The sequence below is a fragment of the Chryseobacterium barbadense genome (genome assembly GCF_042849955.1).
GTDB lineage: Bacteria > Bacteroidota > Bacteroidia > Flavobacteriales > Weeksellaceae > Chryseobacterium.
Window position 1 is genome coordinate 1 of record NZ_BAAFHL010000026.1, and the last position, 40,423, is coordinate 40,423.

General features: G+C 35.5%; 42 protein-coding genes. 30 read left to right on the forward strand and 12 right to left on the reverse strand.

The features are described from left to right. The 4 genes from ACGHIN_RS10905 to ACGHIN_RS10920 form a co-directional block, all read left to right on the forward strand. The coding region (locus ACGHIN_RS10905; protein WP_390453395.1) for a DUF6759 domain-containing protein at positions 1–114 on the forward strand (114 nt) is incomplete at its 5' end. 80 nt (positions 115–194) lie between these two features. Next, positions 195–872: a tRNA (guanosine(46)-N7)-methyltransferase TrmB gene (trmB, locus tag ACGHIN_RS10910; RefSeq protein WP_390453312.1), complete on the forward strand. Its 678-nt coding sequence runs from the start codon at positions 195–197 to the stop codon at positions 870–872. A 170-nt stretch (positions 873–1,042) separates the two neighbouring features. Beyond that, the gene (locus ACGHIN_RS10915) at positions 1,043–1,678 is read left to right on the forward strand and encodes a DUF6759 domain-containing protein (protein ID WP_390453314.1); all 636 of its coding nucleotides are present in this window, start codon (positions 1,043–1,045) and stop codon (positions 1,676–1,678) included. A 32-nt stretch (positions 1,679–1,710) separates the two neighbouring features. Further along, complete coding sequence (locus ACGHIN_RS10920; protein ID WP_390453315.1) at positions 1,711–2,166, forward strand: DUF6759 domain-containing protein; 456 nt, start codon at positions 1,711–1,713, stop codon at positions 2,164–2,166. 177 nt (positions 2,167–2,343) lie between these two features. On the opposite strand, the gene rpsB is transcribed toward ACGHIN_RS10920, so the two are convergent. The 3 genes from rpsB to rplM form a co-directional block, all read right to left on the reverse strand. Continuing rightward, on the reverse strand, positions 2,344–3,105 hold the full coding sequence (rpsB, locus tag ACGHIN_RS10925; protein ID WP_390453316.1) for a 30S ribosomal protein S2: 762 nt from the start codon (positions 3,103–3,105) through the stop codon (positions 2,344–2,346). 203 nt (positions 3,106–3,308) lie between these two features. Next, entirely contained in the window at positions 3,309–3,695 is a 387-nt protein-coding gene (gene rpsI / locus ACGHIN_RS10930; protein ID WP_390453317.1) for a 30S ribosomal protein S9, read from the reverse strand. Between the two features lie 5 nt (positions 3,696–3,700). Further along, positions 3,701–4,156, reverse strand: coding sequence for a 50S ribosomal protein L13 (rplM, locus tag ACGHIN_RS10935; RefSeq protein WP_390453318.1), 456 nt, complete (start codon positions 4,154–4,156; stop codon positions 3,701–3,703). 256 nt (positions 4,157–4,412) lie between these two features. Here rplM and ACGHIN_RS10940 point away from each other — a divergent pair, with 256 nt between their 5' ends. Further along, the gene (locus ACGHIN_RS10940) at positions 4,413–5,525 is read left to right on the forward strand and encodes a DUF3667 domain-containing protein (RefSeq protein WP_390453320.1); all 1,113 of its coding nucleotides are present in this window, start codon (positions 4,413–4,415) and stop codon (positions 5,523–5,525) included. Here the strand turns inward: ACGHIN_RS10940 and ACGHIN_RS10945 are convergent. Then, a complete protein-coding gene (locus ACGHIN_RS10945) occupies positions 5,522–5,854 on the reverse strand; it encodes a hypothetical protein (RefSeq protein WP_390453322.1) in 333 nt (110 codons plus the stop codon). The genes ACGHIN_RS10940 and ACGHIN_RS10945 overlap by 4 nt on opposite strands. A gap of 212 nt (positions 5,855–6,066) precedes the next feature. Here ACGHIN_RS10945 and ACGHIN_RS10950 point away from each other — a divergent pair, with 212 nt between their 5' ends. The 6 genes from ACGHIN_RS10950 (at position 6,067) to ruvC (ending at position 13,770) form a co-directional block, all read left to right on the forward strand. Continuing rightward, on the forward strand, positions 6,067–9,414 hold the full coding sequence (locus ACGHIN_RS10950; RefSeq protein ID WP_390453323.1) for a methylmalonyl-CoA mutase family protein: 3,348 nt from the start codon (positions 6,067–6,069) through the stop codon (positions 9,412–9,414). Between the two features lie 105 nt (positions 9,415–9,519). After that, a complete protein-coding gene (locus tag ACGHIN_RS10955; protein WP_390453325.1) occupies positions 9,520–10,230 on the forward strand; it encodes a Dph6-related ATP pyrophosphatase in 711 nt (236 codons plus the stop codon). Between the two features lie 35 nt (positions 10,231–10,265). Continuing rightward, positions 10,266–11,165 (forward strand): hypothetical protein, encoded by a 900-nt coding sequence (locus ACGHIN_RS10960; protein WP_390453327.1) that lies wholly within the window; start codon positions 10,266–10,268, stop codon positions 11,163–11,165. Between the two features lie 249 nt (positions 11,166–11,414). Beyond that, the gene (locus ACGHIN_RS10965) at positions 11,415–12,548 is read left to right on the forward strand and encodes a serine hydrolase domain-containing protein (RefSeq protein ID WP_390453328.1); all 1,134 of its coding nucleotides are present in this window, start codon (positions 11,415–11,417) and stop codon (positions 12,546–12,548) included. Between the two features lie 9 nt (positions 12,549–12,557). Then, positions 12,558–13,082, forward strand: a complete 525-nt coding sequence (locus ACGHIN_RS10970; RefSeq protein WP_390453330.1) for a 2'-5' RNA ligase family protein — start codon at positions 12,558–12,560, stop codon at positions 13,080–13,082. A 133-nt stretch (positions 13,083–13,215) separates the two neighbouring features. Continuing rightward, positions 13,216–13,770 carry a crossover junction endodeoxyribonuclease RuvC gene (ruvC, locus tag ACGHIN_RS10975; protein ID WP_390453397.1) on the forward strand — a complete coding sequence of 185 codons (555 nt, stop codon included), beginning with the start codon at positions 13,216–13,218 and terminating at the stop codon, positions 13,768–13,770. 19 nt (positions 13,771–13,789) lie between these two features. On the opposite strand, the gene ACGHIN_RS10980 is transcribed toward ruvC, so the two are convergent. Next, positions 13,790–14,200 (reverse strand): hypothetical protein, encoded by a 411-nt coding sequence (locus ACGHIN_RS10980; RefSeq protein ID WP_390453331.1) that lies wholly within the window; start codon positions 14,198–14,200, stop codon positions 13,790–13,792. Between the two features lie 213 nt (positions 14,201–14,413). On the opposite strand from ACGHIN_RS10980, the gene ACGHIN_RS10985 reads away from it, so the two are divergent. From ACGHIN_RS10985 to ACGHIN_RS11000, 4 genes are all read left to right on the forward strand, one after another. Further along, complete coding sequence (locus tag ACGHIN_RS10985) at positions 14,414–15,484, forward strand: DUF4407 domain-containing protein (protein ID WP_390453333.1); 1,071 nt, start codon at positions 14,414–14,416, stop codon at positions 15,482–15,484. A 101-nt stretch (positions 15,485–15,585) separates the two neighbouring features. Next, complete coding sequence (locus ACGHIN_RS10990; RefSeq protein WP_390453334.1) at positions 15,586–16,176, forward strand: phage tail protein; 591 nt, start codon at positions 15,586–15,588, stop codon at positions 16,174–16,176. Between the two features lie 7 nt (positions 16,177–16,183). Next, positions 16,184–16,873 (forward strand): T9SS type A sorting domain-containing protein, encoded by a 690-nt coding sequence (locus ACGHIN_RS10995; RefSeq protein WP_390453336.1) that lies wholly within the window; start codon positions 16,184–16,186, stop codon positions 16,871–16,873. 76 nt (positions 16,874–16,949) lie between these two features. Continuing rightward, on the forward strand, positions 16,950–17,147 hold the full coding sequence (locus ACGHIN_RS11000) for a KTSC domain-containing protein (protein WP_390453337.1): 198 nt from the start codon (positions 16,950–16,952) through the stop codon (positions 17,145–17,147). Between the two features lie 48 nt (positions 17,148–17,195). Here the strand turns inward: ACGHIN_RS11000 and guaB are convergent, their stop codons facing one another. The 5 genes from guaB to ACGHIN_RS11025 form a co-directional block, all read right to left on the reverse strand. After that, complete coding sequence (gene guaB, locus ACGHIN_RS11005; RefSeq protein WP_390453339.1) at positions 17,196–18,656, reverse strand: IMP dehydrogenase; 1,461 nt, start codon at positions 18,654–18,656, stop codon at positions 17,196–17,198. A 181-nt stretch (positions 18,657–18,837) separates the two neighbouring features. After that, positions 18,838–19,338, reverse strand: coding sequence for a DUF4252 domain-containing protein (locus ACGHIN_RS11010; RefSeq protein WP_390453340.1), 501 nt, complete (start codon positions 19,336–19,338; stop codon positions 18,838–18,840). An 11-nt stretch (positions 19,339–19,349) separates the two neighbouring features. Then, on the reverse strand, positions 19,350–20,630 hold the full coding sequence (locus ACGHIN_RS11015; RefSeq protein ID WP_390453343.1) for a DUF4252 domain-containing protein: 1,281 nt from the start codon (positions 20,628–20,630) through the stop codon (positions 19,350–19,352). Between the two features lie 64 nt (positions 20,631–20,694). Further along, positions 20,695–21,351: a hypothetical protein gene (locus ACGHIN_RS11020; protein ID WP_390453345.1), complete on the reverse strand. Its 657-nt coding sequence runs from the start codon at positions 21,349–21,351 to the stop codon at positions 20,695–20,697. Beyond that, the gene (locus tag ACGHIN_RS11025) at positions 21,326–21,835 is read right to left on the reverse strand and encodes an RNA polymerase sigma factor (protein WP_390453348.1); all 510 of its coding nucleotides are present in this window, start codon (positions 21,833–21,835) and stop codon (positions 21,326–21,328) included. The genes ACGHIN_RS11020 and ACGHIN_RS11025 overlap by 26 nt, the downstream gene beginning before the upstream one ends. Positions 21,836–22,231: 396 nt before the next feature. Here ACGHIN_RS11025 and ACGHIN_RS11030 point away from each other — a divergent pair, with 396 nt between their 5' ends. The 4 genes from ACGHIN_RS11030 (at position 22,232) to ACGHIN_RS11045 (ending at position 26,153) form a co-directional block, all read left to right on the forward strand. After that, the gene (locus ACGHIN_RS11030; RefSeq protein WP_390453350.1) at positions 22,232–23,593 is read left to right on the forward strand and encodes a hypothetical protein; all 1,362 of its coding nucleotides are present in this window, start codon (positions 22,232–22,234) and stop codon (positions 23,591–23,593) included. 21 nt (positions 23,594–23,614) lie between these two features. Then, positions 23,615–24,187 carry a DUF6705 family protein gene (locus ACGHIN_RS11035; protein ID WP_390453352.1) on the forward strand — a complete coding sequence of 191 codons (573 nt, stop codon included), beginning with the start codon at positions 23,615–23,617 and terminating at the stop codon, positions 24,185–24,187. Between the two features lie 204 nt (positions 24,188–24,391). Then, positions 24,392–24,961, forward strand: a complete 570-nt coding sequence (locus ACGHIN_RS11040) for a DUF6705 family protein (RefSeq protein ID WP_390453354.1) — start codon at positions 24,392–24,394, stop codon at positions 24,959–24,961. A gap of 37 nt (positions 24,962–24,998) precedes the next feature. Next, positions 24,999–26,153 carry a hypothetical protein gene (locus ACGHIN_RS11045; RefSeq protein WP_390453357.1) on the forward strand — a complete coding sequence of 385 codons (1,155 nt, stop codon included), beginning with the start codon at positions 24,999–25,001 and terminating at the stop codon, positions 26,151–26,153. Between the two features lie 39 nt (positions 26,154–26,192). Here ACGHIN_RS11045 and ACGHIN_RS11050 read toward each other — a convergent pair whose 3' ends face one another. Together ACGHIN_RS11050 and ACGHIN_RS11055 are read right to left on the reverse strand one after the other, a co-directional pair. Beyond that, complete coding sequence (locus tag ACGHIN_RS11050) at positions 26,193–27,353, reverse strand: GlmU family protein (protein ID WP_390453360.1); 1,161 nt, start codon at positions 27,351–27,353, stop codon at positions 26,193–26,195. A 191-nt stretch (positions 27,354–27,544) separates the two neighbouring features. After that, positions 27,545–27,796 carry a type B 50S ribosomal protein L31 gene (locus tag ACGHIN_RS11055; protein ID WP_121459774.1) on the reverse strand — a complete coding sequence of 84 codons (252 nt, stop codon included), beginning with the start codon at positions 27,794–27,796 and terminating at the stop codon, positions 27,545–27,547. Between the two features lie 184 nt (positions 27,797–27,980). Here ACGHIN_RS11055 and ACGHIN_RS11060 point away from each other — a divergent pair, with 184 nt between their 5' ends. The 11 genes from ACGHIN_RS11060 (at position 27,981) to ACGHIN_RS11110 (ending at position 40,337) form a co-directional block, all read left to right on the forward strand. Next, positions 27,981–29,384 carry a hypothetical protein gene (locus ACGHIN_RS11060; RefSeq protein WP_390453363.1) on the forward strand — a complete coding sequence of 468 codons (1,404 nt, stop codon included), beginning with the start codon at positions 27,981–27,983 and terminating at the stop codon, positions 29,382–29,384. Beyond that, positions 29,384–29,710 carry a nucleotide pyrophosphohydrolase gene (locus ACGHIN_RS11065; RefSeq protein WP_390453366.1) on the forward strand — a complete coding sequence of 109 codons (327 nt, stop codon included), beginning with the start codon at positions 29,384–29,386 and terminating at the stop codon, positions 29,708–29,710. The genes ACGHIN_RS11060 and ACGHIN_RS11065 overlap by 1 nt, the downstream gene beginning before the upstream one ends. Further along, on the forward strand, positions 29,710–30,933 hold the full coding sequence (locus ACGHIN_RS11070; RefSeq protein ID WP_390453369.1) for a WG repeat-containing protein: 1,224 nt from the start codon (positions 29,710–29,712) through the stop codon (positions 30,931–30,933). Before ACGHIN_RS11065 ends, ACGHIN_RS11070 begins: the two co-directional genes overlap by 1 nt. 13 nt (positions 30,934–30,946) lie before the next feature. Beyond that, positions 30,947–32,167: a 3-phosphoshikimate 1-carboxyvinyltransferase gene (locus tag ACGHIN_RS11075; RefSeq protein WP_390453371.1), complete on the forward strand. Its 1,221-nt coding sequence runs from the start codon at positions 30,947–30,949 to the stop codon at positions 32,165–32,167. Positions 32,168–32,169: 2 nt separating this feature from the next. Beyond that, the gene (locus tag ACGHIN_RS11080; protein WP_390453374.1) at positions 32,170–32,970 is read left to right on the forward strand and encodes an SDR family oxidoreductase; all 801 of its coding nucleotides are present in this window, start codon (positions 32,170–32,172) and stop codon (positions 32,968–32,970) included. A 136-nt stretch (positions 32,971–33,106) separates the two neighbouring features. Then, the gene (locus ACGHIN_RS11085) at positions 33,107–34,735 is read left to right on the forward strand and encodes a BamA/TamA family outer membrane protein (protein ID WP_390453376.1); all 1,629 of its coding nucleotides are present in this window, start codon (positions 33,107–33,109) and stop codon (positions 34,733–34,735) included. A gap of 262 nt (positions 34,736–34,997) precedes the next feature. Continuing rightward, positions 34,998–35,576 carry a hypothetical protein gene (locus ACGHIN_RS11090; protein WP_390453379.1) on the forward strand — a complete coding sequence of 193 codons (579 nt, stop codon included), beginning with the start codon at positions 34,998–35,000 and terminating at the stop codon, positions 35,574–35,576. 106 nt (positions 35,577–35,682) lie between these two features. Further along, positions 35,683–36,480, forward strand: a complete 798-nt coding sequence (locus ACGHIN_RS11095) for a WxL protein host-binding domain-containing protein (protein ID WP_390453383.1) — start codon at positions 35,683–35,685, stop codon at positions 36,478–36,480. Next, on the forward strand, positions 36,473–39,220 hold the full coding sequence (locus ACGHIN_RS11100) for a COG1470 family protein (protein ID WP_390453386.1): 2,748 nt from the start codon (positions 36,473–36,475) through the stop codon (positions 39,218–39,220). Before ACGHIN_RS11095 ends, ACGHIN_RS11100 begins: the two co-directional genes overlap by 8 nt. Further along, a complete protein-coding gene (locus ACGHIN_RS11105; RefSeq protein ID WP_390453389.1) occupies positions 39,217–39,753 on the forward strand; it encodes a hypothetical protein in 537 nt (178 codons plus the stop codon). Before ACGHIN_RS11100 ends, ACGHIN_RS11105 begins: the two co-directional genes overlap by 4 nt. Before the next feature lie 41 nt (positions 39,754–39,794). Next, positions 39,795–40,337, forward strand: coding sequence for a hypothetical protein (locus tag ACGHIN_RS11110; RefSeq protein ID WP_390453392.1), 543 nt, complete (start codon positions 39,795–39,797; stop codon positions 40,335–40,337). The last annotated feature ends 86 nt before the right edge of the window (positions 40,338–40,423 follow it).

Genomic DNA, 40,423 nt, shown 5'->3' on the forward strand with positions numbered 1-40,423 from the left:
GTCGTAGAAAAAGGAGATTATCTTTTCACAAGTTTGGTTTGTGGAGCCCAGTATGCTTCTCAGAAAACCATCCAAAAGCCTCTTATGGTAGCATTGGGATCTTCGGGTAAATAATTTCCTGCTTATTTCTGCGGTTTAAAACCAAGGCATTATAGCTAATTTTTGTTATTTTTGCAGCATTTCATAATGTATTCATGGGTAAAAATAAATTAGCAAGGTTCGCAGAAAACAAATTACTTCCAAATGTTATTCAGCCTACAAGAGAAGAGGCTCTGAATGGCTTTACGCTTAAAGGAAAATGGAGACAGGAGTTTTTTAAAAATGACAACCCTATTGTTCTTGAACTGGGTTGTGGAAAAGGGGAATATTCCGTGGGACTTGCCAAAACATTTCCAGAAAAAAACTTTATCGGCATTGATATCAAAGGAGCCAGATTTTGGTTCGGGGCAAAGGAAGCTGTGGAAAATGGCATGACGAATGTAGCATTTTTAAGAAGCCAGATAGAATTGGTAGATTGTTTTTTTGACGAAAATGAAGTGGACGAAATATGGATTACATTCCCTGATCCCCAGATAAAATACAAACGTACAAAGCACCGACTGACCCACCCGGATTTTTTGAACCGCTATAAAAAGTTTCTTAAACCTGGAGGAATCATTCACCTGAAAACAGATTCCGAGTTCCTTCATGGATATACTCTGGGATACCTGCAAGGTGCTGGTTACGAAATTATCACCGCCCATCACGATATTTACGGAGCTCCGGAATATGATCCCAATACTCCGCACTTAAGAGATATCAGAACGTATTATGAAGAATTATTTTCTGCAAAAGGAAAAACGATTACTTATATTAAATTTCGAATTAAATAAACAACAAACAAATGATGATAAAAACCCCTCAGTTTCTTAAAACACTGTCCGATAATTTAACAAATTAAGTGATTTTCACTTAAAAACCATACGGGTTGTAAATTTTACAACCCTGTTTTGCGTATCCCTTATAAAGTACAAAAGAGAAATTCTCTATTTAAAACACCTATATGAAAAAAAACTTCTTACTGATTCCATTAGTATTACTGTTGGTTTCATGTAATACAAAAAGCAATGCCACAAAAAATTCAAATATTCTTGAAAGCAAAAACATTCAGGAGATTGAGAAATTCCTGAAAAACTCGCATCCCGAAGATCCGAGAAGAAGTGTTTTAAAACCTAAATTAATTGCTTTAAAAAATATGGAATGGACGAAAGGCAGAAAAGATGCAAAGCCTATGGAAGCAAGACCCATTATTTCCGAGATTCCCAAAGATGCCAGCTCAGCAGAAGCAGAGGAATTTAAGCGTCTTCTCACTTCCACTTCAAAGGAGCACAAGGATAAAACCGTAAAACTTCTCAATGCTATGTTTAATGAAGATATCAGCAGTAAAGAAGTTATTCTTTTATTCAAAAACCAGTCTGATTGTAATTTAGTAGTGAGAATCCAGGGAAAGGATTTTTATAATATGGCAGTTCCTGCAAAAGGGGAAAACTTTATGGTGATTAATAAGGGAGTATATGTTTTAACAAGCAATGTTTGTGATGTATTATATTCTTCGAAAAAAGAAATTAAAAAGAGTATTATTTTAACAATTAATAATCCGGCACCAATAGGAAACAAAACTATCTTAGGAAAAAAATAAAAAGGCTGGGTTCTCGTTTATAAAGTATGAATATGAAAAAACTACTTCCTTTTTCCATAGCTCTTATTACATCATTAATGAACTGTGGAAGTGTAAACTATAATACAAAATATCCGGAGAGAAAACCATCACCCCCGTCAGCGAATACGGGGAGCAAGACAAGTTCTGCAGCTCAGGTAGAAAGAGAATACCAGACTTTAATAAAAACGTATAAGCCGGAAACGGCAGAAGTTTTAACTGATTTGTTGAACGATTCTTCGGACAGCCCGAAAACATCCATAAGAGTGGAAAATAATTCCCGTTGTAATATGGTTTTGACGATAAGTGGCAATAATTATTTCAAAAAAATTCCGATCGGGGCTAATAAAATCGGAACTGCAATGGTCTTGAAAAATCAAAATTACAACTTTTCCGGAATGGTGTGCAATTCAGTATATCAGAAAACAAAGTTCATTACCAGCTCATACCATATTACACTTTCGAATTAAGGGCTGCATAGACGGCTGTCATTTGGAAAACGGAGAAATATGCTGTAGTAGTGAAGGGATTTGCAAAATTGGCGCAGTGTATCACGAACATCCCAGATTTTATAAAACCTTAAATATGCAAAACAAAAAACCGCTAAATAATTTTAGCGGTTTTATTATTTAAAAGAAAATCTTTAATTATTCTGCATCGAAGTCAGCATCTGTATCAGCAGATACTTTTTCTCCTTCTTCTTTAGATTTTTCTTTATCAGCTTTTCTTTGAGACTGCCCTTCTTTGATAGATTCAGCAACAACGCTTAGAATCATATCAATAGACTTAGAAGCATCATCATTTCCTGGGATAACGAAGTCTACTTTTCTAGGATCAGAGTTTGTATCAACGATACCGAAAACTGGAATACCTAATTTCTTAGCTTCAGTTACAGCGATGTGTTCTCTCAAGATATCAACTACAAATACAGCAGATGGAAGTCTAACCATGTCTGCAATAGAACCTAAGTTCTTCTCAAGGTTAGCTCTTTGTCTGTCTACCTGAAGTCTTTCTTTTTTAGATAAAGTTTCGAACGTACCGTCTTTTTTCATTTTGTCGATCGCGTTCATTTTCTTTACAGCCTTTCTGATAGTAACGAAGTTCGTTAACATACCTCCTGGCCATCTTTCTGTAATATAAGGCATATTAAGTTCAGAAGCGTGTTTTGCCACTACTTCTTTCGCTTGCTTTTTAGTTGCTACGAAAAGAACTTTTTTACCTGCAGAAGTTAATTTTTCTAAAGCGTTACAAGCTTCATCCAATTTAACTGCTGTTTTATGTAAGTCTACAATGTGAATACCATTTTTCTCCATAAAAATGTATGGAGCCATATTTGGGTTCCACTTTCTTGTCATGTGACCGAAGTGTACGCCAGCCTCTAAAAGGTCTTTTACATTTGCTTTTGCCATGTTTTCTGTTTTTGTTAGTTTACTTTCCGCTTTTTAGGCAATCAACAACTTCTTTAGATGGGAGAAGCGTTTGGATGCTAAACGTAACGGGCAAAGTTGCTGTTGGCTTTTGTAGTTAGCAATAAGCTTTCCAGCGTTTTGTTAAAATAAAATTTAAATTTTTCATGTAAGCTAATAGCATAAAGCCAATAGCCAAACGCATTTTAACGTTTAGAGAACTGGAATCTCTTTCTTGCTTTCTTCTGACCTGGTTTCTTTCTTTCAACCATTCTTGCATCTCTTGTAAGTAAACCAGCAGGCTTCAATGCTAATCTGAACTCAGCGTTGATTTCGCATAAAGCTCTTGAAATACCTAATCTGATAGCTTCTGCCTGACCTGTATTTCCACCACCGAAAACATTTACGGTAACGTCATACTGACCAGCAGTTTCAGAAAGGATAAACGGCTGGTTTAATTTATAAACCATAACGTCTGTAGAGAAATATTCTTTAGCATCTTTACCGTTTACTGTAATGTTACCAGTTCCCGGCTTTACATAAACTCTTGCTACAGAAGTTTTTCTTCTTCCGATTTTGTGAACTATAGACATATTAATTATTTAAATTCGTTAACATTAATTGTTTTAGGCTGTTGAGCTTCATGCTTATGCTCAGTTCCTTCATATAAATAAAGGTTTTTAAGCAATGCAGATCCTAATCTGTTTTTTGGAAGCATACCTTTTACAGATTTTTCCAATACTTTCAAAGCATCTTTCTTTTGAAGTTCAGCAGCAGTCATAGACTTTTGACCTCCAGGATATCCTGTATGCCAGATATAAGTCTTGTCAGCCCACTTGTTTCCGGAAAGAGTAACTTTCCCAGCGTTCAAAACGATTACGTTATCACCACAATCTACGTGAGGTGTAAAATTCGTCTTGTGCTTACCTCTCAAAATCTTTGCAACCGTAGAAGCCAATCTTCCTAACGGCTGTCCTTCAGCGTCTACCACAACCCATTCTTTATTAGCAGTAGCTTTGTTCGCTGAAACAGTTTTGTAACTTAATGTATTCACACGTTTTAGTTAAAGATTAAACATAATTTTCCCCTAAAAGGGTGTGCAAAGGTATAAATAATTTTTGGAATAGGAAAACATATTTTATTTTATCTCTTGATTTGTCGCTATCCATCCTGCATTTAATAGTTTCTATCTATAAAACAATCTCAAATTCAGTTCATCAATATTATAAGACAAAGTTTAAATTAAATTTAATTTCAGAAATCCCGTTTCTTTCCGAAATAATTATATTTGCTTCAAATCTTTAAAAACTATGAGCCACGGAAAAACACGAGAAGACAAAACATGTCTTAACTGCGGACATATCGTAGAGGAAAGATTCTGCCCTCACTGCGGGCAGGAAAATGTAGAGCCCAAACAACCCTTCCACTATCTTTTCACGCATTTCATCGAAGATTTTACGCATTACGACGGACAGTTCTGGAAAACCATCAAATATTTGTTGTTCCGTCCGGGAAAATTGACCAAAGAATATCTTGCAGGAAAAAGGCAGCTGTATGTAGCTCCAGTAAAATTATATATTTTTATAAGCTTTATTACCTTTTTTCTTCCTTCCCTGTTTTCCAGTCCGGAAAATGAGACGAAAAAGGACAACAGAAAAAACCATACTTCCCAGGAAATTGAAACAGAAAAAAAACAACAACAATTTGCCCAGTTTGTTGACAGTGTAAAGTATGAATTAGAGAAGACTCAGATAAAAGACCCCAAAATGGGCACGGATAAAGATTCACAAATTACTAAAGTTAATGGAGATGATATAGAAACTGATGATTTTGGCGAAACCAAAGACGGAAAGTTAAGCATTATGGGAGCCCAAAACATGAAACAGTTTGATTCTCTCCAGGCAAAACATCCTGATAAAAAGAAATCTTTTGAAGTCATGAAACCCTTCGCAAAGAAAGTATTTCATATGCAGGAACAAGGTTTAAACAAAAAGCAGATTATGGACAAATTTAGAGAAAATCTTCTGCACACCCTCCCCAAAGCCTTATTTGTGTATCTTCCTATTTTCGCATTCTTTCTGTGGGTATTTCATAATAAAAAGAGATGGTGGTATTTTGATCACGGAATTTTTACACTCCACTATTTTTCTTTCTTATTATTGGGAACCCTTATTTTAATATTTTTTGACAGAATAACAGAATTTATACCGGATTATGGTATTTTGGATTTATTAATTATATTAATCTATGTAGCTACCATTCTTTATATGTCCCTCTATTTTTTTGTAGCCCATCACAGAGTATACGAAAGCTCCCGAGGTATGAGTATTTTCAAAGGGATATTCTTATTTATCATTAATTCTATCGGGCTAATGATGATGCTTTTAATTTTGGCCTATGTAAGTTTCCAAACAATGCATTAATCGCGAAGTGTTTTATTCGCTCGGAAACTGGCGATTAAATAATATGCTACAAACACCGTAGAAAATTTCAGTACGGAAGGAATGGCCAATTCAAGATTGAAAATCAATGTTCCGATGAGAACCAGGATTCCCATGGCTACAAAAGACAGGCCTAATTTTTGCGGCAAGGTGAAATTAGGGGTATCCAGATAATAGGCAATTCCCCAGGCAAAACCAAAAGCAATAGCGTAATAAATATCAAGTCCTATATTTTCTGAACTATAGAAGAAATAATTGATCAAAAAACTTACAGAAGTTCCCAACGCAAAATACAGCAATGCCTTTTTCATACCTTATATATTTGGTGCAAAAATAAAGATTTTAATTTGAGAATTGGAATTCCTTCAATAACACAGGCAACTTCCAAACCTTCCAACTTAAAAAGGCAAACATTTATTTAATTAAATCCATTTAAACAATTAAAAATCAATAATTTAAATTCAAACCAACGGTTGCTATTTTATTATTATATTTGGGAATTCAGAAATTTTCTAGATTTTTTATGGAAACCCAAAAATATACTCCTAAAAACAAAGTAAGAATTGTAACAGCAGCATCGTTATTTGACGGACATGATGCGGCCATCAATATTATGCGTCGTGTGATCCAGGGAACAGGATGCGAAGTAATCCATCTCGGGCACGACAAATCAGCAGAGGAAGTTGTGAACACAGCGATTCAGGAAGATGCCAATGCAATTGCCTTAACCTCCTATCAAGGGGGACACAATGAATATTTCAAATATATTTATGATCTTCTGAGAGAAAAAAATTCCCCACAGATCAAAATCTTCGGTGGCGGAGGCGGTGTCATCCTGCCGGAAGAGATCAAAGATCTGATGTCTTATGGGATCGACAGGATTTATTCTCCGGATGACGGAAGAGAGCTGGGTCTTCAGGGAATGATTGACGATTTGGTTCACAGATCAGATTTTGCAACCGGAAAAGATGTTACGGCAAACGATTTGGATTCCATTCAATTTGAAAATCCTACCAGCATCGCTCAAATTATCTCTGCAGTAGAAAACTTCTCAGACGAAAAACCTGAATTGGTTAAAGCCATTGATGAAAAATCAAAAGATTTACATATTCCTATCATCGGTATCACTGGTACAGGTGGAGCAGGAAAATCTTCATTAACCGATGAACTGGTAAGACGTTTCTTACGTTCCAACACCGATAAAAAAATTGCCATTATTTCTATTGACCCTTCTAAAAAGAAAACGGGAGGTGCCTTATTAGGAGATAGAATCCGTATGAACGCAATCAATGATCCAAGAGTATATATGCGTTCAATGGCAACCAGAGAGAATAATGTTTCCGTATCTCCATTCATTCATTCCGCGTTGAATGTCTTGAAGCTGGCGCATCCGGATGTCATCATTCTTGAAACTTCAGGGATCGGACAATCCGGTTCAGAGGTTTCTGATTTTGCAGATGTTTCCATGTACGTGATGACTCCCGAATATGGAGCCTCTACACAGCTGGAAAAAATCGACATGCTGGATTACGCAGATTTAGTTGCTTTAAATAAGTCTGACAAACGTGGTGCATTAGATGCTTTACAGGCCGTAAGAAAACAGTTCCAGAGAAACCACCTTTTATGGGAAAACCAACTGGAAGATATGCCGGTGTATGCAACAAAAGCATCTCAATTCAATGATCACGGAACCACTGAGCTTTACAATAGATTAATTTCAAAAGTGAATGAAAAATTCCCTGGATTAAATCTACAGACTTTTGTTGAACAGGAAATTACAGATGAAGTAACAATTATTCCTCCAAAAAGAGTTCGCTATTTATCTGAGATTGTTGAAAACAATAAACAATATGATGCTGCTGTTGAAAAACAGGCTGAATTAGCAAGAAAAATGTATCATATTGAAGGCGTTAAAAATATTATTTCAGGAGAAATCCTGGAAGCTGAATATCAAAAGGCAGAAAAAGAGCTTCAACAGGAAAATATAGACTTCCTAAAAACTTGGGATGACACGAAAAAAGCTTTCCATGCTGAGTTTTATTCCTATTTCGTAAGAGGAAAAGAAATTAAAGTAGAGACCTCAACAGAATCTTTATCTCATTTAAGAATCCCCAAAATTGCATTACCCAAATATAACGACTGGGGAGATCTGATCAAATGGAAAGGTCAGGAAAACCTTCCGGGAAGCTTCCCTTATACGGCAGGAATCTATCCTTTCAAAAGAACCGGAGAAGACCCGACAAGAATGTTTGCCGGAGAAGGGGGACCTGAAAGAACGAACAGAAGATTCCACTATGTTTCTGCGGAAATGCCTGCAAAACGTTTATCTACTGCATTTGATTCTGTAACATTATACGGACAGGATCCTGCTTTACCACCGGATATTTACGGTAAGATCGGAAATGCGGGAGTTTCTATTGCTACTTTAGACGATGCTAAAAAACTGTATTCAGGATTTGATCTGGTGAACGCATTAACTTCTGTTTCAATGACGATCAACGGTCCGGCTCCAATGTTATTGGCTTTCTTTATGAATGCTGCTATCGACCAGAATGTTGAAAAATATATTGCAGAAAATAATCTTGAGGCTAAGGTTGAGGCTAAGCTTAAGGAAAAGTTTGACGATAAGGGACTGGAAAGGCCAAAATATAACGGAGAGCTTCCACCATCTAATAACGGTTTAGGACTGAAATTATTGGGAATCACCGGAGATGAAGTTATTCCGGAAGAAGTTTATGCCGAAATTAAGGCTAAAACCATCGCAACAGTTCGTGGTACGGTTCAGGCAGATATTTTAAAAGAAGACCAGGCTCAGAATACTTGTATTTTCTCAACTGAATTCGCACTTCGTCTGATGGGTGACGTTCAGGAATATTTCATCAAGGAAAAAGTAAGAAACTTCTACTCTGTTTCCATTTCAGGATACCATATTGCGGAAGCAGGCGCCAACCCGGTTTCTCAGTTGGCATTTACATTGGCAAACGGTTTCACCTATGTGGAATATTACCTAAGCAGAGGAATGGATATCAATGATTTTGCACCCAACCTATCATTCTTCTTCTCTAACGGTATCGACCCTGAATATTCAGTAATCGGACGTGTGGCAAGAAGAATCTGGGCAAAAGCGATGAAACTGAAATATGGAGCAGACGAAAGAAGCCAGATGCTGAAATATCACATCCAGACTTCCGGACGTTCTCTTCATGCTCAGGAAATTGATTTCAACGATATCAGAACCACTCTTCAGGCATTATATGCCATTTATGATAACTGTAATTCTCTTCACACAAATGCGTATGACGAAGCCATCACAACTCCAACAGAACAGTCTGTAAGAAGAGCAATGGCGATTCAGTTGATCATCAATAAGGAGCTAGGTTTGGCTAAAAACGAAAATCCTCTTCAAGGTTCATTTATTATTGAAGAATTGACCGATCTTGTAGAAGAAGCTGTATATGCTGAATTCGACAGAATTACAGAAAGAGGGGGTGTTCTTGGAGCAATGGAAACCATGTACCAACGTTCTAAAATCCAGGAAGAATCTATGCATTATGAATGGCTGAAGCACACAGGAGAATACCCGATCATTGGAGTAAACACCTTCTTAGGAAAAGATGGTTCACCAACTGTTCTTCCGGGAGAAGTTATCCGTTCTACCGAAGAAGAGAAGCAGGCTCAGATCGAGACCCTTCACAACTTCCAAAAAGCGAATGAAGGAAAATCTGAACAGGCTCTTAAAAAACTTCAGCATGCGGCCATTAACCAGCAAAACTTATTTGAAGTAATGATGGATGCTGTAAAATATTGTTCTTTAGGACAAATTACCAATGCTTTATTTGAAGTGGGTGGTAAATACAGAAGGAATATGTAAACCTGTATTCAGTGAGACAATTTTGACGACTAATTGTACTAATATAAATTAAAACCTCAAGGAGATTTCTTGAGGTTTTTTGTTTTAAATATTTATGTTTGCGATATGAAACCTAAAGCGATATTCAACTGGAGCAGCGGAAAAGATTCTTCTCTTGCTCTTTACAAAATAATACAGGAAAACTATCTCGAGATCACTTCACTGCTTACAAGCATCAATAAAGAATATCAACGGATTTCCATGCATGGAGTTCATGTCTCACTTTTGGAACAGCAGGCTGCAAGTTTAGGCCTTCCGCTGATTAAAATGGAGCTCCCGAAAGAACCTTCCATGGAGGAATACCGTGAGATCATGAGCAATACGATGTCTGCAATGCAATCTCAGGGAATTACTCATTCCGTTTTTGGAGATATTTTCCTGGAGGATTTGCGTGCCTATCGTGAAGGGCAATTAAAATCAATTGGGATGGAAGCCGTTTTCCCGCTTTGGAAAAAAGATACTACGGACCTCATCCATGAGTTTTTAGATCTCGGATTCAAAACGATTGTTACCTGCGTGAATGAAACTTACCTTGATAAAAGCTTCGCAGGAAGAGTCATTGATAAGGGTTTCATTGCAGATTTACCTTCAACTGTTGATCCTTGTGGCGAAAACGGGGAATTTCATACGTTTATTTTTGACGGTCCTATTTTTAAAAATCCAATCCAGTTTGAAGTAGGCGACATTGTAAAGAAAACGTATCTAAAACCCAAATCAGATAGCCATGATGAAGACGAAGATTATGTGTTCTGGTTTTGCGATCTGATTTCAAAATAATTTGTTTCAAATATCGTTCTGATAAACTGCAACCTATGAAACCATTTTTGAGAATTGAAAAGCCCTGTGAAGAATCATTAGAAAAAATGCATGACGTTCCGGGTGGAAAGTTCTGTGATCTATGTTCTAAAAAAGTATTGGATCTCTACAACCTGAGTGATTCGGAAATCATCAATATTCTTCATCAGAAAAGGGGTGAAAAACTCTGTGGAATGGTTTTCAAAAACCAGCTGAACCGTCCTTTAATGGATACTCAACAAACACGGGCACATTATTTCAGAAAAATGACCTTTTCGAAAATTGCAGCAGGTGCCGCTTTGGCAATGACTGTAGTCAATTCATATCCTGCTCAAACTAAAAACATCAATAAAACTGAACTGATTTCTTCAACAACTAAAGCTTCAAAAGAAAACCAGAAAAAAGAAGATGTAGCAGGAGACGGAAGCGTCATCATTTCCGGGAAAGTTTTGGTAGGTAAAAAAGGTAACTCGAGTGAAAATACAACCGTAAGCTTAATTACAAAAACCAAAGTGTATTCTACAAAAACAGATTCAAAAGGTTTATATACATTAGAAGTTCCAAAAGAAGTTATTCAGAAAGAAAATTTAATTGAGTTTCATCCGGAACATTATACCGTTGATACTAAATTGGAGATTTTCCGTCAAGAAGAATTATTGAAAAAGCACACAACCAAACTTACGGAAAATGACTACGGAAGTGTATATGGTGAGATTTCAATTGGTCCTCCGAATGCTACTGAAAAATCTTTGGTGCTTTTAGGAGGTAAGAAATTAGATAGTAAAACCTTCAACAAAAGTTTATATATGTTTTATAACAGGTATGATGTGCATTATATTCCTAAACCCTATACAAAACTTTTTACGACAGACGAGACAATTACTGATATTTATATAGCATTTGTAAAACCACGTTGATCATTTTATAAATATGAGTTTCTTAATTATAACCCAGGGGCTTTGCTTATTGTAAATTTATTATTTAAATGAAACGTATTCATATCTGACTCGTGTAGATATATTCCTATATTCCTTCCCAAGCAATATAAAATCATAACCATGATAATCAAATACATAGAGGAGAGATTATCATTTTTTTCAAATTCATAAAAAACAAACCATTTCTTTTATTTTTCATTTTTCCTTATCATTGCAAAAAATCACACAATGTTAGTAAGAATATTTATTGTATTAATCTCTTTTTTCGTTTTCCACTCCTGTAATAATCCTGGACCTGTAAAAACAGTTGACAGAAATGCTATTATAGATTCTACTGTTATCGCCTTTGAAAAAAAGCTTCTGGAACAGCAAATCGATTCTGTGTTTAAAAAATATAATTTTAACGGAAGCGTTGCCGTTTTCAAAGACTCACTTGAATTATACCGGAAATCCAATGGCTATTCCGATTTTAATAAAAAAATTAAAATTGATAACAATACCATTTTTGCCATCGGTTCTGTAAGCAAACAATTTACAGCTGTTCTTATTCTTCTTCAGATGGAACAGGGAAAATTGAAACCGGATGATAAAGTTTCAACCTATATCAAAGAATTTCAGACCAAAGAATATGAAAACATTACCATCCACCAGCTTCTCAATCATACTTCCGGGATCAATACTCTTGGCGGAAAGCTTATGTTCAAAAGTGGGTCAGAATTTTTTTACTCTAATGACGGATTTAATACTTTAGGTAAAATCGTGGAAAAAACTTCTGGGAAGAGCTATGATGAAAATGTAATGGAGCTCTTTAAAAAAGCGGGCATGGATCATTCTTCTACAGGAACTCTTTTTAAAGGATCTAATTTTGCGGGGGCCTATATCGGAAACTCAAAGAAATTTGAAAAAATCCAGAATATGCCTGAGAGATTAGGTAATAAAGAGATCGGAATTCCGGCAGGAGGTATCCTTTCAGGAATTGAGGATCTGCATACATGGAACCAGGCTCTTTATGGGGGGAAAATATTAAAATCTGAAACTTTTCAAAAATTTATATCCAAAAGTGCGGAAAGATATCATCCGATTTTTGGTAAAATGGGATATGGCTACGGAATTATGACGAATATCGGGCAACCGACTGCTTACTTCCACAGTGGATATATAAAGGGCTCTCCTTCTCTCAATATTTACTATCCTGAAGAAAAAACTTCAGTGATCATTTTATCCAATATTGCTGATGAAGAAAAAGGAAATGCATTCAGGCCGTATGTTGAAATAAAGAATATTACAGATGATCTTGAAAACACAGTGATCAGCCTGAGAAAAGATTTGAACAAGCCTGTATCTAAAGTACAATCCTTGTAACTTTATCTTATGACAAAGTTATATTTTATCGCCATCTATCCTCCGCAATCCATTATTGATGAAGTAAACGTTTTCAAAAGAGATATTGCTTTGCAGTACAAGAGTTCCAAAGCATTAAAGAATGAAGCACACATCACCTTGTTTCCTCCCTTTTCAAGAGAATTTGAACTCGAGAATGATATCCTTGTCGCTTTTCAGAAAATTGATACTGGCATACCTCCGTTTGAAATCACGCTCAATGGTTTCAGCGGGTTTCCTAATAAAAATCCTGTTCTGTACATAAAGCCGGAAATCAGTGAATCGTTGAAAGATCTTTATGAGCGGGTAAAGCAACAATTCCGGTTTGGAAAATATTCTTTTAATCCTCATATAACCATAGGCTATAGAGATTTGACATTAGAAAACTATCTGATAGCCATGGAAGATTATCAGCACAAAGAATACAAAACTAAATTTTTAGTTGATAAAATATTGCTTCTTCGACATGAGGGGCATTGGATCCCCATTGCAGAGAAAAAACTAATGGCAAACTAATGCAACACTGGTTTACGTATTATTCTTTAACGATTTTATGAAATAATACCTCTTATGAAATTTTTTCTGGAAATAAGATTCCTCATACTTTTTTCATCAGCAAATGAGTGAGGAAAGTTATATCTTTGCCCCAATGATTTCAGAGAAAATAATATTAGGGATAGATCCCGGAACTACGGTAATGGGTTTTGGTATTATTTCCATTAAAAAGGGGAAAATGGAAATGGTTTCCATTCATGAGCTTTTGCTAAAAAAATATCCTAATCACGAAACCAAGCTTAAGTATATTTTTGATAAAACTTTGGCTTTAATTGATGAGTTCCATCCGGATGAGGTGGCATTAGAAGCTCCTTTTTACGGAAAAAATGTACAAAGCATGCTAAAATTAGGCCGCGCACAGGGAGTGGCAATGGCAGCCAGTTTATATAGAAATATCCCTATCACTGAATATTCTCCGAAAAAAATAAAAATGGCAATTACCGGCAACGGAAATGCAAGTAAGGAGCAGGTAGCCGGAATGCTTCAGAACCTTTTGAATCTAAAAGAGTTTCCCACCAAATACCTGGACGCCTCCGATGGACTGGCTGTGGCAGTTTGCCATCATTTCAATTCCGGAATGATCGCAGAATCAAAGTCATATTCCGGTTGGGAAAGCTTCTTAAAACAAAATCCGGATCGATTAAAATAATCGATCCGAATTCATTTACCTACTTGCCTTTATATTCAGAAGGAACAACGGAAAAATCGGCTGTCAGCTTACCATTTTTATCATAATAAATATACTTCAGCGTTACATCATTATCCCTGAATTCCTGCATATCTGCAGATGTTTTTATAGCATTAATGGCTTCCTGTTTCGCTTCTTTTTTAAATTCACTGATCTGTTCTTCAGAGACATTTTCTTTTACATCTCCCAATAGGGTATAATTATACTTAAAAATTTTATCAGGTTCTGAAGAAACACTATCCAGACGTATCATGTCGTTAAGAATCTGCGGGGTAAGTTTATTCATACTTGCAGCTGCTTCTTTAAGCTCCATATCTATTGTTTTTTCTTTTTTACAGGAAAAAATAAATAACAAAAAGGTAAGCAATGAAATTTTTATTACATTTTTCATAACTCAAATATTTTTATAGTTTGGATATTTAAAGATAAGACTATTTTCACAAATGTGGCAATATTGCAATGTTTCAATCAAAACAATATATTTAAAATACAAAATATTGGTTTTCAACACACTACAGAATAACACCCACATACTTGGCAAAACATAATACTATCTTTAACAATGGTACGATTTTTAGTATTACCTTTGTATAAATTTTCAGGTATGAAAAGTAATCAACAAACTATAAATCAGGTAAATCATTCTATGAATTGGTTTCAGAAGTTTCTGCTGGTTTGCTCCGGAGGAAACATCCATATTTTAAGGAAAACACCTAGCGAGTGGAACAAATTTGCAGGCATCGGAGGAATTGTTCTTTTTACGGCTGTTTTTGCAACGCTTTCCGCAGGTTATGCTATGTATACCGTGTTTGACAACCTTTGGGCATCAGTAGGCTTTGGAATTTTATGGGGATTAATGATCTTTAATCTGGACCGATACATTGTTTCTTCTATTAAGAAAACCGGAACATTGTGGAATCAGATTTTAATGGCAGTTCCAAGGCTGGTTCTGGCTACTTTTTTAGGGATCATTATTTCCAAACCGTTGGAACTTAAGATTTTTGAAAAAGAAATTAATAAACAACTCAATACAATTATTCAGAGAAATAAAAAGCAACTACAGGGAGAAATGACCGGAAGGATTCTGCAACAAAGCGGTCCGTTTGAAACCGAGAAGAAACAGATTTCTGATAAGATAGCTCAATATCAAAAATCTTATGACTCCGCTTCTGTGGAACTTGAAAAAGAAATTTTAGGTAAAAAATCAGGACTGACGAGTGGGAAAGAAGGTTTCGGCCCGAATGCCAAGCGTAAACAGGAACTTAAGGAACAAAGAAGACAGGATTTGGAAAACTTCCAAAAACAATCTGCTTCAAGACTAGAATATCTGGACAAAGAGATCTCAAAAGTGTATAACAATCTTGAAACTGAGAGAAAATCTACAGAAACCTTTGAAGATAAGTTCAACGGATTTGCTGCCAGATTGCAGGCCTTAGATGAGTTGGGTAAAAATTCTGCAATTATAGGACTGGCTGCCGCTTTTATTATGGGCTTATTTATCTGTCTTGAAATTTCACCGGTTTTGGTGAAACTTATTTCTTCCATCGGACCTTACGATTATCTTCTGGAAAAGACAGAAAATGATTTCCGTTTGTATTCAAAAGAAAAGATTGAAAAAGGGAATGCCCTAACCGATCACAGGATTGAAGATTTCAAAAATAATCTCCGAAATTAAAATTCGTTTTTCAACATAATTAACCTTTCAGCAAATCCTGAAAGGTTTTTTTGTTTTATACTTAAAATATTACTTAACTTAGTATACCTAAACTAACTATCATGAAAAAAATATTCTTGGCATCTATACTGCTGATCTGCAGTATATTTGCACCAGCATTACATGCTCAAGCATCTGAACCATTCCTTGGCCAAATCGCTTTTGTTCCGTATAATAAAGCTCCCAACGGTTGGGCTGATTGTAATGGACAAATATTATCTATTGCACAAAATCAGGCTCTTTTTTCACTTTTAGGAACAACATACGGAGGAAACGGAGTAACTACTTTTGCTTTACCGGATATGAGAGGAAGGGTACTGATTTCTCAGGGACAGGGGCCAGGATTGTCTCCTTATATAATCGGGGAAATAGGCGGCTCAGAAAATGTTACACTAACTACTCAACAGATGCCTGCACATACTCATGGCGTGTCTGCAGTAACAACAGAAGGAAACCAGAACTCACCTACCAATAATCTTCCGGCCGATACCAAAGGATTGGATAAAGAGTATTCTGATGCAGCAGCCAATACAACTATGAAAAACACTATGATCTCTCCTACAGGAGGAAGCCAGCCACACGAAAACAGACCTCCGTTTGTTACATTAAGATGCATTATTGCTTTACAAGGTATTTTCCCATCTTTTAATTAAATAAGTTATGAAGTTTCTATACTTATTGAGTCTGACTTTTGGAAGTGTTGCTTTTGCACAAACTATAACATTTAAAGGCTGTTACAATATATTCGATAATCAGACTTATACATTCACTAAAACCGGAGTAGATACTCATGGTAAGAATATTTATATGACAACACCTATAGACGGACAGAGCTGTAGCGGACTGGGAAGCTGTGAATTTAAACTACAGTGGAACAATACTCTGACGAGGTGGGAATTCCTGGCGGATGAAGGATATGGAACTTTTTCAGCTCCTTTTTTGGTCTATTATAATTCCACAGGGAATAATACAGCGATCAATCCCCCAAGCAATACTGTTGGAACATGGGTGGAGAATACAACCTTCACTCAGCCAGCAGGCGGATGCGGAGGAAATCTCACGGCAGCCAATTCCACGATGACAGGAGATGTACATACAACTACTCTTGCTGTATCTGATGCTGTAAAAAGAAAAGTTCAAATTTTCCCTAATCCTGTTTCTGATTTTATCACCATTTCAGGCATAGATAATGGCAGACTTATTCAGATTTACACTATAGGCGGACAATTGACCTCATCTGAAGTTTTTGAGAAAAAGATTCATGTTTCTCAGCTTTCTTCAGGAATCTATGTTTTAAAAATTATCACAAAAGATTCTGAGACCTATGAATTTAAGTTTGTAAAGAAATAAAACCTGTATTTAAAGGCTTTCGGATTTCGGAAGCTTTTTTTACGGCTTAAGGAATATTTTTTGCATATTATTTTATATGCCTTCTTCAGTGATACATCATTATTTATATTTTCCTGAAACTGAAATATTGCGTATTATATATCGATCAGGAGCCGTATATGATTATCTGAATGTTCCTCAAAAAATTCTTGATAATTTCCGGGCAGCACAATCTAAAGGTAAATTTTTAAACCAAGTGATTAAACCAGGATTCAAATTCCGGAAAGTTGAATAAAAAAGCTCACAGAATCTGTGAGCTTTTTATCATATAATAGCATGTTCTTTATAAAGAATAATTAGGAGCTTCCTGAGTGATGATCACGTCATGCGGATGTGATTCTTTTAATCCGCTTCCTGTAATTCTCACCATTTTGGTGTCTTTCTGTAAAGTTTCAATATCTTTTGCTCCACAGTATCCCATTCCGGCCCTTAAACCTCCTGTCAATTGGAAGATCACATCTTCTAATTTCCCTTTGTGGGGCACTCTTCCTTCAATTCCTTCCGGCACAAATTTCTTAGCCTCACTTTGGAAGTATCTTTCTTTACCTCCTCTCTTCATCGCAGAAAGACTTCCCATTCCCTGGTAAGATTTGAATTTTCTTCCCTGGAAGATAATTTCTTCCCCTGGTGCTTCGTCTGTTCCCGCTAAAAGAGAACCTAACATTACTGCCCCTGCTCCACTCGCGATCGCTTTTACGATATCTCCCGAAAGCTTGATTCCTCCGTCTGCAATTACCGTTACATTTTTAGACTGTGCATATTCATAAACGTTATAAATAGCTGATAACTGAGGAACTCCCACTCCGGCAACCACTCTTGTAGTACAGATAGATCCTGGGCCAACCCCTACTTTAAGAACATTTGCCCCAGCCTTGATTAAATCTTTTGCAGCTTCTGCCGTTACAATATTTCCTCCAACGATATCCAAATCCGGATATGTCTTTCTGATTTCAGCAATTTTATCCAATACCCCTTTAGAATGCCCGTGTGCGGAATCGATACCAATAATATCCACTCCCGCCTGAACCAAAGCAGCAATTCTGTCTAAAGTATCTTCTCCTACACCAACTCCGGCTCCAACGATAAGTCTTCCGTTTTGATCTTTGTTAGCATTCGGATATTCTAATTGATTATCAATATCTTTAATCGTAATTAAACCAACCAATTTGTTTTCTTTATCTACGATAGGGAGTTTTTCAACTCTGTTTTTTAAAAGAATTTCTTTTGCTTTCTCAAGGTTGGTATCTTTATCGGAAGTGATCAGATTTTCCTTCGTCATGATTTCTTCCACTTTCATATCAAGATTTTCCTGATACTTTACATCTCTGTTGGTAATAATTCCGATTAAAACATTATCCGGATCTACTACCGGAAGACCAGAAATTTTATATTTAGCCATCATTTCCTTAGCCTGCCCTAAAGTATGATCCTTTGAAAGGGTAACAGGGTCAGAAATCATTCCGTTTTCTGAACGTTTCACACGGTTTACCTGTGCAGCCTGTTCCGCAATCGGCATATTTTTGTGAATGAAACCTAAACCTCCGACTCTTGCCAATGCAATTGCCAGATCTGCTTCAGTAACTGTGTCCATTGCAGCAGAAACGATCGGAACATTCAGCGTAATTTTATCGGTAAGTCTTGATTTTAATGAAACCTGATTAGGTAAAACTTCTGAGTAAGAAGGGACTAGAAGAACGTCATCGAAAGTGATGGCTGTCTCTACAATTTTGTTATGAATAGACATCTTTACTTTCTTTGCAAAATTAGGTTATTTTGGTGAGATATGAAAATTCTTTTTGATAGTTTAAATAAAATTTAATAATCAATAACTTAAATCAAAAACCGTCCTGAATCAGAACGGTTGTACAAAATAATTTAATATGTGAAGTTACTGTTGCTTTTCAATTGAATTTAATCGTGGAAAATTATTTATCTGAAACGGAATTGAGCATTTTGGAAATATCAGCTACCGTAAAGTTTCCTTTCACATCCACAAAAACAAGATCTTTATCTGAGTTTACTGTAATGAGCATATTTTTAATGGTATTACCCCTCTGTTTCACTCTTACATTCACGTTGTCTCCATCATGTTTTATGGTGGCCCAATCTTCATAGCTGTTATCATTTAAATATTGAGCATAGTCCTTCAATAAGGCTCTATTTCCGTTTTCAACAGTCAAAATTTTTATTTTTGAAACTTTTCTGACCAGTCTGATCACTTCTTCATCCCCTCCATCTTCTCTTAATGCTTTTTTGATGTAGGGTTTTGCCAGAAATAGCGGGACATTCACACTCACAAATCGTGCTCCTTCAAAATCATGCTCACCGGCTGTGATGAAAGCCATATTTGACTTGTCGGAAACTACACATGATTGCAAAAGAAACAGGGTTCCAACAATTAAAAAGAGGTTTTTCAAAATTTTCATGGCTATTAGTTTTAATTGATTGGTTTTAGGGTTCCGCCTGAGACTTTGTTGATATCAGATTTTATTTCAGGAGTTCCTTTATATTTTACCAAACCTCCTGATGAAGCTTTTACTTTAAATTTATCTACGACATGCACTGATAAGTTTCCGCCGGAAGTAGATTCCGCTTCAGCCGTATTTACTCTAAAACTATCTGCTTTACAAAGTGCTCCGCTGCTGATATCAAATATTGCTGTATCTGCCTGTCCTTCAAAATTTGTATTAGAACCACTGGCACCTTTTACCGTAAGGTCTCTGGACGTGAGATTAGCTTTGATCACTGCTCCGGAAGTTGCGTCCACCTGTACGGAGTTGGATATATTGAATTTTCCATTGATTGTTGCTCCGAAAGAAGCATCCATAACCAGACTGTTTTCTTTTAAAGAATTCACGGTAGTAAAGCTTGCCCCTGAAGAAGTCTTGATATTATCTAATCTTGGAGAAGAAACATTAACACTTAAATTTTTAAATTTTAAATTTTTCACTCCTTTGTTATCTACATATACTTTCAGAACCCCGTTTTCTACTTTGGTAACAACGTATTGCAGCTTATCTGCATCAGCAATCACTTTTACGTTGGTAGGGCTTTCCTGTTTAAAAACCACATTCACTCCTGTACTTACCTGAATTCCTGAAAATTCACCTACATTCCTGGATTCTCCGTTCAGATAGGAAGAGGTATTTTCTGAAGTCAGGCTGTTTCTTGTATTGCTGATGGGATTGCTTTTAGTTTCACTGGAATTGATAATTTTATTGATATCGTCCATAGAAAGCTTTCCATCCAGTTTTACCAGGATATTTTCTCCTCCGCCGGCATTGATGCTTAGCAGCAAATCATCCACCATTCCATCTATAGCTTTTGAGGAAAGGAATTTGATTTTAGCTCCGGAATTATTCACCGTCATAATTTCACTGTAATTAAGGTTCTTCAGATAGGAAGAAATATCTTTGCTTAGCTGCGAAAGGTTATTCTGAACTTTCAATCCTTCTGCACTATTGATATTTTCAGGATTTTCTGTGATCAGAACTTTTAATCCGTTAATTTTGGATAGAAACGGTTTGATCTGATCCAGCTGAGAATCATCAATATCCAGACTGCTCAGCATTCCGAACATCGGTTTTGCGATTTTAATGGAAGTTACTCCTTCCACTTCCTGATACTTGTCAAAAAGTTTGTCAAATTTGTCTTCCTGCCCATACATCGTAAAGAAGTGGGAGAAGGCAAGTGCGAATATTATTAGTATTTTTTTCATGAGTCAATTTTAATTTTTCAGTTTTGATTATTAGTGCCTGATCAGGAGCATTGTCTTTTAAAGTTTAATAATCGTCATTCATTACTTTAGGTTGTGCCAATGTTTCACTAACGTTGTTGGCTAATATCTGGAATGAATATTTAGTTACATTAATCGCTTCTTCTACATTGTCAATTCTTTTTCCATTGACAATCACATAAGAATCTTTATATCCTGTAGAGTCATTTTCTGCTTTTGTATAAGAAGAATTATCTACAAATCTGGGTTTTGTTTCTTTTTTCAATCTTCCTCTTTTGGGAAGGATCTCATCCAAAACATCTTTCTCTGCTACAGCATTATCCTCAAATATGGAATCTTTTTTCGCACCGGAAATAGAGTCCGTATGATTAACGGCTACCTGGTTCTGAAGCTCGTGATTCTCATTGATGAAATCGTTTTTCTGTTTTAAAACCTCATCCTGAACCAGTTTTGCCTGATTGTTAACATCTGTCTCCTGGTTTTGATTAAAAAGGAAACCTATACTAAAAATCAATACCAATCCTGCCGCCATCCAGAACCATTTCGGAAATGAGGGTTTGTTTTTTTCTAGTGGGATTATTTTCGCATCTTCATTTTTACCTTCCGCTTTCTGAAGAAAATCTTCAAAATCCCAATCCATTTTCTCTTCCTTTAACTTTTGGAAGACTTCGTCGTATTTATCTTGAAATTGATCTTTGTTCATAGCTCATCAGTTGTGAAATTTGTTCTTTTACTTTTTGTCTTGCCCGCATAAGATTTACTCTTACTGCGTTTTCTTCCATTTCCAGAAGTTCAGAAATTTCCGAGACCTCATATTCTTCTACATCTTTCAGGTGAATCACCATTCTCTGCTTTTCCGGAAGCTGGTCGATAAACCCGATAATCTGTTCTTTAAGATTGTTCACTTCCATACTGTAAAGCTCGGATTGGTGAAGCTGCATATCTGCGAAACCTAATTTTACATCGTGGTGCTTCAGCCTGTTGAGACATTCGTTCCGGACGGATTTCAACGCATAGGATTTTAAATTCCCGAATTGTTCCAACTCATCTTTCTTCTGCCAAAACTTAATCATGAGATCCTGCACTACATCTTCTGCTTCATCACTGCTCATAACGAACCTTTTCGCAAAACGATACATCTCATTTTTGAGAATAAACACCGTATTCTTAAAGGTTTCTTGGGTCATAAGTTTTGTTTCTATCAATAAGACAATTAAAAATTGAAATTCATTACATCCGGAAATAAAAAACTTCAAAAAAATATTTTGAAGTTTTTTATTTTGTCATCGATAAGCTTTTTGCAGAAGTATATTCTGCATCTTATTATTTTCAAAATTGGAATACGGTTTTTGCAAAATAACAAGTCTCTTAATAAGACACCACTCAGTAGAGTTATTATTGATTCTGACTTTTTTTAATTTTCCTAAAGTCATCATACGAATTATTTTTATCAAAATTACATAATTTTTCTTTTAGAAAAATTATACGGAAACTAGTATTTTTTACTTCTCCACTTTAAAAGTATCTCTCATATTTGTGAGGTAACAAAAATTTTATATTTTTAACAACGAAAAACACATCTTATGAGAAAAAATTATCTCAGGCTATTCCTGTTAATAGCCTTCCTGTTTACTGTGTATTCCTGTGTACACGATGAAGTATATTCTGCCGAAAATACTGCAGTGGTGGAATATCATTCCAAAAGCTTCTGGAAAGAAGATGAGAAGTACATTAAAAACATCATTAAAATTTACAATGAACATGAATCTGAAATTAAAAGAATAAGCGGAGTCCCACAATGGGATTATGCTATGAGTATGGGAAAGTATGACGAAACCTTTCTGGTGGTTCCCATTGTAGAAAATAACAAAGTGGTAAGTACACTTTCCTGCGCAAGATTTGACAAAAAGGTTTACTTTAAATATGACAACACTCCGGAAAATATTGTTTTCTTTGATAAAATGTTATTTGGTAAATATACCCGCCATAAAATAGAAAGTAACAAAAACAATATATTATCTGCACAGAAAGGTTCAATCTGTGTTACAAACTCTTACTCAGTTTGGTTTCCGGATAATGAAAATGATTATTGGGGAAGCGGACATTGGGAATCTTATTCTTACCAAAACTGCTATTCTTTTCAGGATTATAGTAACCCGGACTTTAATGAAGGTGGCAGCAGTGGCGGTTTTGATTATGGCGGTGGCGGAAGTGGAGGTACTACTGATCCTAATAATCCTCAGAATCAAACGCCATGCGAGAAAACAAAATCTGTGCTTAACAGGCCCAATGTGCAACAAGGGATAAGCGGCGTGAAGGATCAGGCCAAGAAAACACTTTCTGATATTAATGCCGGAGAAATTGGCTTTAAGGAGAAAAAAGACGGGACTATAGTACCTGCAGATGTAAATGCAGCCCACAAAGTAGTTTTTAATAACGTAACTGATGGCTATGGAGCCTATCATAACCATACTGCAACCGGAACCCATATGTTTTCGCCACCGGATATTGCAGATACCTTGTTTGGATTTGCCGCAGCACAAAGTATACAGGACGGGGTGGGAAATGCCTATTTTGGTATGATTGCTGCAGAATGGTGTAATTGCTCTCCTGATAATGTACAATATATACACTATGTAATAAATTATACGGGAACTGGTACGGAATTGGGAAGTTATGTTTATACGCCTACACAAATGAATAAGTTTGTAACAGATTATCAAAAGCTTGTAAGTAATTTAACAAATAAATCTAAGAACGGGTCAACATACATTAAAACTTCAGGAGACCTTAATGAAAAAGGATTGGAAAAATTATTTCTTGAAACATTAAAAATTATGAATTTAAGTGGAAAGGTAAATCTACAACGAGTAGAGCCCAATGGAACAGTTTATAATGTCGCTGAAGATATTAACGGTATGCCCGTTGGAACACCTTGTCCTTAATAATCAATTAAAAAAATAAATATGAATACAATAAAGACAAAAATTTTATTCGCATTAACATTATTTATAATCTTAATGTCTTGTAAAGCGCAAACTTTACCTCTAAATACTTCCTTTTTAGATATTCCAAATGGTGCTTACGTAAAAGACACTAATAATGAATTAAATCCTTATGTGGGAATCTACAAAACAAACTTCAATGGTAATGAAGTTACTTTATTTATTACCAAACAAGAACACAAATTAGAAGAAAGTTCTCAAAAAAATTATTATATGGATGCTTTAGTAATAAAGTATATTGTAAAAAATTCCTCAGGAATTATTTTGCAAGATACTCAGAATAATAACCTTAATATTGCAGCTTTATACAGTATTGATATTGATTCTGTTGAAAATACTATAAATTTTGTTTATACAGGAACAAATTGTAATGTTGGCTTTGGAGGAATTAAATTAAAAAAGATTAACCCAACACAGATTTCCTGGGAATATCGTCCTAATGATATAACTACAACAGCAGATAAATGCCCTCCAACTTTAGACACTACTATTTATCTTCCTGAGACAAAAGATTTGATTTTTACTAAGCAATAGATATAAACCGCTGAAAAGCGGTTTTTGCTTATGGAAAGGATTTGGAAAAAATTATTTATTGATACTTAAAAGTATGAATTTAAGTGGAAAGGTAAATCTACAACGAGTAGAACCAAACGGAACAGTCTATAATGTCGCTGAAGATAGTAATGGTATGCTCGTTGGAACACCTTGTCCATAATTTTTAATTTAAAAAAATAAAATATGAAAACAATATATTTAAGAATAGTAATTTTTCTTTTAATTACAAATTTTATTTCTTGCAAAGCTCAGCAAGTCTATCCACTAAATGCAGATTATGAAGAAATTCCCCCAAACTCATATTTAAAAGATTTGGATAATGAGCTTACACCTTATATTGGAATTTACCAAGCTAACTTTAATGGAAATGAAATTACACTTTATATAACCAAACAAGAACAAAAACCAGAAAAAACTGGACAAAAAAATTACTATATGGATGTTTTAATCATAAAGTATATTGTAAAAAGTTCTACAGGGTCAATTTTACAAGATACTCAAAATAATGTATATGATATTGAATTATATAGTATTAGTACTACACCTGCTCAAAATAAAGTGAACTTTTTTTATAGCGGCACTAATTGTAGTGTAGGTTGGGAAAGAATAATATTAAAAAAAGTTAATGCTAATCAAATATCTTGGGACTACTATCCAGATGATATTACGACAACAGCAGATAAATGCCCTCCTACTTTAGATACTACTATTTATCTGCCGGAGACAAAAGATTTAATTTTTACCAAACAATAAGCAAAGCCTCTTCGGAGGCTTTCCCAAATGATGAAATATGAAAAAAATATTATTTATTTTATTTTTTTTATCGGTTTATTTTAACTCACAAGTCATAAGCGATTCAATTTTAGGAAAGCCTAAATATGTAAAAGAATATGTGGTTTTTCTAAATAATTCAGGCCCGTTTACTTTCATGAAAGGTGATGATGAATATGGTCATGCCACAATTATGAAACCCAAAAATTTGAGAAAAAGAATGGCAGGAACATGGTTTGAAACAGATTTTTGCAGATATACTAATAATGAGACTTATTATGACAAAAACCGAAATATTACAAAAGAAACATGGTATTACAGATCGGGTGAAATTGTTGATGATTATACTTATACCTACGATAGTCTGGGAAGACTAATAAATGAAAGGTCTACTGATAAATACTCTACAACCAACAAGAAGAATATTTATAAAGGTTCAAGTAAAAAATTAAAATTTATAGAATACCGCTCAAAATGGGAAAATGAACCTGCTAAAATCTATTTTGGGAATCGTGAATTTTATGACCCATTCTTAGTAACAAAATTTGATACATTATCAAAAACCGATAGTATTTTTGCTGTAACCGATTTCATATGGAAAAAGGTCGGAGAAAGTTCTTTTCAAGAAGGAAAAGATTCAATTTTCCGAAAAAAACTTTGTCAGGTTAATTTTTATGATAACGAGTTTCAAATTAAAGAATCAAAATTCTTCGATTACAAAATTGATCATTATAACAAAAAACTTTTTCAAAGTGGATATACGAAATACGAACGTGACTCATTAGGAAGAATTAAAAAAGAAACACAAATTCAGGATGACAAATATCATTATTTTGTATTAGAGAAAGACGGAAAATATCGTGAAGAAATAAAAGAGGGAGGTTATGCAAGTACATCATCAATAATTTATGAATATTATAATGACGGAAACCTTAAAACAAAAATACATTTTTATCAGGGAAATATTTCAAATCAAATTCAGTTTGTATATAAACATAATCAAATAGAAAAACTTTTTTATTTAGACACTTGGGGGAAAAATAAAGAAGATTTAAAACCGACTGAAGTCATATTCAAATACAAATTTGATAAGCAAAGAAATTGGACAGAAATTATAAAAAATGTAAATGGAAAGGATTTGTATAAATGGGTAAGAGAAATTGAATATTATTAGGAAGATAAAAAACCTCCAAAATTGGAGGTTTTTATCTTTCTAATAGGTATCAAAAATATGTTTCAATATCGCTTTATCCTCATCCGTTAAAGCTACATTTCTTCTGGCCATGGCTCTTTCCGCCACTTCGTAGGCTTTATCCAGTTTAAATCTTTCATCATCTTTAAACCCGCCCCATGAAAAATTTTCAACGTGGTTTGGGGGGAAACCTTCTTTGAAAATATTAGAAGCTACACCTACAACAGTTCCTGTATTCAGTTGGGTATTAATTGCTGTTTTAGAATGATCTCCCATAATAAGACCAGCAAACTGTAATCCTGTGTCTTCAAATGCTTTGGTTCTGTAATTCCAGAATCTTACATTTCCGTAATTGTTTTTCATATTGGATGAATTGGTATCCGCACCGAAATTACACCATTCACCGATTACGGAATTCCCCACAAAGCCATCGTGTCCTTTGCTTGAATAGCCGAAAATGATAATATTATTGACTTCACCACCCACTTTACAGTGAGGACCAATAGTTGTAGCGCCATAGATTTTAGCTCCCAGATTGAATTTGGAACTTTCCCCTAACGTAATCGGGCCACGGAGATGGCAACCTTCCATCACTTCCGCATTTTTACCGATATAAATTTTACCGGTTTTGGTATTGAGTGTGGAGAATTCTATATAGGCACCTTCTTCAATGAACAGGTCTTTTTTATCCCCTATGAATCCATTGGTGGCAGAAAGCTGCTGAGAAGTTCTTCCCCTGGTAAGCAATTCAAAGTCAAAATCAATGGCTTTATGATTATAGGTAAATAGATCTTTAGGCGTTTTAAAGAAAACAAGCTCTTCTTTGATATCTGTCATTCTTTCAATCTGATTCAGAGAAAATCCTTTCATATTGATTTTCGCAGCGATCAGTTCGTCCTCATACACCAGCGCTTCTCCTTGCTTCAGGCCTTTGATCTGCCGGATCACATTTTCGGTCGGTAAAAAATTGGCTACTAAAAAAAGTCCTTCTTTTTCTTCAGGACTTCTGAATTTATCCTGTAGATAATTTTCTGTAAAATAAGAGATTTCCGTCTCTCCTAAAATTTTCTGCCATCTTTCGGAAAAGGTAAGGATTCCACATCGCATTTCTGCAACGGGGCGGGTAAAGGTAAGCGGAAGAAAATCTTCCCAATATTGCGCATCTGAAAATACTATCTGCATTTTGTAGAAGTTTGAGGTTAGAGGTCAGTATTCAGAGAGTGGAAGCAGGAAGTTTTATATAATAACCTCCAGGTTCCGCATCTAATTTCTACCTAAGCAAAAATACAAATAGTAAAACTAATTTCTATTCTGAAATAAATAAAAAAGTCTTCCGGAAACCGAAAGACTTTAAATATTGTGGTAACAAAAAATTACTTAGCAAATTTTTTGTATTTGTTCATGAACTTGTCTACTCTACCAGCAGTGTCAACTAATTTTACTTTACCAGTGTAGAAAGGGTGAGAAGTAGAAGAGATTTCCATTTTGATTAGAGGGTACTCTTGTCCTTCGTATACGATCGTATCTTTTGTTTCTGCAGTAGATTTGCAAAGAAACACCTCGTCGTTACTCATATCTTTGAAAACAACAAGTCTATAATTTTCTGGGTGGATTCCGTTTTTCATAATACAATTTTTAAAAAATTAAAGTTTTGCTTTCGAAATAGTAATGGATATTTCTCTGCTAATTTTAGGTTGCAAAAATACAACTTTTTTTCTAATCTCCAAACTAGCCATCCAATAAATTTTATTTGATAAGAAATTTAAAGTATTTTCGTTAAATTTGAAATCTGTTTAAACTTTAATTTCGATGAAATTCAAATTATTACTGGCTTTTTCCTTTTGGATGCTTCTTGTAACATTATCATGTAATAAAGATGATATTACGTTTGATTCTCCTTCTCAGTCATTAAGTTTTTCAAAAGACACCGTGTTCTGTGATACGGTATATCACCAGATCCGCTCCGAAACGTACGCAGTGAAGGTGTATAATAATGAAGATAAGGATATTCTGATCCCGAGAATCAATCTTGAAAAGGGAGCCACATCTCTTTACAGAATCAATGTGGACGGAAAACCGGGATATGATTTCCAGAATGTTCCGTTAAGAAAAAAAGACAGTCTTTATATTTTTGTTGAAATTGCACCGGAAGCTTCAGGACCTGAGGCGATTGCAGAAGACAAAATCATCTTCACCAGCCCTGTTGGTCAACAACACGTTACTTTATTTTCCGTAGTACAGGATGCTGAATTTTTCATTGAAACGCCTACCAATCCAAACATCATTACCAATCATACCACCTGGACTAATAATAAAGCGAAAATCATTTATGGAAATTTAACTATTGATCCTAATGTCACCTTAGACATAGAACCCGGAACCAAAGTATATTTCCACAAAAACAGCGGAATGAAAGTTTCTTCGGGAGCTACCCTGAACATTAACGGAGCATTGAATAATGAAGTGGTGATCCGCGGAGACAGAAATGATCCTAAATATGACACCATTCCCAAAAACTGGAATTCCATTAAAATGGAAGCCAACTCTACCCTGAATATGAATTATGCAAGACTTTTCGGCGGAACGAGGGGACTTGAAATGAAACAGACAAGCGCAACAATCACAAATTCTTTTATTCATACTTTCCAGGAGTTTGGAATTTATGCTATAAATTCTACTGTGAATGCCAGCAATCTTGTGATGAATAACTGTGGTGAATCCTGTATAGGGATCTTCAAAGGGGGTAATCATACCTATACTCATTCCACAATTGCCAATTATTCGGATGTGATGTCATCTTTTAACAGGCTGAGTTTATTTGCTACCAATGAATGGAAAAATGATTCAGGCCAGATAGAACTTGGGGCATTACATCTTAATATGAAAAACAGTATTTTCTATTCAGACAGGGATAATGCGGTGAATTTTGAGCAGACACCAAACCAACTATTCAATTTCTTAATCCAGAATTGCCTTTTGAAATATTCAAATACTTCTGATGCCGGGTTCCAGTTTGATCATATGGATGTAGTTCAAAGTTTTAAAAACGAAGATCCCCAGTTTGTTAATTATTTCACCTCGCATTTAAATTTAAGGGTAAAACCAACTTCTCCAGCAAGAAATAAAGGGAATGTTACCGTTGCTGGAACCGTTCCTTTCGATATCGTGAATGCATCCAGAACTTCCAACCCTACTCTCGGCGCTTATCAATAATGGAAATCACCAATTTGCAGCAACAGGTAGATGAATGGATCAAAACCATTGGAGTCCGCTATTTCAATGAGCTTACCAATATGGCTATGCTTACGGAAGAAGTTGGGGAAGTGGCCAGAATTATCGCCAGAAGATATGGAGAACAAAGTGAAAAAGAAAGTGACAAAACCAAAGATCTGGGAGAAGAACTTGCAGATGTGTTGTTTGTAACGTTATGCCTCGCCAATCAGACCGGAGTCAATCTACAGGAAGCATTTGACAGAAAAATGAAAGTGAAAACTGACCGCGATAAAGAGCGTCATCAGAACAACAAGAAGTTGAAATAATGAAAAAACGATTAGTATTTATATTCTTTTTCATCTATATATTATCTTTTTGCCAGATAACGTTTCCTTACAGAGTAGGTAACAAATATGGCATTTCCGATGAATCCGGAAAAATGATTATTCCTGCGGAATATGATGTTATTGATGTAATGATGTATCCGGGAGAGTTTACAGCTACCAAACAATCGGGTGAAAAAGACTTCAAAACAACTTATATTGTTAAAAATAAGCCCATATTAAAAGATACTGATTATAATTTTTTCAGTATTGACACTGGTTTCATTATTGCAACCAAAATAAAAGATCTTCAGAGCTATTATATGTCCAACGGTTCTCCAAGTTATAGTGAGACAGACGTATATTCTTTGGGCGGTAAAAAAATTTTTGACCAGTCTTTCAGATATGTGAACTTTATTGAAGATGAGAAAAAGCCACTTAACAATGAGATTCTTATTCTTACCAATGACAGAAGCGCGAAGAATGGTCTGTATCTGCTGGATAAAAAAACATTAAAAATTTCCAAAACCTTTTTTGAAGGTGCAGAGGAAGTAAAAACCCATTATGATCAATTTCCGGCTATTTTTTCTATCGACTATTACCAACCGGATCTAAGCGGAATAAGACTGACTCTAAATTTTGAAAACGGAAAGCTTACAAAACAGGCCACCGAAAATATTCAGGCATTAAATCCTTATTCTTCTCCTTATCGTTCTTCAGCGGGCAGCTATGAGGTTATGCCTATTTATAACGAAGGAATAAAACAACCACCGGTAAAAGTTGATGACAGGATTATTAATGAGATCAAAGCGATTTCCGATTCCAAAAAGTATACAGAACCATACAATGTTCCTGTACTTTCTGTAAACCCGAGAAAATTATCGACGGATTATTTCGCTATTATCAAGGAAAACGGAAAGCTCGGTTATATGGATATGCGAAAAAAGGAATGGATCATTCCTGCTGAATATGATGAAATTATGACCTCCAGTTCCGCTTGGGGAAACCATGATGTGTTTATTGTAAAGAAAGGAGAAGTTTATAAGATATTAGAACCAGGAAAAGATAATAAACTCTTCCCATTTAAAGGAGATTATAAAAAAATCCCCATTCTTAAAAAAAGAAATTACGGAATGGATGGTTTTCATCTCGTACAGCTGTATGATAAAGAAGGAAATCTATTCTCCTACGCTAACCAGGATGGCGTAATCTATTATAAACAATGAAGTTAATATAAAAATGAAGTTAGAAAAATCACAATTAACAGGAAACAAAACCATACAGATCAGCGGTTCGAAAAGTATTTCGAATCGTTTATTGATTTTGGAAAGTTTATTCAACACCATAAAAATTGGCAATCTTTCCAATTCGCAGGATACACAGTTACTCAAGAAAGCGCTGTCTGAAAACACAGAGATTGTAGACATTCATCATGCAGGAACTGCCATGCGTTTCCTTACTTCGTTCTACTCAATCCAGGATGGAAAAACAACAATTCTTACCGGTTCCAAAAGAATGAAAGAAAGACCGATCAAAAATTTGGTTACTGCCTTACAAAATCTTGGTGTGGAGATCGAATACATGGAAAATGAAGGTTTTCCACCATTAAAAATTCAGGGAAGAAAAATTACCGAAACTAAGGTGGATGTTCCGGCGAATATTTCCAGCCAGTTCATTACTTCGCTTCTATTGATCGCAGGAAAATTGGAAAACGGCTTGGAAATCAATTTAGTTGGCGAAGTAACTTCAAGGTCTTATATTGAAATGACACTGGATATTCTGACGAAGTTCGGAATTCAAAACAGCTTTATAGGAAACACCATCAAAGTAGGGCCTTTCGATAAGCATTCTTCAATGATGAATTATGAAGTGGAGAGCGACTGGAGCTCCGCTTCTTATTATTATTCAATTGGTGCATTGGGAAGAGAAACGATTCATCTGAAAAGCTTTTATAGAGAATCCACACAGGGAGATTCCGCCATTGCTGATATTTATGAAAAATTCTTTGGTATTAAAACTATTTTCTCAGAAGGTGAGCATACAATAACATTACAACCTGATCCTGATTTCTCCTTCCCTGAAAAAATAGTTCTGGATATGAATAATTGTCCGGATATTGCCCAAACTCTTTGCGTAACGGCTTCTGCACTTCAGATTCCTTTTGAAATTTCAGGATTGGGAACATTAAGGGTAAAAGAAACCGACAGATTGCTGGCTTTATATAATGAACTGAAAAAAATAGGAACAGAAACTGAAATTACGGGTTCAACAATTAAATCGATTAGTTTCGGGGAAACCGAAGAAAATATTTCCATCAAAACCTATCAGGATCACAGAATGGCTATGAGCTTTGCTCCCTTCTGTCTGATCAAAGAACTCCATATTGAAGATGAAGATGTAGTGGAGAAATCCTATCCTCAATTCTGGGAAGATCTTCAAACTATTTTAGTAAAAAACTAATTATGAACAACGCACAAGTTATCATCATCACAGGAACATCATCCGGAATCGGTTTTGTCTTAGCCGAATATTTTGGAAAAAAAGGCCATAAAGTATACGGATTGAGCCGGAAATATACGGAAAGTACATACTTTACTTCTATTCCTACGGATATTACAGATAATACAGCAGTAGAAAACGCTATTGCGGAAGTTTTAAAAACCGAAACCAGAATTGATGCATTGATCAACAATGCCGGAATGGGAATGGTGGGAGCTGTAGAAGATTCCACTAAAGAAGATATCCTGAAATTATTCAATCTGAATCTGGTAGGTGCGGTTCAGATGATGACTGCCGTTCTGCCGAAAATGCGTGAAAATAAATTCGGCAAGATCATCAATATTTCCAGCATAGGAAGTGAAATGGGACTGCCTTTCCGTGGGTTTTATTCAGCTTCGAAATCGGCTTTGGATAAAGTAACGGAAGCGATGAGATATGAAGTCTATGCTTGGAATATTGAAGTTTGTTCCCTTCACTTAGGCGACATCAAAACCAATATTGCCGAAAACAGGGTGAGAACAAAAGTCTCACAACCTTATCAAAATGTTTTTGAAAAAGTATATGCTCTGATGAATGCTCATGTAGGTGAAGGAACAGAACCATTAGAAGTTGCTGCTTATATTGAGTCGCTCTTAAATAAAAATAAATGGAAAGCTCATTATTATTTTGGTAAATTCGGGCAGAAAATAGGTGTTCCGCTAAAATGGATTCTTCCTCAGGGAACCTATGAAAATTTAATGAAAAAATATAATAAACTGGATTAGTTTCAGTTATTAAACAAATTTTAAATATAATTTAAACCATTAAGATGTAAGGAATTAAGGTTAATCATTCTGATCTTTTAAGTTAAAACTTTAGCGAAGCTATACTTAATAATCTTAACACCTTAAGTCTACCTTAATGGTTTCAAAGCAGATATGTGAATTGAAGCTATTATTGAAAATATTTTTTGTATTATTCTGTGTTTTTGTTCAGGCACAGAAGAAGCAGTATTGGCTTATAGATTCACAGACCAACGTTAAGAAAAAAGTAAAGGATTCTGCTTCTGCCGTAAAGTTTTTGGATTCTCTCGCTCAAAATAATTATTTTTTCACCGAGCTTAAAGAAGTTAAAATAAAAGGAGACAGTACGGAAATTTTTTACGACAAAGGCAAAAACTTCAATGAAACGTATGTCAGCCTTTCCGACTCTATTGTTCAGAAAACAAAGGAACAGAAAGAATTCTTCACGAAAAATTTAGATTCTACCAAAAAGAGCATCAATAAAAAGTATATTGATGACGGATATTCTTTCAGCCGTATCAAATCCAAATATAAAGGCCAGAAAAACGGCTATCCCGTGGTAGAGCTTGATATCAACAAGAATGATAAAAGAACTATTGACGGTTTTGTGGTGAAAGGTTATGAAAGAGTTCCGAAAAGATTCATTAAAAATCTTGAAAAGGATTTCAAAGGTAAAACCTATGATGACAAGAATCTCGTAGCCATCAATAAAAATTTCCAAAGCCATCCTTTCGTTACGCTGGAACGTCAGCCACAGACTTTATTTACCAAAGATTCCACCCGGATTTATCTCTTCATGGAAAAGAAAAAAACTAATACTTTTGACGGGGTTATCGGCTTCGGAAATGACAAAACGGATAAATTCACCTTAAACGGAACATTGAACGTGAACTTCAGGAATATGTTCAACGGCTTTGAAACCATCAATTTATATTGGCAGAGAAACCCGGATAAAGGACAGACTTTTGATCTTGCTACAGATATTCCCTACCTTTTCAAATCTAATGTGGGCTTGAATATGAAAGTGAATATTTTCAGACAGGATTCTACTTTTGCGAATGTAAAAGCTCTTCCTGCCTTTTATTATCACCTGAACAGCCGCAATAAAATCGGTCTTCGTGGAACTTTCGAAAGCTCAAGTATTATTGACACATTATACGTTCAGGGAAAAGATTACAACAAAAAAGGGATCGGGATCTGGTTTGAAATGATAGAGCCCACCGATATAGACCTTTTCCTTTATAAAACCAAGATCAACGGAGGATACGATTATCTTACCACAACTTATACGAAAGATAACATCAAAGCACCGCAAAACCAGTTTTACTTTTTCGGAGAGCATAATTATCACATCAATGGCAATCATTTTCTCAATATAAAAGCCGAAGGAGCCATGATGGATTCTAAAATTGAGTTTTCCGCCAACGAATTATACCGTTTCGGGGGTTGGAATTCCATGCGGGGATTTAATGAAAGTTCCCTCGCCGCCGATTTCTACTATTACGGGAGTTTGGAATACCGGTATCTCATCGGGAATCAGGCCTTTTTTGACGTTTTCGGACAGTACGGACAGCTGAATAACAAATCCTTAAACGTAAAACCCAAACTCTACAGTGTGGGGCTCGGTTTCAATTTCTTTATTCCGATCGGTCTCATGAGCTTCCAGCTCTCGAATGGTAATGAATTTGGAAATCCTTTTAAATTCAATGATATAAAAATCCATTGGGGAATTCTGAGCAGATTCTGATTTTCCTAAAAATACATCTATAAAACCTTACATAAAGCCATGTAAGGTTTTTACTTTTTATGGAAAATATTCAGTATTTAAATCGCAATCCTACAACACATTGAATAATTTTGAATGTCATTTAAAAAAATCAATTTATATTTTATTTTTATGCATGCATAACAAACTATTGAAAATCAATAATTAATAATAAAAAAATATAATTTTTTATTTCATAATTCATCCTTTTTTTATTATTTTCACTTTATTAAATTTAAATACCATGAAAAAACACAAGCTTTCTTTAATTTTATCTTTAACGGCCTTAGCATTTGCTACTCAAATGAATGCTCAGGACAGCAATACAGACAACCACACCATCGGAATTACAATTCCGGAAGTAGCTTTGGTAGATATAGAACCCGCCGCCAGTAAAAATATTACGATGGGATTCACAGCACCTACTGAAGCAGGTTTACCGATCACTCTTACAGGGACCAACAATACCCTTTGGCTGAACTATTCCTCCATTAAATCTGTTACGGACGCTACCCGCACTGTTTCTGTTAAGCTGAATGCAGTAATTCCGGGAGTTGATATTAAGGTAACTGCGGCAGCGGCTACCGGATCCGGAGCAGGAACATTGGGAACACCTTCTGCACAATTAATTTTAAGTGCAGCAGACCAAACGATTATTTCAGGAATTGGAAGTGCTTATACGGGAGATGGTGCCAATAACGGGCACAATCTTACCTATGCATTAGCTCCTGGAAGCGGTTCAGGCTCTATTGCGGCATACGCGGACCTGCAAGCATCTACCACGGCCGTAGCTACGGTAACATACACGATTTCTGATAATTAAATCTTAAAAGTACCGACGTTTATTACTTAAAATATAAGGAGAAGTTGAATACTCAATTTCTTCTTAGTTTTCTATTGACTCTATTTTTAATTCAAATATTACCGGAATGATAAGGCGTATTTTATTTTTTGTGGCTTTAGTAGTACCCATCAGTTTTTTACAGGCAAGCATCGTTATTCTTAACGGTCTTACCCATAGTTATAAGGTAGAAGGCGGAAAGACCTATAAAGGAAAGATCAGTATGGAAAATACAGACAGCACTCCACAAAATGTAAAAATCTATTTACAGGATTTCAGCTATAAAGCCGACGGATCCATCAGCTATAGCACACCCAAAACTAACGGAAAGACCAATGCAGACTGGATAAAATTAACAACCAATCTGCTCACTTTACAGGCTAAAGAGAAGACCGATCTGTATTATGAGATCACCGTTCCGGATAAGATTGAACAGGTAGGGAGTTATTGGAGTGTTGTTATTATTGAACCGGTGGAAAATATACAGCCTGATAAGAAGGAAGGGATCAATATTACTTCCATTATCCGGTATGCCGTTCAGATCATCACTGATTACAATTCGGAAAGTGCAAAACCTGACCTCAGGTTCGAAAGTATAAAAATTGATAAGGAAGACGGTAAATCTGTTTTAAAAATTGCCATCGCAAACAACGGAAATCTTTACTGCAAACCGACAGCTACCGTTGAAGTATACAACCGGAAAACCGGGCAAAAAGCCGGAGTGTTTTCGAGCCAGGCAATGGGTTTATTGCCTTCCACTTCCAAATTATTTTATATTGATATCAGCAAATTGCCTCCGGACAAATATAATGCTGCCATCATTGCAACTGATGAAGACGAAAACGCTTTCGCCCTCAATGTGGAATTAGAAGTAAAAAATGATTAAAAATTGGGTTATACCATATCTCATTTTATTTTTCCCGGCGCTTATTTTCGCACAGAAACAAAGTCCTGATTTTGTCGAAAAAAAAGACAGTCTGCTGCCGGGAACATCTACTTCTATTTCCTTTACGATAGAAAACCCAGGTTCTGAGGTTAAAATATATACAGCGTATGTAGAGACTTCAAGCTTACATATCATCCCTATCGCATCAAAAAGCGAATTCTCAATTCCTGCTAAGGAAAGAAGTGTGTATATAGCTCCATTGCGTATTGCTACAGAAACACCACAGGGAAAATATACAATTACTTTACAACTAATGGAAAAGAATACTGATATTGTTCTTACAAAATCATCGGAGGTAACGGTATTGGGAAGCAGAAAGCTTTCTCTTACCTTATTGGATTCTCCCGAATTTATAAAAGCAGGGGAAACCATTACCGCTAATTTTCTTCTTAAAAACAGCGGAAATGTAACGGAAAACATTACTCTGGAAAGTAAAACCGCTTCTGTGAACGGAAATTCGGTAATCAGCATTCCTTCCGGTGAAACAAAAATTGTTACTGTCAGTAAAATCACTAATCCGGAATTGGGAAAAAATGAATTTCAGAATCTTGATTTGTCAGCTTATTCTTCTGATAAAGACCGCCAAACTGTTTATGCAAGTGTCAAAATTATACCCGTAAAACCTATTGAAGAAGACATTTACCATCGTTTTCCCGCTTCTGCTTCCCTGTCATTTGTCGGAATGCGGAACAGAGGCATTTATAATGATGGTTTCCAGGGAGAAATATATGGTAAAGGCAGCTTAAGTGAGGAAAATAAAGATATTCTCGAGTTCCGGGCTGTAACCCGCAATCCGGTTGAATTCAATTCATTTACCCAATATGAAGAATATTTCATTAATTATAAACGGAATCATTTTTTTATTCATTTAGGCGATAAAACTTATTCGTCCTCTTTCTTAACTGAATTTGCACGATATGGTCGCGGTGCAGAAGTTCGTTTTGATCTGAAAAAATTCAGCTTCGGCGGATTCTATAATCATCCCAGATTTTTCCGTGATATTAGGGATGAATTCAATGTATATTCTCAATTGAAAATGGGAAAAGAATCTGAAATCACAGCGGGATATTTACATAAAATCCCCAGAAAGAATGAAGATTTCCTTAATTTTAGTAATGTCATATTAGATTCTCCGGCACATATTCCTTACCTGAAAGGAAAATTCCAACTGAATAAAAACTTTAGTATATCAGGAGAATTGGCATACAGCAAAACTGATCTTACGGAAGGAAATGCATATTTGATACAGGCGCAGGGAAGTTTTGAAAAAGTTACAGGAAATATCATGTTCATGAGAGCCAGCCCTCACTTTTCAGGATATTTTACCAATACCAATACCCTGAATGGGAATATACAGTATAAACTTTCAAAAAAAATAAATATACTTGCCAATTACATTGAAGATGCAAGGAATTTTCAAAGGGATACTTTATACTTATCTGCTCCTTACAGAAAGTTTTTTCAGTACGGCATCAGCTACAGATACCTGAAGAACGGCTTGCTTACATTTTATAATGGCTTCCAAAAATACGAAGACCGTCTGGAACCAAAACAATTCGATTATTATGAAAAATTCTTTAAAATAAATCTGGATCAGCAATTGGGGATATTTCAGTTGAATCTTCAGAGCCAATTTGGGAAAACGGAGAATTATCTCACCGGTTTTTCCGGAAATTCGAGCTTTTATACAGCCAATATTAGTTTTGAAAAATTGAAAACTTCTTTTAATTTATATGGAAGCTATGCCATTACCTCCCGCTATCAGATGCAGAACCAGAAACAAATTTACTATGGAGGGCGTATCATAAGCCGGTTCTCGGAAAAAACGTATTTTAGTCTGTTTTATCAGAATAATTATATTCCTGAGGAGTATTTTAATGATCGTAATCTTTTTGAAGCTCTTTTCCATCAGCAGCTTTTTCCGGGCCATGAATTGGATGTATCCGGCCGCTATACTTTACAACGTGGAGAACTTGGCGATAAAGATTTCATCTTTTCATTGCGCTATACTTTACGTCTGAATGTTCCTGTAAAAAAGATCGCAGAATATACTACCCTATCCGGAAATATAAAAAACCTCGGGGTTAAAAAAGCACATGGAGTCAGATTAATTCTGGGAAATCATTTATCCGTTACCGATAAAAATGGTGATTTCTTATTCAAGAATATTATTCCGGGAGAATATCTTCTTGAAATAGATCGATCAACAATAGAAATCGATGACATTCCTGATGTTGTTTTACCTGCTACTGTAAACCTTATTAAGAAAGAGAATGTTTTTAATTTCGGCTTAACAACTGCAGCCAACATCCAAGGAAATATTCAACTTATAGGACCTAAAGAGAATCTTTTAAGTTTCGCTCAATTTCCTAAAAATGACAAAAGAAAGAAGGATAACGTTATCATAGAGGTTTCCAATAAGGAACAAACCTACCGAAAAATGTGCATTATTGGTGAGAACTTTGACTTCACCTATTTACGCCCCGGAAACTGGACGGTAAAAATATACAGAAATGGATTAGATAAACGCTATAAAATAGCAATGGATACTTTTCAGCTCATTTTGAATCCTTCAGAAACTAAACGGATAGTCATCAACATCATTAAACAGCAAACGGAAATTAAATATCAACAGGAACCTGTAAAAGTGGGTTACAATGAAATAAAAAAATTAAAATGAAAGACATTTGCCATATATCATTTCTCATTGCTTCATTATTTTCCTGTCATGTTTTTTCACAAACTTCAGGAAATAAAAATGTTTCTGTAACATTACCTGTAGTAACATTATTAGATGTAGAGCCGGCAGGTAATATCACGCTTAATTTTACAGCTCCTACAGAAGCAGGAAGATCGATTGTGAATCCGGTGGGTAATACCAGCAAATGGATCAATTATACTTCAGCAATCGCTCCCGGAGGTGTCAGCAGACGAATAACCGCCTCGGTTAATCAGACTATTCCAGGTGTCGACATTAAGATACAGGCAGCTACAGCTTCCGGAGCGGGTGGCGGTACATTAGGAACACCTTTAGGCCAAATAACGATTACCACAACTCCGGTAGCCATTATCAACGGAATTGGCGGTGCTTATACAGGAACCGGAGCTAATAATGGACACAGACTTACCATCACAATGGCTCCTAATACCTATTCCAACTTATCCGCTATTAACAATACACCAATTGTCATCACTTATACAATCACAGAATAAAAACTAAAATGAAACTTAATAATAACTTCCACTTAAAAAAAATGCTCTTATTGAAGTGTTTATGTATTACTTCTTTAGTGATTGCTGATAATCGTTTAAATGGACAAACAATAACTGTAGGTGGAAATAATTGGACTGTGAGTGTACCTTCTATTACTGAAGCGGGAAGTAACTACGTAGGTACTTATGAAAGTGCCAATAACGTAATAACCTTATCCGGCTCATTACCGGGATCTTTTCTTAATCTTCTAGCAGGTGGAGCAGCCAGAGTGAGTATGCATTATAACGCAATTTCATGGAATAATGCTTTGCGTCTTTACGCTAAAAGGAATGGCGGAACTGCAACGATCAGTGGGGTATGTCTTGGCTGTAGTGCAACCATCAATGGCGGAACCACTTACATAGAAACATCACAAGCTGTAGACACCACCTTTTTTACCATAAACTTTGTAGGAGTTTTAGGGCTTGGCAATAGTGTCTCCTATTCGGGCATTAATGTTCAATTACAAATAAGTGGTGTTTCTGTAACAATTCCTGCTACAACATACAACGCACAAATAGTTTTCACTATAGGTCCTAATTGATATCCATAAAACTTCAACTTCATTCAGAGATGCAGAAATTATAAGCACAAAAAAAACCTCATACAAATAATGTATGAGGTTTAAAT

What these genes read in the sequence shown, in the direction of transcription:
- ACGHIN_RS10955 (WP_390453325.1), top strand. Translation starts at nt 9,520, where the DNA reads ATGAAACCTAAAGCGATATTCAACTGGAGCAGCGGAAAAGATTCTTCT.
- ACGHIN_RS11110 (WP_390453392.1), top strand. Translation starts at nt 39,795, where the DNA reads ATGCTCTTATTGAAGTGTTTATGTATTACTTCTTTAGTGATTGCTGAT.
- ACGHIN_RS11075 (WP_390453371.1), top strand. Translation starts at nt 30,947, where the DNA reads ATGAAGTTAGAAAAATCACAATTAACAGGAAACAAAACCATACAGATC.
- ACGHIN_RS11105 (WP_390453389.1), top strand. Translation starts at nt 39,217, where the DNA reads ATGAAAGACATTTGCCATATATCATTTCTCATTGCTTCATTATTTTCC.
- ACGHIN_RS11040 (WP_390453354.1), top strand. Translation starts at nt 24,392, where the DNA reads ATGAAAACAATATATTTAAGAATAGTAATTTTTCTTTTAATTACAAAT.
- ACGHIN_RS10980 (WP_390453331.1), bottom strand. Translation starts at nt 14,200, where the DNA reads ATGAAAAATGTAATAAAAATTTCATTGCTTACCTTTTTGTTATTTATT.
- ACGHIN_RS10960 (WP_390453327.1), top strand. Translation starts at nt 10,266, where the DNA reads ATGAAACCATTTTTGAGAATTGAAAAGCCCTGTGAAGAATCATTAGAA.
- guaB (WP_390453339.1), bottom strand. Translation starts at nt 18,656, where the DNA reads ATGTCTATTCATAACAAAATTGTAGAGACAGCCATCACTTTCGATGAC.
- ACGHIN_RS10920 (WP_390453315.1), top strand. Translation starts at nt 1,711, where the DNA reads ATGAAAAAACTACTTCCTTTTTCCATAGCTCTTATTACATCATTAATG.
- ACGHIN_RS11080 (WP_390453374.1), top strand. Translation starts at nt 32,170, where the DNA reads ATGAACAACGCACAAGTTATCATCATCACAGGAACATCATCCGGAATC.
- ACGHIN_RS10970 (WP_390453330.1), top strand. Translation starts at nt 12,558, where the DNA reads ATGACAAAGTTATATTTTATCGCCATCTATCCTCCGCAATCCATTATT.
- ACGHIN_RS11085 (WP_390453376.1), top strand. Translation starts at nt 33,107, where the DNA reads ATGGTTTCAAAGCAGATATGTGAATTGAAGCTATTATTGAAAATATTT.
- ACGHIN_RS11010 (WP_390453340.1), bottom strand. Translation starts at nt 19,338, where the DNA reads ATGAAAATTTTGAAAAACCTCTTTTTAATTGTTGGAACCCTGTTTCTT.
- ACGHIN_RS11035 (WP_390453352.1), top strand. Translation starts at nt 23,615, where the DNA reads ATGAATACAATAAAGACAAAAATTTTATTCGCATTAACATTATTTATA.
- ACGHIN_RS10945 (WP_390453322.1), bottom strand. Translation starts at nt 5,854, where the DNA reads ATGAAAAAGGCATTGCTGTATTTTGCGTTGGGAACTTCTGTAAGTTTT.
- ACGHIN_RS11060 (WP_390453363.1), top strand. Translation starts at nt 27,981, where the DNA reads ATGAAATTCAAATTATTACTGGCTTTTTCCTTTTGGATGCTTCTTGTA.
- trmB (WP_390453312.1), top strand. Translation starts at nt 195, where the DNA reads ATGGGTAAAAATAAATTAGCAAGGTTCGCAGAAAACAAATTACTTCCA.
- ACGHIN_RS11025 (WP_390453348.1), bottom strand. Translation starts at nt 21,835, where the DNA reads ATGACCCAAGAAACCTTTAAGAATACGGTGTTTATTCTCAAAAATGAG.
- ACGHIN_RS11100 (WP_390453386.1), top strand. Translation starts at nt 36,473, where the DNA reads ATGATTAAAAATTGGGTTATACCATATCTCATTTTATTTTTCCCGGCG.
- ACGHIN_RS11065 (WP_390453366.1), top strand. Translation starts at nt 29,384, where the DNA reads ATGGAAATCACCAATTTGCAGCAACAGGTAGATGAATGGATCAAAACC.
- ACGHIN_RS10995 (WP_390453336.1), top strand. Translation starts at nt 16,184, where the DNA reads ATGAAGTTTCTATACTTATTGAGTCTGACTTTTGGAAGTGTTGCTTTT.
- ACGHIN_RS10940 (WP_390453320.1), top strand. Translation starts at nt 4,413, where the DNA reads ATGAGCCACGGAAAAACACGAGAAGACAAAACATGTCTTAACTGCGGA.
- ACGHIN_RS11045 (WP_390453357.1), top strand. Translation starts at nt 24,999, where the DNA reads ATGAAAAAAATATTATTTATTTTATTTTTTTTATCGGTTTATTTTAAC.
- ruvC (WP_390453397.1), top strand. Translation starts at nt 13,216, where the DNA reads ATGATTTCAGAGAAAATAATATTAGGGATAGATCCCGGAACTACGGTA.
- ACGHIN_RS11030 (WP_390453350.1), top strand. Translation starts at nt 22,232, where the DNA reads ATGAGAAAAAATTATCTCAGGCTATTCCTGTTAATAGCCTTCCTGTTT.
- rpsB (WP_390453316.1), bottom strand. Translation starts at nt 3,105, where the DNA reads ATGGCAAAAGCAAATGTAAAAGACCTTTTAGAGGCTGGCGTACACTTC.
- ACGHIN_RS11090 (WP_390453379.1), top strand. Translation starts at nt 34,998, where the DNA reads ATGAAAAAACACAAGCTTTCTTTAATTTTATCTTTAACGGCCTTAGCA.
- ACGHIN_RS11095 (WP_390453383.1), top strand. Translation starts at nt 35,683, where the DNA reads ATGATAAGGCGTATTTTATTTTTTGTGGCTTTAGTAGTACCCATCAGT.
- ACGHIN_RS11015 (WP_390453343.1), bottom strand. Translation starts at nt 20,630, where the DNA reads ATGAAAAAAATACTAATAATATTCGCACTTGCCTTCTCCCACTTCTTT.
- ACGHIN_RS10985 (WP_390453333.1), top strand. Translation starts at nt 14,414, where the DNA reads ATGAAAAGTAATCAACAAACTATAAATCAGGTAAATCATTCTATGAAT.
- ACGHIN_RS10915 (WP_390453314.1), top strand. Translation starts at nt 1,043, where the DNA reads ATGAAAAAAAACTTCTTACTGATTCCATTAGTATTACTGTTGGTTTCA.
- ACGHIN_RS10965 (WP_390453328.1), top strand. Translation starts at nt 11,415, where the DNA reads ATGTTAGTAAGAATATTTATTGTATTAATCTCTTTTTTCGTTTTCCAC.
- ACGHIN_RS11020 (WP_390453345.1), bottom strand. Translation starts at nt 21,351, where the DNA reads ATGAACAAAGATCAATTTCAAGATAAATACGACGAAGTCTTCCAAAAG.
- ACGHIN_RS11000 (WP_390453337.1), top strand. Translation starts at nt 16,950, where the DNA reads ATGCCTTCTTCAGTGATACATCATTATTTATATTTTCCTGAAACTGAA.
- rpsI (WP_390453317.1), bottom strand. Translation starts at nt 3,695, where the DNA reads ATGTCTATAGTTCACAAAATCGGAAGAAGAAAAACTTCTGTAGCAAGA.
- ACGHIN_RS11050 (WP_390453360.1), bottom strand. Translation starts at nt 27,353, where the DNA reads ATGCAGATAGTATTTTCAGATGCGCAATATTGGGAAGATTTTCTTCCG.
- ACGHIN_RS10990 (WP_390453334.1), top strand. Translation starts at nt 15,586, where the DNA reads ATGAAAAAAATATTCTTGGCATCTATACTGCTGATCTGCAGTATATTT.
- ACGHIN_RS11070 (WP_390453369.1), top strand. Translation starts at nt 29,710, where the DNA reads ATGAAAAAACGATTAGTATTTATATTCTTTTTCATCTATATATTATCT.
- ACGHIN_RS11055 (WP_121459774.1), bottom strand. Translation starts at nt 27,796, where the DNA reads ATGAAAAACGGAATCCACCCAGAAAATTATAGACTTGTTGTTTTCAAA.
- ACGHIN_RS10950 (WP_390453323.1), top strand. Translation starts at nt 6,067, where the DNA reads ATGGAAACCCAAAAATATACTCCTAAAAACAAAGTAAGAATTGTAACA.